Genomic DNA, 57,671 nt, shown 5'->3' on the forward strand with positions numbered 1-57,671 from the left:
AGAATGCTGCGCTAACAGCTGTAGTAGAGCCAGCATTGGCAGCAACTACGGATTCCCAGTATTGCAAGCCAGCTGGATCAGCAGGACGGCTGAAGTATGCTACGTACAGTTTCTGTACCGCGTTTGTGTAAATACCCATTTAAAGCTCCTAATAAATTTTCAGAGTTAAGTTAATTTGCAGAACTACAGTGCGTATTCTGCATCACAGCGTAGCGGATGATGGCAGAAGACCTTACAACTTTATGTGACATGCATCACAAAAACAATAATATCGACGAAGATTTTGTAAGAATGCATTACGACCATCTCCCTCTTTGTCATCCAATCCACTGTTAACTTTAGTATACCAAAAGAAGCTATCGGAATCGGATACGCTTTAGGAGATTGCTAACTCTATTTTTGCATTTGGGTAAGTAAATTCCCTATAAGGCCAAAACAGTTGTTAGCGAATAGTCTACATTAGGAGATTTGAGGGGATATATCAAATAATTAGCGGGGCCTCTGACGAATAAGTGTTCAGAGCTAGCGTAAAAGGAGCCGACCAATGAGTTGCAAGAATCTTCAAGGATCCTATCAGACAGCGGATGGCCTAATACCGCTTAGTTAAGTTGTGACCTTTGCTTTGTCATTCCGGCGAAGGATCCAGCGTCTTATGGCAATAACCTCACTAGATTCCGGCCTTCGCCGGAATAACAAAGCAAGGGGCACAGTCTCACTAAACAGCGTCAGGACGAATGGCTCGTCTATATGGGGCGCGCCTCATTTTCCCTTTTTCATTTTGAGTAGTGAGTCGGGGCGGTGATTACTTTTCTTTTTTTGTGTTTTTACGTCCGACAATGTCATCTCATCCAAAATTGCACGATCCGACGCCGCCCTTTTTTTTGCGCTGGCAGTGATATCTTGTTTTCCGTTAGTCCATTCAAGCAGCATACGTTTCCCAGTGTCTCGAAAATAGGGATAACGCTCTATCATCAGCGATATTAACGGGAAAGTTTGATCGATGGCATGATGAATATTCAGTTCGGCGTCATCCAGATCTCTTGTGAGCAATGATAGTCGCGTTGCTCCGAACGTTCGGAGTTGCTTTCCCATCCACCAGGCCTTCTTGCCTTGCAAGGTCATCGCTGGCCTGTCCTCGAGATGAGGGTATGCCGATGTTGTTACTATGTCGTAGACGGGGGCAAGGATTGCGTCGTTGTAATTGGAATAAATCAATGCAAAGTTTTTTAAATGCGCGTCGCCATTGTGCAGTGCGTAATTAAGCAATATTAATTTATAGAGATGCTTTGCACTTTCTTGCCTGTCATGAGAAGTCACATACTCATTGTGGAGGTCTGCTAATCGCTCTAATGTTCCCTTGTACTTATTGACGGGATCAAAAGCGGCAATAGAACAAAAATCTTCTACGGCAATTTGCTGCCCACTCCGCCGGTCAAATCGCGCAATGGTCAGTACTTGCCCATCTTGGGACAATGTTGTTTCGGGCACGTTCAGACCTGCTGCTCGTGCCACCTCAAGGCACAAATACTCGTTGATAGCTAATCCGGGGATGTCTTGTGTGCCAGTCTTTAAAATAACATCATCTGTCCAGATAGTTGCCTTAGCGTTACCATTGAATGCTTTTGGCATGACACCGGAAATCCCCTCCAGTACGCCCTCGTTCAAATAAAGTAGCAAGCTGGATTGTGAATCGGTACTAGCCAAAATACGGGCAGCTTCGATATTTGTGAGTTCAGTACGAACAGATAAACCGTGTGGCACAACACGTACGCGTCCGATCACGTTCTTACCTGTTAATTCTAACAAGCCCCAATCAGTCACATCGGCATGTGGACCAAGTCGTTGCCGGATCAAGTCTTTTTTAAATCCCTCAGGCAAATTCTGCTGAAAGATGGGGAACAAGGCTCGCTGCCAGACGTAGCTTTCCAGGCGCACAGGCATTGTGAGTGACACGACATGGTCCTGAGGGGTATTGGGTAGGTAGCTGAACACAAATTGGTTACCTTCATCGCTGAGCAAACCAACCAGACGATCAAGAACATACACATCTAATAAATTACTCATGGTGCTGATGCTTTTTTGGAATGTCGCACACGCTGTTTTGCCGTGTACTGCTTTTGTGTCCTACGGTTTGTTTCCAATCTTGTGGCAATTGAGTCGTTTGGACGAGCTACGGCAAACTGACTGGACGCTTGTTGAATGATGAGCGGAGAAATAACTTCCTGTTGCTGCTCTCTGCGTGCGTCGTCTAGTGTACGACGTTGTCCAGCAGGCTTCGTGTGCAGCTGTATACCAACTGCGGAAAAAAGCTGCAATAGCTTGACGACGCCAATCTCAGACAAAATACCTCGCTCCAGGCCAGAAATACTAGACAGGCTAATACCAGTTCGACCGGCCAATTCACTTTGCGTAAGCTGTTGGCGGATACGAGCTTCTTTGAGCGCTTGGCCGAGGTCGAAGAGATTCATAAATAGTTACTTATGATTATTTAAATTAATATTACTCAATAATACGCTAAATATAGCTATTTACAAGTATCAAATACTCAGGCATGCCAACAACTAATCAGGCGTGCGATTGAGTCTGAATAAGCATAGTGCCTGGCAGAAGTGACACACAGAGCGCCTCAGTGCGGGCACCATCAGCGCTTGCAATAAGCTCATGTGGATCGAGTTTTTTTAGTTACTGGCAAAAGAAATGATCAAGCAGTCCGTACTTAATTTGATGTCGGGGGCACAGAAGAAGTGCTGCAATGTACGGCTCTGGGTTTTAACTGAATGACATTACTACTTACTCCTGTTTTTCTCTGCGTCTCTGTGCCTCTGTGGTGAGAGGTCTTGGTTTTGCGTCAGTCTTAGAGCATTCCGGCGAAGGCCGGAATCGAATGACGTCATTACCCAAAGACGCTAAACCCCTGCCTGCGCGGGGATGACGACGCTAGGTTTGTGGCCTAACTGAACGACATGCTGCTTACTCCTGCTTTTCTCTGTGTCTCTGTGCCTCTGTGGTGAGAGGTCTTGGTTTTACGTCAGTCTTAGAGCATTCCGGCGAAGGCTGGAATCGAATGATGTCATTACCACAAGACGCTAGATCCCTGCCTGTGCAAGGACGACGACTTTAGGTTGGGGGCTTAACTGAATGGCACTACGCCATGTTGGGGCACTATGTTGATAGTGACATTGAGTACGATGTTCGTGACATCGTACTCGAAAGAGGGGAACAAATCTTACGCTGGAATCCAGGGAAATTACTTGCGTCACCCTTGGCTTAAAAAGTGGGGGCGGCAATTAGATAGAGTTCCTACTGCAAGCGCGCCGGGATGACGCGCTTTGTGGGTGACTATGAATGCTGGCTTATTTCTTTGCCCATAGCGTTGCACCAGTAGCAAGATGCGTATCGTCCAGTCTGGCGCGGAACAGGTAGGCGGCTGAGCCACCGTTTTCGGAGGTCAGTACGCCTTGTACTGAGGCATTCGACGTGAAAATATTGTCGTTGCTGAATTGCCCTTTGCTGTCAACGCTGCCGTTGCTATTGAGTTTGTAGGTGCCGATATTGGTCTGCAAATCAAAGTTAGTGACGAAAGTCGCCTTGGCAAAATTGACATTGAGGCTGGCGTTCTGGACTTGGGCGGCACTCATGACACCTTTTGCCTCGTCTCTGACATAGGCTTCGCTATCTTTGAGGGCAAAGCCCATGCTGCCGGTGTTGGGGATTTGCCATTCTGTACCTTTGACCTGAAACAGGGCGAAGTTGTCGACGATCGCGATGGTTTTGGCTTCTCCGCTCAATTTAACAAAATCAAGCTTGGCAGGCTGCCCGAGGACTTCGGCCCAACGTCCCCAGATGATTTGATTGGCAACGGGCTGTACGACTGGTGGCACTACCACTGGCGGAACGACAACCGGTGGCGTGACGTTGCTGTTGCCGTTTGCGATTGCCTGTTTGAGTCCATCACCTTTTTTAGGATCGAGGTTCAGCTCATTCGCACCAGGTATGGCGGGAGCGGGACTAGTGCTGCCGGAGGCCGCGCTGGCATTTTTTCCGTTAGGTTCGTCGGGGCGCGGTGGCGCGATGATGTCGGGGGCGGCCCCATTGCTCTGTAGCAGCTGGGGTTTGACCTGATCTTTGGTGATTTGCAGCAGTTGTCCTTGTTGACGCGCGAAGAGTTCGGCGCTGGCACTGCCTTCGCATGGACCATTGCCCTGAGGGGCGCAGCCAGAGACAAAACCACTGACGACAATACCGCCTGAGATCACGGCAACACGCGATGTGTCCTGAGTGGTGTAGACGGTGAAATCCGTACCGCGCACGCCTATCGCTGCTACAGGTGTATTGAAGCGGAAATTTTGACGCGCCTGTTTCACTGCATCGCCAGAGATACTACGCGCAACGCCATTGACGAGTTCTAGCTTGATGCGGGTATTGGCGGGGTCTTTGGCGTCGATGTGATAGGCGACAATGCGGGCGCGGCTGTTCGGGCGCAGGATGAAGAAGCCATTATCGACGGTCTTGAGATAGAGATAGCCATCGGCGCCGGTACTGAGTTCGGCGCCTTCACTGACAGTGCTGTTAAGCGCAACAGGCTGACCACCAAGCTCTGCCTTACCTGAGACAAATACAATACGTCCTGCATCATCGGCGTGGGCGGATGCCGCGACAGTTGCTGCGAGCAGGATTATCGAGTGAATCAGGGTAGTGATATGGCGTTTCATGGCGCTTCCTTTGTGTTGCATGACTTACTGGTATTACAGATTTACTGCCTGAATTGTTGCTTCGTTCTTGCTGCTTCATCACCATATTGCAGAGCATCGCATTAAGGCTTTGGCTTTGGCGCTCTTCTCCCGCTTACGGCAAGGGGTTTTATTCTGCTGCGTTGTTCCTTAATCGCTTCGACTGTCATGGGCAGCGGCACACTGTGTCGCGCACTGAGAACAGTCACTCGAGACGGAAATAACGATTGCTCTCGGGGTTCCCAGATTTTTTGTACAGGGGGAACGCTTATTTACCGAATTATCCTCTTTAATGCAAATGTTTATGTGATGCACGTCACATTTTTGGCGATTTTGTCGTAATATAGCACGAAATTCAAACAGAATTTTCAGGTGCTTATTGACTTTGGACATGCCTTGCTGTTGCCTGTAAAATATTTGTTTATTTATTAATTAATTTGTCCTGAGAGAAATTACCGGCAATCATTAGCTGGACATTGGCTGGATTTTTTGAAGAGGAATTGCACGTGTAAGGAACTTGTGGCGCATTAATTGTCCTACAAGCCGCATAAAGATAGACCTGGCAGATCGCCTCAAGCTTGCCAATATTCATTATTACTTCAGACCGGAACTCTGCATTTTGCATCTTATTGCTATTTTTTCACTCAACCAGTTGCGCATGTGCGTAGCCAGGCTTTCTGCGTTTTGACAATGATGCGCTCATTGCGATCCCGCCTGATGTCGATTTCTTCTGCTGCCGTATGGTGGCTGATCGGGATTTGTGCTGTGTGCATTACGGTTGCAGCAGAGTGGGCGACGTTGCCGGTCAGTGCTTATCCTGGCGATGAATGGTTGCGTGATCGCTATGTAGTGGCTCATGCCAGCGACACTCCTGAAACTCGCATTACGATGGTGGATATTGATGAGACCAGCCTGGCTGCAATTGGCCCTTGGCCGTGGCCAAGAGCTCGTATTGCGGATTTGATTGAGCATCTTGTCGGTACTTATGGCGTGCGGGGAGTTGCGCTGGATTTGTTTTTTTCTGAACCGGCAGATGCTGAGGGTGATATGCGGCTGGCGATGCTGGCGCAGCATGGCCCTGTCGTGATGGCGCAGGTATTTGATTACGACCATGCGCCTCTGCGGATTGGCAAGCTGATTGGCGGCGTGGCGGCTACACAATTCAGTCCGGCCGCCAAAGCCAGCGGGTATATCGGTAACCATGCAGGACTAAGCGGCGCAACATCGGTGGGCAATATCGGCTTTATACCGGATGCTGACGGTGTACTGCGGCACCTGCCGCCACAGACATTGTTTGAAGGACGTGTGTATCCAACACTGTCACGTGCCTTATTCGATTGCTGCGCAGTGGCGAAGGGAAGCAGCGCACTGTCGCAAGCGGGATTGTCCGGAGCCAAAATTAAAAAGGCTGGTTTTATCCGGGTTCCTTACCGGCATAGCCTTTCTGCTTTTACGATTATCAAAGCGTCAGACATATTGAATTTAACTGCTCCGTCAGAGTTCCTGAAAGGGAAGCTGGTCATACTGGGGTCGTCATCACTGAATCTATCTGATCGTGTCAGTACGCCGTTGTCACCGTCAACCAGCGGTTTTTTGGTGCATACATCGGCCTTGTCGGACCTGCTGGATATACAGGAGGGGACTGCGCCTCACGCCTGGCAAGGGAGGTGGCTGGCGCTGATGTTTTCAATCGCTGTGGCGATGGTGGCGATGTACACCTTTCCACGCCTGTCGGCGTTGAGCAATATCGCGATATTGGCCGGGGCGTCGGTTATCTGGGTGATGTGCGCTTATATTATTCATCCGCATGATGATTTTTTTGCGCCGACCGGCCCTTTGCTGTCGAATCTGTTTTTGCTGACGATTGCCGTTCCATATGGCTGGCAGGTTTCGCAAGGTAAATCACAACGTTTGCTGGGGACGCTACAGCAGTATGTTGCGAAAGCGGTGGTCGATGAATTGTTGCGCAGTGATTTAAAAGATCCTCTGGCACCTCGTCAATTGCATGTGACGACATTGATTGCGGATATGGAAGCCTACACCAGCCATGTAGCAAGTTTGCCGATTCAGGATGCGGCCAGACTGACGAGGGACTTTTTGGAGTGCCTGACCGGTCCGGTATTGGCCATGGGAGGCACGCTGGACAAATATACAGGCGACGGCCTGGTGGCATTCTGGGGTGCTCCGTTACCGGTCGACAATCACGCGGATCTTGCGCTGGATGCCGGTATCCAGATCATGTTGAATTTACGTTCATTTAATACTGCACGTAAACGCGCAGGTTTGTCACCAGTCAGGGCACGTATCGGCGTCGAGAGCGGTATTGCGATGGCAGGTGATTTTGGGACATCGTTCCGCAGTATTTATACCGCTGTCGGCGATAGCGTCAACGTGGCATCACGCCTGGAAGATGTGGCACGGGATTTTCCGTATGACATCATCATCGGGCAGGGTACGGTGACGTGTGCAACACGCCATCAGTTTAAGTTTTTAGGGGAACGGATATTAAAAGGCAGGGAACATCCGAGCAAGTTATTTACGCTGGAGCTGAACCAGTGACAAGCGCCTCCAGAATCCGTCCATGGGCAATGCTGGCGCTCGCTCTGGCGATCAGCGTGTGTGCGTACACAACGGCACATGCGGACCCCGGATCGAGCGAGGACTTGTATCTCGACGCGCTGCGCGCCATCCATGAGCATCGCAGCCAGGATGCGAAAGATATTTTAAGCAAGCTCATCACCATTGAGCCGCAGCATGCCGGTGCGTTATTGGATCTGGCGATTATCCAATGCGAATTGGGTAATGCAAAAGAAGCAGAAAATTTATTCGCGGATATCGTGACCCGGTTTGCGCCGGCGCCAGCGATTCTTGAGGTGATTGCGAAGCATCGTGCTCAGGGGTGCCAGAGTCCTCGTGCGAACAGCCGGTTATCGGTATTGCTGGAACGGGGAATTGATAGCAATGTGAATCAGGGTGCGAGCAATCCGAATTTTGGACTGGGTAGCGGCACTAACCATATCGACTTGCAATTGCTCCCGGAATATTTACCCAAGAAAGATAAATTCAGCACGATATCGGCCGATTATCTGCGCGAATTAACACCGGGTAGCACCATGGGTTTTGCGCAATTGCGTGTCAGAAAATACGACAATTTATCGCAATTTAATACGCTGGCCATCGGCGTTGGGATTGAGCATCCCTGGAAGTTAGGGAACTGGAACGTCAGTCAGATGGCGATGCTGGGAGGTTTAACGCTGGATTCGCATCTGTATCAGACACAACAGCTATTGCAAACCCGCGTTGTGCCGCCAATTAAATTACCGGATTCTATGCAGTGGAGTCTTATCGGTGGCGTGACACGGACTCAATATCCGACCTTGCTTGGTTATGACGCGAATACATGGGAATTACGCAGCCTGTTCAGCTATCAAAAAAATGCTTATCGGGCGCAAGCGAGTATTGCGTATTTATCTGACCGCGCTAACAGTAACCGGATTGGCGGACACCGCTCAGGAGAGATTGCAAGCTTGCAAGGCAGGGGCAGGATCAACGATCAGATATTTGGCGAACTTGGATGGACTTTTCAGCGCTGGCAAAGCGAGCAGGTATATTCACCCGGCCTGATTGATGTCGCAAGAAATCAACGCACGCAAACAGTCCGGGCGGCATTGAGTTTTCCGGTCAGGGAGAATCACAGCGTGCTGTTTGAGGTTCGCCAGGTCAGAAATCGTGAAAATATCTCCCTGTTTGAGTACAACAGTAAGGTGCTACAAGCCAGCTGGCTGTGGCAAGGTTTTTAGAGTGTGGCCTGGTTTTAAAAAATATTTAAGAGCTAATTAAGACGTCCGGTAGTCGCTATTACGTTGTAGTTTTTTTGTGAATTGATGATGTTTCCCGAAATTGCGTTATTTATTTTTGCATCTGCTGTGATCTGCGTGGGCTGTCTGGTGCCTGCAAGCTGGTTGCCGCCTATACGCAACGATAAGTGGATGCACTTTATCGCGTTTGCCGGATTAGCGGTTTTGGCGCGACTGGTTGTACATAGCAATGAGGAACTGGTTTATTGGTTTGCAGGCCTGCTGCTTGCCGGATTGCTGATTGAAATTCTCCAGCATTGGGTACCGGGGAGGCAATTCTGCTGGCGTGATATGGCGGCCAATACGGCAGGTGTGGGAACCATTGCGTCATTGCTGTTTTTTTATAGTTTTGTAGATCACATCGGGTAAATTTTTCGTTAATGACTGTCTCAAACAATATCACCGTTGTGACTGATAAAGCTGCTGCTGCAGAGACTGCGGCAGTAATCAACGCGCCTGAGCAGATTCAGGTCAAGATACAGATACAGACCAAGGTGCAGCTAAAGGTCAATCAGATCACCGTACATCTGAGGAAGATTCCTTTGTTTGCGAATCTGACTGAAGAGGAAATGCAAAGGGTCAAGACGGATTTGCGCGTCAAACAATTCAACCGCCGTGACGTCGTACTGCAAAAAGGCGGACTGGGCGACAGTCTGTTATTTTTACTCTCAGGTCAGTTACAGGTCGTCGACGTGACAGAAGACGGCAGAGCCATTGGTCTGCGAATGCTGAATGAGGGCGATTTTTTTGGTGAAATTGCGATTATTAACGGCTCTACCCGTTCCGCCTCAGTGGTTGCCCTGAGCAATGTACTGGTGGCTTTTTTACCGAGCGCAACGGCGTTACATTTGTTCGCACACTCGCCGAATGTAGCGAATATGATCTTGCGGCATCTCGCGGGTAAGATCCAGCGGGACTCTGAATTCCGTGCCCTGCTGAGTATTAATAACACCTCGCGACGGATTTACGCATTTATTGAGCTGTCGAAGAAGCTGGTGCCAGGTAACCTGGAGATTGTAGAAAATCTGCCGACCCATCAGGATATTGCGATGATGATCAATACCAGCCGTGAGACAGTGACACGTGCCCTGCTGCATTTGGCGCAACAAGGAATCGTTGAGAAAGATCTGCACCGGCTGATTATTCGCAAACCCGAAGAATTGCAAAAATTAGCTTTGGGGAACTGATCTCTGTCATTGATTAACCCCCTGTCGCTCCTAATAAGCCGAGAAAACAGAAAATTTATTTCTATTTGTAAGTAATCTTGCCGCACAGCATTCAAATTGATAGTATTTTTACAAAACTATTGCGACTAAGCCGGATGTGCCTGAGAATTACGGTCTGCACCTCCTGCCAAGAGCCTCACAGTATAAGAGTGCTTGTCAGAGCGAACGGCGAGAACGCACTGCAAGAACTGACGGCGAACTGGATCTTGGTAACGCGTACGGCATGAGGTAGCAACCATTTTTTATACCGATTTTGAAAGAATTTGATGGTACTCCAACCAGTGATTTTATCGGGTGGCTCTGGCACTCGTTTGTGGCCCTTATCCCGTGAAAAACACCCGAAGCAGCTCCTTGCCCTGATCGGTGAAGAAACCATGCTGCAAGCTACCGCGACGCGCATACGGGATTTCGACGGTGTACTACCGGTGACACAAACCATGATCGTGGTGTGCAACGAGGAATATCGGTTTATCACCGCAGAACAGTTACGCGCTATCGGCTTTGCAAAACCGACCCTGCTGCTGGAGCCAGCTGGTCGCAATACCGCTCCGGCATTGACGCTGGCAGCAATTGAAGCAGCGAAGAATGATGCCGATGCGGTCTTATTGATTATGCCGGCAGATCACGTGATTGCCGATGTGCCCGGGTTTCATGCGGCAATACAAAGCGGTTTGCCGCAAGCGATCGCAGGTGCGATGGTCACCTTCGGCATTGTGCCAAACCGTCCGGAGACGGGCTACGGCTATATTCAGGTCGGCGATGCGTTGCCAGATTCGGTGACCAGGAGCTTGCGCGCTTTTGTTGAAAAACCTGCATTAGAAACAGCACAGCAATATCTGCAAGAGGGTAATTATCTCTGGAACAGCGGCATCTTTATGCTGCGCGCAAGCGTATGGCTGAAAGCGATTGCTCACCTCAATCCGGCAATGTATGACGCGTGCAAACGCTCTATGCAGGAAGCAAAAGTGGATTGTGATTTTGTGCGTGTCGATAAAGATTTATTTCTGTCATGCCCATCAGATTCGATCGATTATGCCGTCATGGAAAAATTACCGGCATCACCGGATTTAGGTATCCCGGGATGTGTGGTGCCATTCGATGCGGGCTGGTCTGATGTCGGTGCCTGGGACGCGGTCTGGCAAGTGTCTGATAAGGACGCTCAGGGCAATTCGGTCCATGGTGAGGTGATGATGGAGGATTCCCGCAATTGTCTGGTGATATCCGATAGTCGTCTGGTTACATGCCTTGGACTCGATGATGCAATTGTGATTGAAACTCCCGATGCGGTCCTTGTAACGAATAAGCACAATACGCAGAATATCAAACGCATCGTCAATCGCATGAAAGAGGGCAACTATCCGCAAACCGATAATCATCGCAAGGTTTATCGTCCATGGGGTCATTATGACTCTATCGACAGCGGCGAACATTTTCAGGTAAAGCGTATCGTCGTAACCCCTGGTGGCCGCTTATCGATGCAAATGCATCACCATCGCGCGGAACACTGGATTGTCGTGAGTGGCACCGCTCTGGTGACTCGTGGCGATGAGACGATGACGCTGGTGGCAAATCAATCGACCTATATTCCGCTAGGCGTAAAGCATAGACTGGAGAATCAGGGCACGGTTGACCTGGAATTGATCGAAGTACAATCCGGTGCGTATCTGGGCGAAGATGATATTGTCCGCTTCGATGATATTTATGGCCGTGTAGCCGGATAAATTATGTATCTCATGGCGCACTGCGCTTGAGCCTTACTTGTCCGCGGACAATGTCGCGTCAGCCTTTTTGGCTGGCATGACTGACATATAATGGTCACTTCCATTTCACGATGGAAGTTGCTGAAACCTATTGCATTTTCTCCCAGCTCTGACATGACACTCCACTTCTGTTTTCAACCGCGATATAAGGGCTTAAGGGAATGATTCCGGTCGCTATGTTACGCGGCTTGTGGGCATATCGCGGCTTTATTCTGGGTAGCGTTAAACGCGAATTCCAGGCTAAATATGGCAACGCAATTTTAGGTGCCGCCTGGACTGTTCTGAACCCGCTGGCGATGATTCTGGTGTACACCGTGATCTTCGCTCAAGTCATGCATAGCAGGCTGCCCGGGGTAGATACAGCGTTTGCCTATAGCATCTACCTGTGTGCAGGCATACTGACGTGGGGCTTGTTTGCTGAGATCGTCGCGCGTGGACAAACCATGTTTCTGGATAATGCGAATGTAATTAAAAAAATTAATTTCCCGCGGATCTGCTTGCCCCTCATTGTTGTGTTGAATGCCTGCCTGAATTTCTCGATTATTTTTGGGCTGTTCACTGGGTTTTTAATCTTATCGGGGAATTTTCCCGGGTGGGTGTTCTTAGCGATATTGCCTGTGTTGTTGTTGCAGGTGATATTTGCCATTGGTCTGGCAATGATTATCGGTGTACTGAACGTCTTCTTCCGGGACGTCGGTCAATTTTTTAGTATTTTTATTCAATTCTGGTTCTGGCTTACCCCCATTGTGTATCCGTCCAGCATATTGCCAGCGCCGATCAGGGCATTGCTGGTCTATAACCCGATGGCACAAATGACGGCGGCATATCAGACGATACTGGTTAGTGCACAGCTCCCCTCCTGGCAAAGTCTGCTACCAACGCTGGTGCTGAGTCTCCTGCTCTGTGTGCTCGGCATGCAGCTATTCCGTAAGCGTGTCGGTGAAATGGTGGATGAACTCTGATGGGCAGTATCAACGTTAATAATCTAGGCAAAGCCTACAAACAATATGCGACCCGCTGGTCGCGTCTGGCTGAGTGGGTACTACCCTTTCTCGGTGTGCAACATCGCTTGAAATGGGTATTAAAGGACATCAATTTCTCTATCACGACCGGTGAAGCGGTCGGCATCATCGGTATCAATGGCGCAGGTAAAAGTACACTGCTCAAACTGATTACAGGTACAACACAGGCAACCACCGGAACAGTGCAGAGCAATGGCAGAATCGCGGCCTTGCTGGAGCTGGGTATGGGCTTTCATCCTGATGTCAACGGACGCGACAATGTTTTGATGGCAGGCCAGCTAATGGGCCTGTCGATGGAAGACATCAGTCAGTTGATGCCGCAGATTGAGGCATTTGCAGAAATTGGTGACTATATTGACTCACCAGTAAGAGTGTATTCCAGCGGTATGCAGATGCGTCTTGCCTTTAGTGTAGCGACCTGTGTACGGCCTGATATTTTGATTGTCGATGAAGCACTGGCAGTCGGTGACGTCTTCTTTCAGCAAAAATGCTTTGAACGCATCACTCAATTCACTAAGGCGGGAACCACTCTGCTATTTGTATCGCATAGTACCGGCACGGTATTGAATACCTGTACCCGCTGTATTTTTATACGGGAAGGCGGACTGGCATTTGATGGTGCGCCAAAAGAAGCGATTGATTTATATCAGGCTGAATTGCTGAGTCGCCTGGATCAGGCAAAAACACCTTTGCAGGTCAATACCAGCCACGAACAGGAGCGACGTATCGGGCACGAAACGCGCCTCACCGATGCGCCTGCACTGGAGGGGAAAACCGGCAGTATTACAACCGGACGTGCAGACTGCGTTGGAGTGAACTTCGTGCAACAGGATGGCAGTATCCAATACAGCATGCTCGCGGACGAACGTGTCACCTTGCGCATTGACTTCAGGATCCGACAGCCGCTTGAGGATCCTCATGCGGGATTTAAGATACGTAACCGTTATGGCGTAGTTCTGTTCGAAACCAATACGTACTGTATGCATGAAACGCTGGGGCAGGCTGAGGCGAATACGATTTTATCAGTGGAATTTTCATTTGCGCTCAGCCTGTTCCCCGATGAGTACACCATTACTATCGGCCTGGCGAACGGCGGCTATGGCGAAGGTGCATTTAAAGAAGTGATTACGTATCTGCATGAGGTCAGTGCATTTGTTGTATTGCCTAATCCTTCGGCGATCACCTGGGCAGGTTTGACTAATTTACAGCCGCAACTCAGCTTTGAAAAATATTGAAATAAGATTTGAACCGATGAAACCATTAGCCATGCAAGACGCCCCTGATTTGACTTTACTGTTCCGGAATGAAACCCTAGTACGGAGCATTTATCGTGGCTTGCTGGGACGCGATCCAGAACCGGCTGCATTAGATTACTGGACACAGGCCATCACAGAACACGGCAATCCCGGCAGTATCCTGAATGCCATTGCAGAGAGTGATGAATTTAAAAAAAATCTGCAATTACAATCGCAACAAAAAACAGTAAGTACAACGCTGGCGTCTCTGGCATTACCATTGCTTGAGCAGGATCCTCTGACTATCGTCGATGTCGGCGCGCAAGAGCTGGAGGGGGAACAACATGTATATGCGGCGATTGCCAGTCATGGTTTACCTTACCAGACGATCGGCTTCGAGCCGCTAGAAGATAAGATCGCGGAGAGTCAACAACGTCATCCAGACAGCAGAGTCACGCTGTTTCCCACGTTTATTGGTGATGGCGGCAATCATACGTTTCATATCAATAACTATGATGCGACCTCTTCTCTTCTACCGCTGAATACAGCCCTGATAAAAGATCTGGTCGATCTGAGTCATCTCGCCACAGTCCAGACTGAGCAAGTAGCAACCAGCACACTGGATCAGGTTCTGACAGAGGTAACCCGTATCGATTTTTTAAAACTGGATATCCAGGGGTTTGAACTTGAGGCATTGAAACATGCGACCGCAACTCTGAGCCGAACGAATGTCGTACATTGTGAAGTGTCTTTTGCTGAAATTTATCAAGGACAAGCACTGTTCACTGATGTCGAAACATTACTCCGCGAACAGGGATTTTATTTTGTCGATTTTAGTTCTACATGCCACTACCCCTACCATAGCGCGTCACATCAAACGTCCCGCGACCGACTCGGCTGGGGAGACGCGATTTTCTTTAAACGCAGTGAATTGCTGCCTGCACCACGCGATCTGCTGGCACAAGCGGTCATCGCACAGCTCGTCTATGGTAAATCCTCATTTGCAGAATTCCTCACTGCACATTTTGACGCGCAATCCGGTACGGCATTGACATCCGCGTTCAGCGGCAATCTTCGTTAGGTCTTGCAAAATTATGCCTTTTATTTCTTACTCTCAAAATTTTGAAGATGTGTTGCTATGGCGCGCACTTGGCCACATCAAGAACGGGTTTTATATCGATGTTGGGGCGAACGATCCCGTAGAACACTCTGTGACCAAAGCGTTCTACGATGCAGGATGGAGCGGCATCAATATAGAACCGCTCCCCAAGTTTCAGCTCGCATTTCAGGAGCAAAGACCACGCGATATTAATCTCGCAATCGCTGCTGGCGCAACGGAAGCGGAGATTACACTGTTTGATGTTCCGGCAGTCAACGGCTGGGCGTCTAACGACGAAGCCGTCGCAAGTGCCCATAAGGCTGACGGATTTGATGTTATCGAGCTCAAGGTTCCACAACGTACATTGAGCCAGATTTGCGCAGAGAATGCTGCCACCCAAGAAATTCATTTTCTCAAAATCGATGTTGAAGGTTTTGAAGGGGAAGTATTACGCGGCGCAGATCTCAGAAAATGGCGCCCATGGATCTTAATCGTAGAAGCAACGATGCCAAACAGCCGGGTAACTAATCACGAAACCTGGGAGCATTTAATTGTTGCGCACGACTACCACTTTGCTTATTTCGATGGCTTGAATCGTTATTATGTCGCTATTGAACACATAGAGCTGCGTGACATCCTCTCCGTGCAGGCGAATGTGTTTGACGATTTCATTTCGACGCATCTGGATCGGGCCTGGGCAAATACGAACGCTGCGAACCAGAGAGTGATTGAAGCCGACCGCATGATGCGTGAAGCGCTGGACAACGCGAACAAAATTAAACTGCAGTCGTTCGAAGCTCTTGCTTACTTTGTGGAAGAACGCAAGATAGCGAAAGAAAAAGCATTAGAACTAACGACTCACTGCGAAGCTCGCATAATAGAATCAGAATTAAGCTTACAGCAGAGTATTGCGCAGGTTAAAGACTTAGAACATCAACTTGCAGTCTTATATGCCAGCCGCTCCTGGAAACTCACCCGTCCGTTGCGCTGGTGTATAAAAAAAATCTCGTCGCTGCGATCAAAAAAAAATGTCGTTATTTCAACAAATCTCAGTCATTTAGAACATTCTGCAGATACATCTGCAATACCAGATGCCATTACTCCTGAGCCCAGTAATCTCACGATATCTGCGCGCAAAACACTGGATGATTTACATCGTATCAGTTCGATTAATAAATAATTATGCGTATCGTTATTGATTTACAGGCAGCTCAAAGTGGGCTCTCAGCAGTTACAGAACAAACTCTGTTAGTTGCCCTCTCAGTCGCTCGGCTAGCTAGCGAACATGAAGTTTGGGTAGTCTTGAATATGCACTTCGCTGCGACCATTACCCCTATCCGTACTGCATTTAACGGTGTCGTTAATGCCGAACGTATCATTAGTTTCAATACACCACGCTTAGAAAATACGGATGGCATATCGCTTGCGGTTCTTAATCAGAATCAACAAATCCATGCACAAGTACGGGCAGGTTTTTTAGCTAGCCTGAATCCTGATATCGTGTTTGCACCGCATATCATCGAGGCAATTGATCCTCATGTGATACGTACTGTCGTGCCAGATTTCGATACATATCAGACTGTTTTTCTAGTGGGAAATGCCATTATTCCTATACTGGCAGCGGACGATGCCACAAACGCTAGCCGACAGTCGAATTTACAGCGTGCAGCAGGAATACTGACGACATCTGAATTAGCACGTAAAAGTATCGCCGTACTCCCGGATACCGCGCCTCTGATCGTTGATGAAAGTAATCCTGCCACAATACTGTCTGCGCTGCTGGATATAGCGAACCGTAAGTCACAGCGCTCTACACAGCATCGGCGCTCAAGGCTTGCTTTCGTCTCACCGCTGCCACCTGAGCGATCAGGGATAGCCGACTACAGTGCTGAATTAATACCCGAATTAGCCCGCTACTATGATGTAGAACTGATTCTCGACCAGCCTGTGGTCAGCGACGTATGGTCAGCAGGTGCATTCCCTGTGCGTAGTGTCGAGTGGTTTGAATCACATGCGGAAGAATTTGATCATGTGCTTTACCAGATTGGTAATTCACCAGCGCACAAGCATATGTTTCGTTTGCTTGAGCGTCATCCCGGTATTGTCGTGCTGCATGATTTTTTCCTGGCAAATGTGCTCGATTATCTCGACCATAGCGCTTATTTGGACAATGCGTTTGGTAAAGCACTGCAATATTCGCACGGCTTAAATGCTGTCTTGGATCAAAAAAAGATCGGCGTTACCGAATCCATTTGGAAATATCCGTGCAATAAGGGGGTACTCGATCACGCAGCAGGGACGATTGTTCACTCGCACTATCCTAGGCAATTAGCTGAACAATGGTATGGCCGCGAGAGTGCGGCGAACTGGCGTACGATCCCGCTTTTACGAGGTCATTCCCATCATGACCTTGACCGTATTAGCGCACGTGGTCTTTTGCAATTAAAAGAGACTGACTTTATCGTCTGCTCGTTTGGCCTGATGGGCATGACTAAATGCAATGAGCAACTGCTGGATGCCTGGCTAAACTCGCCGCTGGCACTTGATCCGCATTGCAAATTAATCTTTGTCGGTGAAAACGATGGCGGTATTTATGGTCAGCAGATTACCGGTAAAATCGCTGTGCATCCTGCGGGCCATAGTGTCAGAATCACGGGTTTTGTATCTCATGAAGAGTATTGCCAATATCTGATCGCTGCCAATACTGCCGTGCAATTGCGAACGCAAACCCGGGGAGAAACCTCGGCTTCGGTACTCGATTGCTTATTGCATGGCTTACCGACTATCGTCAACGCGCATGGATCAACCGCAGAGTTACCGGATGACGTGTTGTTAAAAATTGATGATCAGTTTTCCCTCGAGCAGCTAAGCACAACTTTACTTAATATCTGGCACAAGCCGGTACTCCGGCAACAGCTTTCGGTCGCTGCCCGCAAGTACATTGCGACACAGCACTCGCCACAAAAAGCAGGTGAACTCTACCGTGATGCGATTGAGGACCTGTCACAGCACAGCGTCAGGCTTCATTATCGCCATCTTCTCAAGAACATCGGCCAGACAGGTATCGCAACCGAAGACCAGCTGACGCAAGTAGCCATCGCAATTGCCGCCAATCAGCCATCAACTGGCCGACGTCAATTGCTGATTGATATTTCGGCTCTGGTGCAATCTGATCTGAAAACCGGAATTCAGCGGGTAGTGCGGAGTATCATCACTGCGTTGTTCAACACCCCTCCTGCGGAATACAAAATTGAGCCTGTATACAGCCCGGGTGGCGGTGAGCCTTATCGTTATGCCAGACACTATCTGCAAGACTGGCTTGAATGTGAAATACCGGACAACGAAGATGCACCGGTTGAAATACAGAATGGCGATATATTTCTGGGTCTGGACTTGCTGATTAGCGGCGTCAGACAAAACCGCAGCCTGCTACAGGACTATAAAAATAAAGGCGTGCACCTATATTTTGTGGTCTACGACATCTTGCCTGTGCTACGTCCTGACGTGTTCCCTGAAGGTACTGAGGCAGAGTTTGAAAGATGGCTTCATACCATCAGCCATATTGCAGACGGACTGGTGTGTATATCGCGTGCGGTTGCAGATGAATTAGCCAACTGGCTGATCCGGAATTCGCCGGCAAGAGCAGATACATTGCGTCTCGGCTACTTTCATCTGGGTGCTGATATTGATGCCAGCAAACCTAGTTATGGATTAAACGATGACGCGGACTTATTGCTCGATTTGCTTAAGATACGCCCCAGCTTGCTCATGGTGGGAACCCTGGAACCACGTAAAGGTCACACTCATGCGCTGGACGCATTTGAGCAGTTATGGGCGCAAGGGATTGATGTCAATCTGGTCATCGTAGGAAAACACGGCTGGAAGGTCGATGCTCTCGCAGAACGGTTGCAGACTCATCCGGAAAACGGCAAGCGACTCATCTGGTTACACAATGCGTCGGATGAAATGCTGCTGGAGCTATACAAATGGTCTTCAGGCTTACTCGCTGCATCTGAGGGCGAAGGCTTTGGCTTGCCTTTGATTGAAGCAGCCCAACATGGCCTGCCTATTATCGCGCGAGGTATACCGGTATTCAGAGAAGTAATGGGAGAACATGCCTATTATTTTGACGGTTTGACAACTACTGTGCTGGCAGATACCATTCAGACATGGTTGCAACTATTGAAAGAAAATCGCGTTCCGCAATCAACTGAAATGCGTTGGCTTACCTGGGAAGAAAGTGCGGTTCAACTATTGAATACGCTATTGCACAAAGGATGGCATCACGAAATATCACCACAACCTGGCGTACGGGAGTAAGACCAGAGAAGTAAAAAATCTCATCGCGCCCCCTGGCTCAATTAAATCTGGTAATACGGCATTCACTTTACGGCGATGCCCGCAACAAGTATGGCCCTGAGAGACGTTTATTTTTGCATCAACTGAGTTGTCAATATGATTATTGGAAACGGATTGCTGGCACGGGCATTTGCACCACTTTTTGCCTCTGATGCGCGGCATCTGATATTTGCCTCCGGTGTGTCTAATTCTTTGGAAACAAATGCAGAGGCATTTGCACGCGAAAAAGTTTTACTGACATCTGCGCTGACACAAAACAAAACAACGGTCTATTTCAGCACTTGCTCTGTATATGATCCTAAATTAACCGAATCTCCGTATGTCCGGCATAAAATTGAGATGGAAGAGTTAGTGTTGAATGCCGGAGCAATGACGGTATTCCGTCTGCCACAAGTGGTAGGAAAAACAAACAATCCGCATACATTAACCAATTATTTGCACCAGCAAATCAGCTCACGTTTGCCATTTAAAATTTGGCGTCATGCCCGAAGGAATTTAATTGACGTGCAGGATGTCAGTAGTATCGCCACTTATTTGCTGCGACATCAGCATACTGCCAATCAGATCATCAATATTGCCAATCCACTCTCCACATCGATCCAGGATCTGGTCAAGATTTTCGAAAATACTCTGGATATCCAGGCATTGTGCGAAGTGCTGGAGAGTGGTGCAAGTTATGACATTGAGGCGACCATAGCGATTCGTGCGGCGAGTTGCATGGGCATCCATTTTGATCACACTTATGTGAACAACCTCATCCGGAAATATTATGCATGAACCTGTAAGCTTCGCACTATCTCTCGTTATCCCGGTTTATGGCAGCGAAAAAGTGCTGCCGGAACTAGTCGCCCGGCTACATACAACGCTCAATGAAATCGAGTCCTTGCGCGACAACTATGAAGTAATTTTTGTCTGTGACTGTTCACCTGATCATAGCTGGCATGCGATCGAAAAATTAGCATCAGATTACCCTTGGGTACGTGGCATCTCACTACGGATGAATGCAGGACAACACAATGCCTTGATGGCTGGCTTTGCACAAACACGCGGCAAGATTATCGTGACAATGGATGATGATTTACAGCATTCTCCTTCCGACATTCCTGCACTTCTGGACGAACTGGAAAAAGGCCGTGACGTCGTATATGCACGCTTCAAAAAACGTCAGCATGCAAGTTGGAAAATTGTCGGCAGCCGTATCAACGATCTCGTTGCCGGTTACCTGATGCAAAAACCCAAAGGGCTATATCTATCGCCATTTCGTGCGATGAAAGCGGCCATCCGCAACGATATACTGCGTTACCAGGGACCATATGTTTATGTCGATGGCCTGATTTTGTCAGTTACACGTAACATCGGTACGGTAGATGTGAATCACCATGACAGGTTTGCGGGAGATTCTGGTTATAGCTTCAGAAAATCTCTTTCACTCTGGCTCAAGATGGCGACCAGTTTTTCTATTGTGCCCTTACGTATTACCTCGCTGGCAGGTATCTGCTTTTCCGGTTTAGGATTCCTGCTGGCACTTCTTTTAATCATACAAAAATTTACCCTGGACCGTATGCCAATAGGATGGTCATCTCTGATCGTTACCATCCTTATTGTCGGTGGCGTTCAATTGCTGGCGCTGGGGATGCTGGGCGAATATCTTGGCCGGGTTTTATTAACGCTCAATTCCCGTCCTCAATATGTGATTGGTGAAACGGTAGGGATTGCTAGCAACCCAGACCGCGATCATGCAAAGTCTCAAGTGAAAGCGTCCTGATGCAATTTTTACTGTATTGCCTTTGCGGTGGCATCGGCGTCTCTACTGATTATGCTGTATTTTACATCGCCGTCACCAGCGGAACCTGGTATCAGGCAGCCAACGGCATGGGATATCTGGCCGGAACCTTGATGAGCTTCTTTCTGAACCGGATTTTTACCTTCGGTATGCGGGATAAGATATTACAAAGGCTGGTGCTGTTCTTGCTCATCGCCCTGATCGGTTTTTCCGCTTCTGCCGCACTACTTTGGGCCTTAGTGCAAGTGATGAACCTGGATGCGCGCATTGCCAAGCTCATTAGCTTACCGATGGTGGTCGTACTGCAATTCAGCCTGAACAGAAAAATCACATTTAATCCGGCTGGCAATAATGCAAATGTCACTACCGGTCTTCATGAAAAAAACAAACTATGAATAAGCAATTTGATACTGCCATTGTCGGCGCTGGCTTCACTGGCCTTACGGCTGCACTCGAATTAGCGCGTAAGGGCCAGCGAGTACTGCTACTGGAGTCCGACACGACCGCGGGTGGACTTGCCGGCACGTTCGAATTCAAAGATGGCGTCAAAATCGAGAAGTTCTATCATCACTGGTTTGATAATGACGTGTATGTGCCTCAATTGGTCAAGGAACTGGGTCTGGAGGGAGAAATAGTGACGATGCCCTCCAAAACCGGCATGTACTTCAACGGGCGCCACTGGCGCTTATCTACGCCGCTGGATTTATTACGCTTTAAGCCCCTCTCATTCTTTGACCGTATACGCCTCGGCTTATTGGTATTACAGGTTCGTCGCGTCAAGGATTGGAAAGCCATTGAGCACTTGTCGATACGAGAATGGCTAGAACCGTTATGCGGCAAGAACGTCTACAGAATCGTCTGGCAACCTCTGATAGAAAACAAATTCTCTGTTTTTTCAGAGGCAGTCAATGCAGTCTGGATGTGGAAAAAACTCGTGTTACGCGGCAGTACCAGAGATGCCAAGGGTGGTGAACAACTGGCCTATTTCAAAGGTGGTTTCGGCAGACTAGCGCAAGCCATGGTAGATGAAATCGTACGTCTCGGCGGCGAAATTCGCTTCGCAGAACCAGTCAGGAATGTGATTGCACAGGATGGCCACATCAGCGGATTGCAGACTGATGAGGGCATCGTCAACGCAAAACAATTTCTGTTTACTCCGGCATTTCCTGTGATTGCCAGCATCTTTGATGGAACAGGGCATCAGGAGTGGTTAACTCAGATGCGCCGGGTCAAATATCTGGCTAATGCATGTCTGGTGCTGGAACTGGACCGCAGCCTGTCAGATACTTACTGGCTTAATGTGAACGATCCCGGGTTTCCCTTTGTCGGCGTGATAGAGCATACCAATTTTGATAGCCCTGCTAATTATGACGGAAAACACATCGTCTTCTTGTCGCGCTATTTGGCAAAAGAAGATCCGCTCTGGAGTTATGGTGATCAGGATTATCTGAATTTCGCTCTGGAGCATCTACAGCGCATGTTTCCAGCACTTGATCGCTCATGGATCAGCGATTTCCGGATCTGGCGAGCAGAGTACGCACAACCGGTAACAGAGCGCGGCTATTCAAGCTACGTACCTGGTCGTGAAACACCCTTCAGCAATGCGTGGATCAGCACAATGGCGCAGATTTACCCTGAAGATCGCGGTACCAACTATGCGATTCGTGAAGGTAAGGCTGTAGCGCATCTGATGCTGGCACAGCAAAGTAAATAAACGCTAAACGACTTTCTCAATCCATCCGCAAAAACAGACATGACCCGACACCTGCTACGCAGTCACAAAGTATCAATCACTGTTCAATTCCTGTTGATAGTGACGACTGCGGCGGGCCTCTTGCTGTGGTCGTATGACTCACTATCCAGTCTTTCAATCGATCTGGCACATCACTATGCACTCACGGCACGCCTCTCTGATTCCTTGATCATCCCGTATGCCGGAGATGCCAGTCTGGCAGAGATGAATTTTTATCCTCGCAGCAGTCATCTGATCGCCGCACTGATCGGTAAAATCACTCACTCTCCATTTTGGGGAATGCATATAACAGCACTACTTGCCGTCTTCGCGGTCTGGTCGAGTATCGCGTATATCTTATCGAGCTTACCGGAGAAACCAAGTATCCTCGTCTATATCACTTCGGGTTTACTTTTATTGATCAATCACTATTTTCTGCAATTTGATCTGCATGCCAGTGAAATTGATGTTAACTATTTCTTCGCGCAACTTGTCGGCCAAGCCTTCATCCTGATAATACTTGTGTTGACTCTGCGTTTCGATCATCCAGAAACGAAAAAGGGCTGGCGTAATTGTCTCCTTATTCTGGCGATCCATATCGCAGTTGGTATTCATCTGTTACCAGCGCTGGAACTGTTGTGTTTTTATATTGCGCTGCTGGGATCTGAGCTTTATCAGCAATGGCATTCCAATAAAAATAAATGGCTCTCCGCAGGCCATACTGCCGGATACACTCTTGCTGCCAGTGCGGCGTTATTTTTACATCCTGCGTTTGCCAGAATGCGTCAGATCAGCCTGCATAACGGTGAGCTTCATGTCCAGCACATTAATGCAACAAGTACCTATCTGATCTATAGCAGTCTCATTTTCATCAGCTCCTGTCTCCTATGCAGAATCTGGTTTTCAATACGTGAAACCGGATCTGTTGACCGGTTTAAAGCCGTCAACTATATCGGTCTGTATGGGATGGCGGTATCCGGACTCTGCATGGCTCAAGTATTAGCACTGTGCCTTGGACTAGGTTCAGAGTACGCAGTCAAAAAGTATGTTTTTGGCCTGAATACAGTCTGCCTGATCGAAGCTGCTGTCTTTGTATTTTTAGTTGTACATAAATTACATCCACGGATGATGCGTGATGCCGATAAAAAAATACCCGACTACGTCAATCCTTTGCTAGCTTCTTTATTCACTGCTATTGCATTTGTGTGTGCGTTCCCCTCGCACCATTTATTCAGTGCCTCGGCTGTGGCAAGAACAGAGCGCCAGTTATTGGATCGAAAACAATCGTTCTCTTCACGGACGTCCGGGAAATTCGATTTTGTATATGCGATAGAGAAATCAGATGCCCATTTAGCATATATGTTTTCTACCGGTCTATTTCAAGCGCCGAGAGTATTGGCTTTGAGTGCTGAGGTCGCTGACTGGAATTATGTCGCCAGCATTTTTACTTCGGCGGGCTCCGCTTATGATATTGACGTCAACTGCCGGCGTGCAGCACCAGAGAATTCACTGGTTGTACTAGACGGTGCCTGCCTGTCAAAAAAATTAGGTATCACTGATACCATCAATTTTACGAGCCTGAACAAAAACAACCCCTGTACGGCTCAGGGATTAAGCGTTGCGGAAGATTTTGGCACATGGACTGAGGCGAATTCCGTACATATTCGTTGTCCTGTACCTGCCAATAGACAGCATATTAAACGAATAGAAATTGATGCCAGTGGCTTCCTTGTACAGAAAATTACACAAAGAGTAATGATAACGGTCAATGGGGAAGCAACTGAGAACTACCTGTTCGACGATAGTCATTCAAGACACGTGATGGTCGTGGATTTACCAGAAAAACCAGGTAAGGACGCGGTGATTGATCTGACCCTACCTGATGCAGTATCCGGCAAAAAATTAGGTGTTAGTAACGATGTACGTCAACTCGGCATCGCAATCAAATCCATTACATTCAAATAAATCCGATCCTGATAACAAGCCAGCACAAGTGCTAAAGCTTGTTAAGCACCCGTTGATAAAGGTCGAGATAATTCAGCGACATTTGCTCTGCGGTGAATAGCTCTTGATAACGTTGCTGGGCTTTGCCCCCCATCTGAGCAGCTTCTGCCGGATGATCCACTAAGTAGCGCATCGCTTGCCTGAATGCCAGAGGATCGTTCGGCGGCACAACTAATCCGGTCTGACCCGCAATATTAATATAGGTCGTTCCTGTCCCGATCTCGCTGGAGATCATAGGCTTACCAAACATCGCTCCCTCTAACAGGGAGATACCAAATGCCTCTGAACGCAGGTGTGAGGGAAATGCAAGCGCGTAACATAAAGTCAGCAGAGCGACCTTATCCGGCTCTGGTAAAGCGCCAAGAAAATGAACATTCTTCAGGCCCAATGCTTGCGCCTGACGCTTGAGATCTGCCTCCACCGGACCATCACCGACAATGACTACCGGAATATCGCTACCAGCAGCCGCTTCTAGCAAGATGTGCAAACCCTTGTAGTACCGCAACATGCCGACAAACAAAAAGAATTTTTCACCTACCCGCTGACGCCAGTAATCAAGCAACTGCGCTGAGGGTGCAGGATAAATACTTTTATCAAGGCCGTAAGTGATGATCTCTGTCTTGTCTTTGTAACGCTCCAGTATCGGACTGGTAGCAAGATAATTCGGCGACGTAGCAACAATTCTGTCTACGTCGTTTAAAAAACAATGCTTCAATGGCTGGTAGAGTTTAAGCAAATATTTTTGACGAACAATATCTGAATGGTAGGTCACTACAGACGGTTTTTTAATATTGCCGAAAAAATGAGCCACATCCATGAATGGCCATGGAAAATGATAATGAACGACATCTGCGACCTTAGCTAACTCTTTAAACCTGGATAAGGCAGTCCATGAGAATCCTGTAGAGGCAATTTCAAAATTCAGCGGAGCACGATGGACCCGATGCCCCTCGAACTCGAGCTCAAAGTTGCTTTTATCGCGGGTTAAAGTCAATACCTCGGCGCTAACACCTAGGCGCGCCGTGCCAACGACCATCTGGCGTATCACCTGCTCTACCCCACCAAAGCTGTCAGGGTAATAGGTGCGGTAAAAATGTAGCACTTTCATGGGCGCACGCTCATCATGACTTTTGTACCACCTTGTAAGCGATCACGGTATTTTTCACACAGGCATCCCACGTCAATTCTGCAGCCCGTTGCAAACCTCTGGAAATTGCCATAGCGCGCCACTGATCGTCTTCCAGTGCTTTTTTCAACCCGAAATGAATAGAGGTGACATCACCTGGTTCAACCAGCATCGCCGCACCGGCGGCCACTTCAGGCATGGAAGAACAGTTTGATGTGAGGACTGGCACACCACTTGCCATTGCCTCTGCAATAGGCAAGCCAAATCCTTCGTACCACGACGGATAAGCGAATAAACGGCAACCAGCATACAAGAGCGGAAGAAATTGTTCATCTACGAATCCAAGATATTTCAACCACCCCTCAGTCACCGCACGTTCAATCTGGAGATGAATTTCTTCGCTTTGCCATCCTTCGCCGCCAACCAACACTAGAGGCCACTTGTTTCGAGTAGCAAGAGGTAGCATGCGATAAGCCGCTAACAGGTTGATCAAATTTTTGCGCGGCTCTATCGTCGATACAAATAAACTGTAACCATCACATTGCAATCCAAATCTTGCCAGTGCGGGGGTCAATTCTGTTGTGGAGCGCGGGCAAAATTCCTCATCAACGCCAAGTGGAATTGCGCGCACCTGATCAGGCTGCAAGCTGAATTCCTGTATCACTTCCAGACGTGTCGCGAGAGAATCAGTTAACACTAGACTGGCTCGCTTGATCGCTTGTGGTATCGCTACATGCATGCGATCAATCCGGGCTTTCGGGTGCCATTGAGGATAACGATAAACAGAAAGATCATGTATTGTGACCACGCTTGGCAAACGAGTGTTCGGAACGAAGTAATTAGGTCCATGAAAAATACCCTTGGAGACCTTATTTAGCTGGCGACTAGCCATCAGAGGGATCAGTGCACCGTATGCTCTGGCGACAAACGGCAAGCGTCCAAGGCGCTGGCGCATCCGGCCTTTATAATTGAGCTGTGGTGCAGGAGGTGGCTCCATCGGCTTTTGATCGGCGTTACCGACAAGACCCGTCGCAGAGTTAATGCGAGGTAAATCGGCCCAGAGACCATCAGACAAATATCTTACTGATTCAATGTCTGTCTGCAGCGGCAAGCGTGTTGCCAACTCCCATGCATATCTTCCGATACCGGCCAATGGTGGGCGAATCGCCTCGGTAGATAAGATAATGTTCATACTGACACACTCTCTGCATTCAACATCCACGCCAGCGTATCTTGCAGAGGGATCGACGGTAACTTACCTATGTACTGCTGTAATTTAGATGGATCTCCCATCAGTTTATGCACTTCATTCGCCCGGACAAACGCAGGATTAACGCGAACATCGATCTCATAACCGGCTAAGGTCTCTGCCATATGAATAATCTGGCGCAGCGTGTAGCAAGTACCGGAGCAGATATTAAAAGTCTGACCAGCAGGTGCCAACTCTAGCAAACGCGCATACGCTTTTGCCACCATGCGAACATCGGAAAAGTCTCTGGCAACGTCAAGATTACCTAATTCAATGTGCCGGGCTTTACGGCGAAAATGACTGACGATCTTTGGTAAAAGAAAATTCTCTGGTTGGCCTACCCCAGTGTAATTAAACGGGCGCGTAATGATGATCGGCAGTTGATCCATCCATAACCGTGCAACATGCTCCATCGCAAGCTTGCTGACGCCATAGTCGTTCGCTGGCATTGCTGGTTCAAGCTCACTGATAATCTCAGTTCTGGTGTTGCCGTAAATATTAGCGCTACTCGCCAATAAAACGGCGCGTGGTCGCTTCTCAAGACTGGCAAGAGACTCGAGTAAGTGTCGGGTACCAAGCACATTCACCCGATAGATCGCCTCGGCGTCACCATGTGCCACAAACGAGATCGCAGCCAGATGAGCGACGACATCTGGCTGAACTTCGGAAATCACTTCGTTAAGACGCAGGCGGTCACAAAGATCAACCGCATACGTGTCAGGACCGCGCGCATCTGTTCCATGAACCGTACCAAAAACCTGATATCCGGCAGCCTGTAATTCAAGAGAAAGAATGTGTCCGGTAAACCCTCTCAGTCCCGTGATGAGGGCGCGTGGTTTACCAGCAGGATCAGAATGAGTTGCCATTGGCATTACGGCGCAAGTCGGCTTCAACCATCATTTGACATAATTGCTCTAAGCTTGTTTTAGGTTCCCAGCCCAATACATCTTTCGCTTTTTGTGGATTGCCGATTAGCAATTCCACTTCCGCCGGACGATAAAACTTAGGATTGACTCTGACCAGCACCTGATGGGACTTGGTACAAACAGCGGTTTCGTTTTCTGCTTCACCTTGCCATCTCAACTGAATATCTGCCGCCTTAAATGCCATGGTGACAAAGTCGCGCACGGTTTCTGTACGGTTAGTTGCCAGGACAAACGTATCCGGCTTGTCAGCCTGTAGCATGCGCCACATGCCTTCTACGTATTCCTTGGCAAATCCCCAGTCACGCTTGGCATCCATGTTGCCCAGCTCAAGACAGTCGAGCTTACCTAGTTTTATCTTGGCTACAGAGTCCGTGATTTTACGGGTCACAAATTCGCGACCGCGTAGCGGCGATTCATGATTGAACAAAATACCGCTGCAACCAAAAATACCATACGACTCACGATAATTAATCGTCATCCAGTGTGCATATAATTTGGCAACACCGTAAGGGCTGCGTGGATAAAAAGGGGTAGACTCGATTTGTGGAACCGCCTGTACTTTGCCAAACATCTCTGAAGTGGATGCCTGATAAAAACGGATCTCGGAATTCACAATACGTATTGCTTCGAGCAAATTAAGCGCACCGATCCCGGTAATCTCCGTTGTTGTCAAAGGCTGATCAAAAGAAACTCCGACAAAACTTTGTGCTGCAAGGTTATAGACTTCTGTCACACCGGTGGTCTGCAATAGACGGATACTGGCTGAAAGATCCGTCAAGTCGTATTCGACCAGATGCAAGTCAGGATGGTTTTCAATTCCTAATTCTGCGATACGCCAAAAGTTAACCGAGCTGGTGCGACGATAAGTGCCATACACCGTATAGCCTTTTTCCAACAACAACTCAGCGAGGTAGGCGCCATCTTGTCCAGTAATGCCTGTGATTAATGCTTTTTTACTCATTCATAAACCTCTTCGCCGAGGCGAATATTCAAATTCTTCTTATTTTTCAACCGACCATATCAATTGGGGGCACTCATGACGAGATATACCTGTGACGTTGATCACACTTGCTCAGTATACAATAGTCACTTGATTTACTTACAAACTCTTGCATCAGAATGGCAACAGAATGTAAAAGTGCGACCTTAACCGGAGATCAGGAGTTAGATCGCGCCATAGCGCTGACGATACGCGGCTACGGCATCCTTGTGCCGGGCTATCTGAGTATCTGCACCTGCGGCAGACAAACAATCAAACAAATCATTCAGGTTGGCAATGGAGATGACCGGCATACCATAGGTCTGACTGACTTCTTGAACAGCCGAATGCGCAGACAACGCGTCATCCTTGCCTGAACGCTCCATACGATCAAGAGCAATTAATACTGCCGATGGGGTAGCGCCCGCATGACGAATCATGTCTACCGATTCGCGCACCGATGTGCCGGCAGAAATAACATCATCGATAATCACGACTTTGCCTTGTAATCCGGCACCGACGATGGTTCCCCCCTCGCCGTGGTCTTTAGCCTCTTTACGGTTATAAGCAAACGGTACATTGCGGCCTTTTGCCGCAAGCGCAACTGCGGTGGCAGATGCCAGAGTAATACCCTTGTATGCCGGACCAAACAGCATATCGAATTCAATGCCAGAATCAAGCAAAGTCTGTGCATAAAAATCCGCAATACGTCCTAAATTTGCCCCATCGTTGAACAGTCCCGCATTAAAAAAATAGGGAGAATTACGCCCTGCTTTGGTAACAAATTCTCCAAAGCGGATAACCCCGGCATCAACCGAAAAGCGAATAAATTCTTGTTTTAAATTTTTCAAAATGATCTCTTTTTTCTGTCAGAAAGCACCAGGCGGCCTCTCAGACAAGCATAATAGATTGCGGTTAATCGTCAAACTCGGAAGTATAAACTATGATCTGAGGCGGGCTTCTTTTTAGGTGATAGACCCAGCCTGTTGTTATGCTGATTTTCAAAGCGAAAATGAGATTTGAAAATCAACACAATCCCCGGACGCAGAATCATCTGGTATTCTTTTTACCTTACATTTCAACCGATATCATATTGTTATGACAAAAATCATCTCAGCCAATCTCAATGGCATACGTTCTGCAGCAAAAAAAGGCTTTTTTGAATGGATGAATCAACAGCAGGCTGATTTTGTTTGTGTACAGGAGCTGAAGGCGCAAGAGCCGGATATGACGGGTGATTTTTTGATGCCGCATGGCTATCACGGACATTTTCATTATGCGGAGAAAAAAGGTTACTCGGGTACCGGCGTATACAGCAAACAAAAACCTGATGCGGTAAAAATCGGTTTTGGCAGTCCTGAATTCGATGCAGAGGGCCGTTATGTGCGCTGTGATTTCGGTAACTTATCGGTGATTTCTGTATATTGCCCGTCCGGCTCCTCCTCGCCTGAGCGTCAGGAAGCAAAATTCCGTTTTATGGACTTGTTCATGCCACATCTAGCCTCCCTGATCGCAGAGGGACGGGAGCTGGTTATTTGCGGCGACTGGAATATTGCACACAAAGAGATTGACCTGAAAAACTGGAAAAGCAATCAAAAAAATTCCGGCTTTTTACCTGAAGAGCGCGCCTGGATGACGACCTTGTTTGAGGAGCTAGGATGGGTAGACGTGTATCGCCGCTTACACCCGGAAACAACCGGTGACGCATATACCTGGTGGAGCAATCGTGGGCAGGCGTGGGCAAATAACGTCGGCTGGCGTATTGACTATCATGTGGCAACTGCCGGCATCGCGGCAAAGGCGAAGCATGCCTTTATCTATAAAGAAGAACGGTTTTCCGATCACGCACCACTGATCATTGAGTACGCCTAAGTCTAGGTCTGCCTACCTGACATCGTCACCATCCTGAGACGGACATGCGGCAAACAAGATAACGAACGAATTTTACATACTCCTAAGTAGTATGCAATTGTATTACATGATTCCGCTTATCCTTACTGCGGAATCATGTGAATAAATGGCATACTCCCCTTATTTCCTATCATTATCGGACAGAAACTTGTCAGCGTCGGCACTCATTATTTGACGACATCACTGCGCATTACCCGGTCTTTTTTCACCCCAGACAATTTGCTTCCCTGCTCTTGCACATAGACCTCGAGCGCCTCAAGATCGTGACCGATAATCTGGCGCTGCTGGCCTTGTTTGAATATAGTGAAACCATCGCCACCGTCGGCCAGGAATTTATTCACAATCACTTTGTATGAACGCGCTGGCTGGATAGGCTGACCGTGTACACGCAAATCCTGAATACGCTGAGAGATATCCGACGCGGAGTTCCATCGATAGCTAAAACCATTGGAGACAAAAAGCTTCTTAGGATCGTCAGCATCGCGTCCTGCCCATTGCTGCTGAAGTAACGCGATGATCTGCTCGCCGGTCAAACTCATGCTGACCAACTCATTACCAAACGGCTGTACGGCATAGATATCGCCGAAGGTAACGTCAACTTCTTTGCTATCCGTCACGGAAGGTAAATCGCTGCGAATACCGCCTGCATTCATAAAAGACACATCAGCCGACCCAAAGCGTAAGCCGAACTGTAATTGCGCGTCTGAAATGACATTACCCAGAGCGCTGTCAAATCCACGAGAGCCACTTGAGCGAGTCAACGGTGTAGCCAGTTTCGTCACAACACGTTGACGTATTTCTGAGGTCAGGGTACTGACTTTATCAACCAATTGTTGTGCGACAGGATCCGCAACCAATGCCCCCTGATCAACCAGATAATTGGTCGCATTGGCGGACACGACCTGATTGGTACTGCGATTAATCGTAAGCTTAGTTTCAGTCAGATAAGCGCCATAGCTGCGCGCCTGCACCAGCAAACGACCGTCAATCTTGCAGGTATAGCCTTGATGCGAATGCCCGGACACCACCATCGTGACAGCCTTATCCAATCGGCGGGTAATATCGACAATCGGTCCTTTTAAACCTTCGCACTGATAGCTAGGATCATTGGCGGCACCCACATAATTGGCGCCCTCGTGTATCAACACTACAATCACAGAAATACCCTGCGCCTTGATCTCCGGAACATAGCGATTAATCGCAGCAGCTTCCTCATCGAACTGCAAAGTCTTGATGCCCTCAGCAGAAACCAGATTAGGCGTATCCGATGTCACTGCACCGATAAACGCGACTTTAATGTCGCCGACCTGACGGATGACATAGGGTTTCAACCACGGCTGCGCACTGGCCTTATCAATGACATTGGCCGCAATATAGTCGAATTTAGCCCCCTTAAATCCCGGAAATTCACATCCTTTGGCAGGGCAATCACCGTTGATCTTGCGCTGCAGATCCTGGCGTCCACCATCAAATTCGTGATTGCCAACCGACGTGACATCCAGCCCAATTTGATTCATGCCCTCAATCACAGGCTCGTCTTTGAGTATCGACGAACCTATCGGTGACGCACCGATCAGATCACCGGCGCCAACGAGTATGCTGGCCGGTGCTAATTTACGACGTTCTTTTAAAATACTCGCAAGATAGGCATAACCCCCCGCTGGTTTAGTTGCGGTCTTACCGTTCGACGTTGCCCCCTCCGCCGGAGCCAGGTAAGGAATAGGCTTGTCCGATTGCAGATTTCCATGAAAATCGTTGATACTGAAAATCGTGATTTCAGTGGTAAGGCCTGAACTAACCGCTGACTGCTTTGGTGTAGCACAGGCAGTTACTAACAAGGCGATGAATATGGATGCGACAGATTTCGTGCTGAACATATCGGTTCCCAAAAAAATAAAGCCTGCAATAACGCGTGGCGATATTGCAGGCTAGTACAAATCAGATTGTTATGACATTGAATTAAGTCAGTAATTCAATGTCGTCACGATCATTTTTCTCTATCAGATTAGAAATCTGTTGAGAACGTTACAGAAGCGTAACGAGGAGCGCCTAAGTAATAGAATACTGACTTACCTGCCGCTGTACCGTACGCCAGAGCATTCGTTACGTTGAAGCTAGATGGATTGCGATATTCTTCGTTCAACAGATTACTGACGCTTAAACGAATTGTTGGCTTCTTCAGATACGTTGTGTTTGGAAATTGATAGCCAGCGTCAAAACCAACGACTGTATATGCAGGAACCAATTCGTCATTGGTCATTGTCGCCCATTGCTTACCAGTATATTTCGCTTTCAAACGTGTGTACCAAGCGCCTGTTTCATATTGTGCACTCAGACCTGCTTTCCAAGTTGGCGTCAATGTCATTTCTTTACCAGCGGTTGGTAAAGTCGCTGTTTTACTAACGATCAGGTTATCCTGAATTTCGCTCTTAGCATAACCAAGTGAGCTGTAAAAAGACCAGCCGTTGACTGGTGTATTGCCCAATTCAACTTCAAAACCGCGAGTTTTAACTTTACCCACGCTAGTCAAGCTGCTCAGATTCGTTACAGGATCATAAGCAGTTGCCTGACGGTCGCGGAAATCAACCGAATATACAGTGAACTGGCCCGTGAGTTTTTCGCTTTGTAAGCGATATCCCAAATCCAGGTTATACGAAGTTTCTGCTTTCACATCGACGGGCATTGTCGCCACACCGTTTGTTACGACAACGTTACCTGTTGTGGCATATACAAAGTTTGGCGGTACTTTCATGTTCTTAGCCAAGCTCGCGAACACGGAGTTGTTGTAATCGATCTGGTAACGAGCACCTAACTGAGGCAATATTTCAGAGTAGGTTTTCTTAATGTTGTAGCTGACGGCGGAGCCTTCATTTGCATTGTTAGTAAAATCACGCTTCATTGTAGGTGCACGCAAACCGATGTTAATACTCAGTTTATCGTCCATCATGCTGATCGTGTCTTGGGCAAAGAACTGATACGCCGTGCTAATTGTTTTCCAGTCGCGACTTTGGAACGGCGAACCATCAGGGCGTAAAATACGGCCCTCACGCAACCAGACATCGTTTGAATTGCCGTTTGCATCCACAGCTACCATTGGTCCAAACTGCTCATGCACAGCACGCTCCGCCCAGAAACCAGCCAAAATCTGGTGGTTGCCAAAAGTATGTGTCAATGATGCAGTGATACCAGGACGATTCGTACGCGTGACGCTACTGTTAGCAACAATTACTTTATCCAAAGTATCGCCGTCGCCGTTCAAATCGACTGCGCCAGTTAATTTACCAGTTGATTGGTTCAGGAAAGCAGCTTCCGTTTGCAGGCGTTGCTGCACACCACCGGTACCAAATCCGTACCAGAAGTATGGTGTAACTTTCAAATCAGTGTCTTCACCCAAACGGAATTTGCCAACAGCAGATGCAATCACGTTCTGAAACGGATTTTTGGTCAACTGATAGTAAGTATCAGCATTGGCTTGTACCGGATCATTACCTGCTTTACCTGGTGTTGGCGCTACGTGACCGATAAACTGAGTTGAGTAATCGTAGTAGTAACCGTTTTTAGCCAGATCAGCCAGGTTGAAAGTACTGATATTTTGGTTAATCGCTTTGTTATACAAGATCGTACCGTTGATCGAATTAAAACGATCGAAATCAATGCGGAATCCCATATCGACGTGGTCACGGTTAGCACCGCCCGCACCTTTCCATTTATCAGCTTGCGCATGAGAAACGGAAATAAAGAAACGTGAGCGCTCATCCAGCATGCCTGTGTCATAACGGACATAGGTTTTGGACAAATTCAAGCCACCGACTGTTTGCATCAGGCGGATATTTTTTGTCTTAGATGGATCACAGGTAGTGATACCGAAATTACCGCCAGTCGCACCGATCTGCGGAGAGTCAACGTCTGTTGAACCTTGTGTTACGAACTGCGTGCAAGTATTTTCCTGATCCACAAATTCTTGCGGAAACACAGAGAAACTGCCGGAGTCATTAACCGGTACGCCGTTAATCGTTGCACCGATCTGATCGCTGTTGAAACCGCGCAATGTCAAACCGCCACCGAACAAACCTGTTGCATCGTAGTTGTAGCTATTCACCGCTGGCATCAGTTCCAGAGCTTCGTACGCATTGCCGGTCGGACGCTGTTTTGCCAGCTCTTCGGCTGTGATCGTGCTGCGTGCTTTTGGCGCGATTTCTTGCACCATCAAACCCATACCGACTTTCTTACCGGTGATGGTCACACGGTTAGGATCAGTTGGCTCGTTAGTTTCTGCTGGTGGCGTTGTTTGTGCGTAGGCACTCAGACACACCAGTTGGCAAGCGACAGCAACCATCGACAAGCGCGATGGAAATGCTGATGTATTTCTTGATTGTTTCATTTACTACTCCTGGATCAAGGGTTTTTAGAATTCATTACAAAACGATAAATCAGGGACCAATTTCTTCACTGCTTGAAATATTGCTGATCGACTTCAGTCAAAACAAAAACATGTTGCAAATAAATTTGAAAATTACTTCCAATCCTTAGGCTGAGCGTTGTAGTACCACAACATCTCCCTTTTTTAGGGCATTTAACATGCCAAAAAAATAAGCTTATTATCAGGATTGCGCAAACGATTGCTTGTATTCAAAAAGAAGAAAATTGAAGACCGCGCAAACGATTGCTATATTTTTTAAAAAAAACGGGAAAATCTATTTTCACAGTTACCGCACCATTTTTTAGAGTGCAATATGTCTCGTGAAGACTGAAATACCTTCTTTAAAGCAAAAAAGCAGGAAGCATGCCATTCGCAAATACCGTTCTTTTCTCACTACATGCTTTAGAAAAAACAGCGGTTTTTTTGCAATTTTCAGCCGATATATCTATGTCAAAGTAAAGTCTAACAACAAATTTTTACAAAAGCAAAGTCTGCCAGCCAATTATGAAGGCTTCGTGACATGAAGAAAAAGTCTGCAGAAAAAGGTCACAAATGAGACAAATATGCACAATTTGCACTATTTCAGTGCAAATTCAAGTCAAACTGAGTTGAGATAGGGGCGGCAAGCGCGGTTCAATCGATCGCAGCAATCTGTTTGACATTACTCCGGTAGGGAGCGATAACGCCAGAGCTCAAGCCTTTAGCGTGAGCATACAGAGGCATGACCTCGGGTAAGTGACGACGAATTTCCTCTATCCGGTCTTTGCCGGCAGGATGTGTAGAGAGCCATTGCGGTGGTGCACTTTTATTCACGATGGCCATCTTTTGCCATAATGCAATGCCAGCACGCGGATCGTAGCCAGCACGTGCCGCAATGTCGAGACCAACAACGTCCGCCTCTGTTTCGTCATCACGTGAAAATTTCAGCATACCTAAATTGGCGGCACCACCCACGACTGAACCGGCGAGATTCGGGTCATAGCCTTTGGCACCGGCGATAATTTCTGCGAGCTTGACACCAAAATTAGCCACCCTCGCCTTACCTGCACGCTCAGCACCGTGCTCACGCAAGGCATGTGCAATCTCATGCCCCATCACGATCGCTACCTCGTCATCCGTTAATTTGAGCGTGTCAAGAATGCCCGTATAAAAAGCAATCTTGCCGCCTGGCATGCAATAGGCATTGATTTGTTTTGATGCGATCAGGTTAACTTCCCATTTCCATTCCGGCGCACTGGGATTCCAACGCATGGCAAATGGCTTTAACTTTTCTGCAATCGCACGTAGCCGTATCACTTGCGGGTGATTGTCTGGCCCCAAAGCATGCTGCCCCTGAGCCTGCTGCAAGGTCTGTTGATACTGTATCGCCGCCTGTGACTCCAGACCACCGCCTAACTTACGAAAAATCGACATCTCGCCGACTTTCACGCCATCTTGTGGCTCAGGTGATTGAGCATAAGCAGATAAACCCGCCATCTGAACAAGCATCAGCACTGAAAAAAAGATCCGTTTCATTATTCCTACCTTTGATACATTTGACGACGACATAATAACGAACTAAAGAATATCAAGATGTCACAAATCGAAAAATCAGATACGGTCACCCACCAACGCAGGCAACGCTTTTTTTTCGTTCCAAGGCGCGACTTTAAACAGTAACAGTAAACCAGGAATCGCCAGCAAAAAGCACAAGAGAAAGAATTGGAACCATCCTGTCTGCGCGACGATATAACCAATCAGTGACGTGGTGAACGTACGCGGTACCGCTGCCAGACTCGTGAACAGAGCAAACTGCGTAGCGGTGTACCGTGGGTCTGTCGTACGTGCAATGAAGGCGACAAAGGCTGAAGTACCAAGCCCAACGCCAAAGGCTTCAAACGCCAGGGTCAATCCGAGCAAAAGCATATTCGGACCCGTATGTGCCAGCAACGCAAAACCCAGAATACTAAGCGCCTGCACCACGCCAAATATCCACAAAGCACGGTTAATCCCTAGCCGTATCATCCAGATCCCACCGACAATCCCACCGGCAATGCTGCCCCAAAATAATGTGACCTTGGCAATCGCCCCGATCTGCGTCAATTGAAAACCGAGATCAATAAAAAATTTGGTCGCCAGCGTCGCCGCCATACTATCGCCGAGGCGATACAGAAAAATAAAGCTCAATATCCAGACTGCATTGGCCCAACCGTCACGTGTGACGAATTCGCGAAACGGCAAGATAACCGCATCCTCAATTGTCTTCGGAGGATCGCCATAGACTTGCGGCTCCTTAACCAGCAAGGTGCACATCAATCCGGGCAACATAAAAGCTGCGGTAATCCAGAACACCCACTGCCAGCTGATTAAGTCCGCCAGAATCAATGACAAAGCACCTGGCACCAGTCCGGCAACTTTATACGCATTCACCTTGACCGCAGCTCCCAGACCTTGCTCATTGTCGTCCAGAATCTCGCGGCCAAATGCGTCGATCACAATATCCTGACTCGCGGAGAGAAACGCCACCAGAGTCGCCAAGGCGGCAATGACGGGTAACTGCGTCACCGGGTCAAGCCAGCCCAGACTGCCTATCGCGAAGAACAAGGCGACTTGCGTCAGCATCATCCATCCGCGTCGACGGCCCAAACTGCCAAAGCTGAAGCGATCCATCAAGGGTGACCAGATAAATTTCCAAGGATAAGGAAACATCACCAGAGTGAACAATCCAATCGCCTTCACATCCAGACCCGACTTGGATAACCAGGCCTGTACCAGATTGATCAAAATAAATAAGGGTAATCCTGAGCTGAATCCTAAAAAAACCAGGATCAGCATGCGCCGGTTCAGGTATTGCTGCCAGCCACCGGATTCCGTTTTATCTGACGCGACTTTGCTCGGGTCGTTGTGCTTATTATTCATGCAGATTTTTCTAAGTTAAGAATGCCAGCCGGTCACCCTGTCGGGCTACACAAGGTATCAGTTGTAATTAGTAGTAATTAGTCATGCTGAATCGGATGGTACAAATCCAGCGTAACTTACTACTGGCAGTGCTATTTTTTCCGCAAACGAAATACAGCAAGACTACCGCGCAAATTCGGTAAAAATGTCACTGGTTTGCCCTCATGCAGCGCTACACACTCCAACACCTCCAGACCTACTTCGTTCGCCAGATCAGCGAAATCGTAAATCGTCGCGCAGCGTAAGTTCGGCGTGTCATACCACTCATACGGCAAGGATTTGGATACTGGCATTTTGCCGCGCAACAAGGCTGTGCGATGCGGCCAATAACCAAAATTCGGAAATGATACTATCGCCTCCTGCCCTACCCTGGCAATATCGCGCAGCAAGGGTTCGACATGTTTCATCATCTGTAGCGAAGACAAACAAAGCACCGTGTCAAAACCATTGTCCTGGAACATGCTGAGACCATTTTCCATATCCTGCTGAATCACGTTGACACGACGCTGAGTACAGGCGAGGACTTTATCATCTGCGATTTCTATGCCGTAGGCCGCGCATTGTTTATCACTTTGCAGATAATCGAGCATCACACCATCGCCACAACCTACGTCGAGAATGCGGGCATTTGGCTTGATCCAGTGCGCGATAAAGGCCAGATCAGGGCGCAGTTCACTGAGTTCAGAAAAATTCATGACAACTCCTGCGCGATATTGTTGAAATAGGCGGCGACCAGATTCAGGTAGCGCGCATCATCAAGCAGGAATGCATCATGGCCATGCGGTGCATCGATTTCTGCATAGCTGACCGTACTCTGGTTACTGACCAGCGCCTGCACGATATCGCGGCTGCATTGCGGAGAAAAGCGCCAGTCTGTTGTGAACGATGCGAGTAAAAATTTTGCTTTCGTTCCCGCCAGGGCCTTGCTTAAGTCACCGCCGAATTGTCTGGCAGGATCAAAATAATCGAGTGCCTTGGTGATCAACAAGTACGTATTCGCATCAAAATAATCTGAAAATTTATCGCCTTGATAGCGCAGATACGATTCGATTTCAAAATCGACACCAAAACCAAATTGATATTCACCTGACTTCAGATCACGTCCGAATTTTTCTGCCATATCGTCATTAGACAAGTAGGTGATATGACCAATCATACGTGCCACCCGCAAGCCACGTCGTGGCACCACGCCATGCGCATAAAAATCGCCGCCATGAAAATCCGGATCTGTGAGAATTGCCTGCCGTGCGACATCGTTGAACGCAATATTTTGTGCTGACAATTTGGAGGTCGACGCAATCACGACACAGTGGCGCAACCGGTCCGGGAACAACATACTCCATGCCAGTGCCTGCATGCCACCGAGCGAACCGCCCATGACCGCCGCAAATTGCTGAATGCCAAGCCGGTCTGCTACCAGTGCCTGTGCCTTCACCCAGTCCTCCACCGTCACAACGGGGAAATCTGCACCATAAGGTTTTCCGGTGCCGGGATTCGAGTGCATCGGTCCGGTCGAACCAAAACAAGAGCCTAAATTATTGATACCGATGACAAAAAACCGGTTGGTGTCTACCGGTTTTCCCGGACCAATCATGTTGTCCCACCAGCCCACATTCTTAGGCTGATCGGCATATATACCGGCCACATGATGCGAGGCATTCAGTGCATGACAAATCAATACGGCATTCGATTTATCAGCATTTAAGGTGCCATAGGTTTCCACCATCAAGGTGTAATCGGTCATCGTCGCACCGCTTTGCAAAGTCAGTGCATCGGCAAAATGAAGCACTTGCGGCTCCACAATACCGACACTGCTCGCAGCGCGATGATCGGTTATTGACGAACTAGTAGTCATGCGTCTTCCTAGAGATCTGATCTCGTTTACTGATTTACGGTAATACAGGAAGGCTAAAAGGGGGGCTGAATGAGAGAGGTACTGCGTGCATTCAAGCTCGCTTTAGCCGTATTTATTGTTCTGAAATAATGTCAGAACTGCGCCCGCAAGCTGATTTCAAATCGGCGCAACAAAAGAAGGATAGCGAAGTCTGGGCCGGGCGTCAAACCTGATCCGCCAAGGCCAGATAAGCACCGAGCCTCATCAGATTGAATGAAGTTCCATCGAATTCATTGAAATTCCATGAAATCAAGTGCACCTGGTCAGAATCAGATCGATGCCAGCTGTGTCAGGTAGTCTTGAATTACATCCGGATCATAGCAATGCAGGATTTTTTTAATCAGTGCCTGAAGATTGCCGATATTCGTGTTCAGGATTTCTTGCTTAATCTCGGGCAACAAAGCAGCAGGCATCGAGAGTTCGCGAAAACCCATTCCTATCAGCAAGCGGGTGAGTCGCCGATCGCCCGCCATACCTCCACAAATCGCTACCGGAATTTCGGCACGCTGTCCGGCGGTCACCGTCATTGCCAGCAACTGCAAAATCGCCGGATGAATATCGCTGTATAAATGCGCGACCTCATGATCTGCGCGGTCAATAGCGAGCGTATATTGAATCAAATCATTGGTGCCGATGGAGAGGAAATCCAGTTTCTTCACAAACATTGGCAAGCTCAGCGCCGCAGCAGGCACCTCGATCATGGCACCGACAGGCACGGTATCGTCGAATTTTTGCGATTCGTGACGCAAAGACTCCTTGGCCTGGTCGATCAGGGCCAGAGACTGATCAATCTCAAAGGCATGCGCCATCATCGGGATCAGGATATGCACGGGGCCAAACGCTGAGGCGCGCAAAATCGCACGTAGTTGCGTCAAAAATAATTGCGGCTCGGCGAGACAATAACGAATCGCCCGCAAACCCAGTGCCGGATTTAAAATATTATGCTCGCTGGTATCCAGCGGCTTATCCGCACCGACATCCAGCGTACGTATCGTGACGGGTTTGCCTTTCATCGCCAGTACGGCATCACGATAGGCGACGAATTGCTCTTCCTCGGTCGGCAATTGCTGCTCCTGACCGGTACGCCCCATGAACAGGAACTCGGAGCGGAACAGCCCGACACCGCTGGCACCCGCCTCCATTGCGCTGATTGCATCTTGCGGCAATTCGATATTCGCCAGCAAGGTGATTTCTATCCCGTCCTGGGTAATCGCTGGCGTTTTTTTGAGTTTGGCTAATTTTTTACGCGCTTTTAACAAAGCTGCCAGGCGATGACGGTACTCCTCAATCACCAATGGCGTCGGTGCGACAATCACGACACCGGCGTCACTGTCGATAATCAGCCAGTCATCCTGCTGAATCAGGCGTGACGCATTGCCTAAACCGACCACTGCCGGAATACCAAGGCTACGCGAAACAATCGCGGTGTGCGAGTTCTGACCACCTTCATCAGTGACAAAACCGGCGAATGCCACATCACGGAATTGCATCATATCGGCAGGCGAAATATCCCGTGCCACTACGATCATATTGGCATTGCGCTCGTCGATCCCGGCCTCACGAGGCAAATCATGTGCGCTGCCGGTCAAGACTTTGAGTACCCGTTCTGCTACTTGCTGAATATCAGCTTTGCGTTCGCGCAGGTAGTCGTCTTCAATCTCATCGAACTGCGCTGACAAAGCGTCGATCTGGGTGACCAGCGCCCATTCGGCGTTGTAGTGGCGGGAACGAATGATATCCAGCGGTGCTTCAGAAATCATCGGATCGGACAGGATCAAAGCATGCACATCCAGGAAAGCGCCCAGCTCGGTCGGCGCATCCTGCGGCAAATCGGCCCAGATTGTTTGCAGTTCTTTATGGACCTGCACCAGCGCGTCCTTGAGGCGCTGGACTTCCGCCTCGATTTGCTCCTGAGCGACCAGATAATGCTGAACATCAAGCGCTGCCGGACGTAATAGATGTGCTCGCCCGATGGCGATGCCACGTGATACGGGGATACCTTGCAATGTAAATGACGCCACGCTTTGTCCCCTCGTTCTTTTATGTCGATCGTGATTTTTGCTTTGACTTAGCTGCCGCCGGTTTTATGAAGCAGCTAGGCCGCTGACCTCGCTACTCGCCTTCGCCAAACTTGTCATTTATCAGCGCGACGATGGCATCGAAACAGATTTGTTCGTCCTCGCCCTCGGTCTCCAGCATGACTTTGCTGCCTTTGCCTGCTGCCAGCATCATGACGCCCATAATGGATTTGCCGTTGACACGCCGGTTGTTGCGGGTGAGCCAGACTTCGCTTTTGTATTTGCTCGCTAATTGAGTGAATTTGGCAGAGGCACGCGCGTGCAGGCCAAGTTTGTTCACGATTTCGATTTCTTGTTGGATCATTGTGCTTTCACTTTTTGAACAGAACGAACAACATTAAGGAGAACTAATGGGGCGAAAGACGGACCCGGCTATCGACACGCAGCGCACCGTTTTGCCCACCGGCCAGCGCCATTTCGACCACCACATCTAGGGTATCGTGGCGATAAGTAATCGCACGTAACAGCATCGGCATGCTAATGCCGGCAATCGTGGCAACCCGATCCGGTTCGCCGAGCTGACGGCAGCAATTCGAAGGCGTACCGCCCAAAATATCGGTCATGACCAGCACGCCGGAGCCATCGTCGAGACGTTTGACGGCCTCACGGGCGAGGTGATTGACCTGATCAATATTTTGATCAGCAATCACATCAATCGCCTCCAGGCGCTCCGGCCTGCCCCGGAACACATGCGATGCTGCCTCGATAAAGGCCGAACCTAAAGGCGCATGGGTTAATAAAAGAATCCCGACCATTTTCACATTTCTGGGGAGTATGCACAAAAACCATGCTTACTCCGCACTATTTATCTAGACATTAAAAAATACTCTAGAGGAGTATATAAATTCCTTCATCTCATAGTACTGCTACAGGGATGTTGTTACCACTCTCACCCGGATGCTCGTAATGCAGAAAAGGAATTCATTTATCGCTCACTGCCGCCTCCAATGCGTCGATAAACATACCCGCCACATTGAAGCCTTTTTGCTGGGTAATCTCCTGGAAGCATGTCGGACTGGTGACATTAACTTCCGTCAAATAATTCCCAATGACATCTAATCCTACCAGCAACAGGCCACGCTGGTACAGTATTGGCGCCAAAGTCTGTGCAATTTCCAGATCCCGCACAGTCAATTCCTGCGCCACACCCACACCACCGGCAGCCAGATTACCCCGCACTTCTCCGTTTTGCGGAATACGTGCCAGCGCAAACGGCACGACCTTACCGCCGATCAATAAAATCCGTTTATCGCCGTGCACGATCTCAGGAATGTAGCGCTGTACCATGATGGTACGACGACCATTCTCCGTCAGTGTCTCGATCACCGATCCCAGGTTCATCCCATCTGCACGGATACGGAAGATGCCAGCGCCGCCCATGCCATCCAGCGGTTTGAGAATAATCTCCTGGTGAGTCTGATGGAAAGCACGAATCCTTTGCTCATCCCGCGTCACCAGCGTCGGCGTAGTGAACTGGCTGAATTGCGCAATACTCAGCTTTTCATTGTGATTACGGATGGCTGCAGGCTTATTAAATACGCGTGCTCCCTGCTGTTCCGCCAGCTCCAGCAAATACGTCGCGTAAATGTATTCCATGTCAAACGGCGGATCCTTGCGCTGCAAAACGGCGTCAAATTCACTCAGCCGCATCGCCTTGGGCGCCTCTGCACGATACCAGTCGTCAGCGTCGCCAGTGAGCGTGATCAGGCGAATATTTGCCACGACCACTCCACTTTCCAGCGCCATGTCTTCGGGGCCGAACGCATATAAGGCATAGCCACGCTGCGCCGCCTCGCGCATCATCGCAAAGGTCGAATCTTTGTAGGTTTTGAATTGATCGAGAGGGTCGGTCAGGAAGGCAATTTTCATAATCATTAATTGAACACCACTGTTTTTTACGATAGCAACACAAGTTTTTTGAGCTTGCCGGATAACTTGACCTGCTCACCCATGTCACGATTACCATCAACGCCGATATTTAAGTAAATACAAAACGAATACACTTTTCAGTTTCATCCGGCTCCATATTGCTCTGCTGCTCCTACACGCTCTGATGAATGCACTTCAGCGCACGTCAATAAACTTCAGGATTCGGGTCCGTTCTTTCCAGCTCCAGCGAGGCCGCCAGCAACGCCAGTCGCGCCACGACGCCATACATATAAAACCGGTTCGGTGCGGCAGTTCCCGGCTTGGCCTTCATGTCAGGCACCGCATGCTGCTGGGCAAATGCCAGCGGCACAAAATGCATGCCCGGTGCGTTGAGATTTTCATCAACGCCGCGATCTTCGTGGACACGATAAAAACCGCCAACCACATAACGGTCAATCATGTAGACAACGGGCTCAGCAACCGATTCGTTAATTTGCTCGAAGGTGTGTACGCCCTCTTGCACGATGACGTCCGAGACTTCTAGACCATCTTTGACGACCGACATTTTGTTGCGCTGCTTGCGGTTCAAATCACGAACTTCGCTTGAATCATGTACCGTCATAACACCCATGCCATAAGTACCAGCATCAGCTTTCACAATCACAAAGGGCTTTTCTTTGATGCCGTATTCTTTGTATTTTTTACGTATCTTTGCCAGAACGGTATCAACCGTCGCCGCCAGCGCATCAATCCCTGTACCTTCGTGGAAGTTAATGCCATGACATTTCGCGAAGTAAGGATTCAGCATCCAGGGATCGATATCAACCAGCTTCGCAAATTTTTTGACGACCTCGTCATACGCTGAAAAATGGTTCGTCTTGCGACGCACTGCCCAGCCCGCGTGCAGTGGCGGCAATAAAGTTTGTTCATTCAGGTTTTCCAGAATCGCCGGAATCCCTGCGGACAAATCATTGTTTAATACGATGGTACAAGGATCGAAATTCTTCAGGCCGAGGCGGCGACCATTGGCCGAGCGCTCCAGCGGCTCCAAGATGAGTTGCGTGCCATCGGGCAAGTCAACTGGCGTTGGTTCTTTAATATCTTCAGATAAGGAGCCGAGACGCACGTTCAGACCGGTCTGACGATAGATTTGCATCTGGCGTGCCACGTTTTGCAAATAAAAGGCATTGCGGGTGTGCCGCTCAGGGATCAGCAGCAAATTCTTCGCATCGGGACAATATTTTTCGATCGCGGCCATGGCGGCCTGCACGGCGAGTGGCAGCATTTCTTGCGAGAGATTATTAAATCCGCCAGGGAAAAGATTGGTGTCTACCGGCGCCAGCTTAAAGCCCGAATTACGCAGATCAACCGAGCAATAGAATGGCGGCGTATGCTCCTGCCATTCGAGCCTGAACCAGCGCTCAATCGCCGGTGTGGCTTCAAGAATTTTCTTTTCTAGATCATGCAAGGGCCCGTTGAGGGCGGTGACGAGATGCGGAACCATATTGACCTTTTGATAGCGGATACTAGCTGAGCGTTGAGACTGAATAGCCGATTTTAACGGGAATCAGCAACCGACGTGCCTGGTCTCGCTAACTTGGGATGAAATGCCAATTATCAAGATGTGTCGTCGTTTTGCCTCACTAAATTTGCATGAAAAAACAGAATGCAAATCTCAGGCGACGCCAGGCTGATGCACTGGCATTAAACGACAATTATGATTTGGCTAATAAATTGAAGTGCTCTACCGTCGGCGGCACAGCGAAAAAAGAACCCACAATCCCGCGCCACTGCAAGAACGCAGGCGATTCGCGAAAATCAACCGTATGATTTTCCAATGTATCCCAAAAAATCATGAGCACATAACGCTCAGGGGATTCAATGCCCTTGTTCACTTTATATCCGCGAAAACCCTTGGCGTGCGAGATCACCTCTGTCAAACCACGTTGAATGGCAAGATCAAATTCTGCCTGCTTGCCCGGCTGAATCCGGATATCGGCGAGTTCTAAAATCATGGTGCGTCCTTTTTAGTCAGTATTTTAGTCGTTAATAAGTTCTGCGAATTCTATGTCGGCCCTCTTCACACCAGCCTCTGATCGGTCAGCTCTTTTTTGATATACGCATAAAACACGGGTGCGGCAACCACACCGGGCAGACCAAATACGGTCTCCATCACCAGGATCGCTGTCAGCAATTCCCATGAACGGGCATTGACCTGCGCGCCGATGATACGGGCGTTTAAGAAGTATTCTAGTTTATGGATCACGATCATGAATATCAGTGATGCACCGGCGGTGTTGAGAGAATGTGACAGACCAACGATTACAATCACTGCGTTAGATACGATATTTCCGACGACCGGAATCAGGCCGGCGATAAAGGTAATCGCAATCATGCTCTTGGTCAGAGGCAAATGGATCCCCGCAAGCGGCAATACAATCATCAAATAAATAGCGGTGAAGGCAGTGTTAATCAACGAAATCCGCACCTGAGCAAACACGATTTTCTGAAACATCAATCCCAGATTAGCGACGCGCTGATGCAAGGCCGCAGCAAACGGACGATAGTTCGCCTGCTCTATGCTGTCCTGTAAAGCAACCATGCTACCGATCACCATCCCCAGCAACAGATGCACAATCACATGAAAAGCTTCCTGCCCAAGAATCTTGGCCTCTCCCGCATGTTCACGCAAAGAGTTGCTCAGCATCTCCCTCAAATCGTCCACATCGCCTGGCAAATTGGCGCTGACCCATTCCGGCATCTGATTACGTGAGGTCTCGATAATATCGGCGAGTTTTTGCAGTAACACATGCACATTGCCGCCATCACTGCGAAGATAGGCATACAGCGCCCAGATCATCACGGTGATCGCGGTGACAATCAGTACCGATAAAAAAATGACGGCAATCATACGCGCACGCTGACCGCTGAATTTTTTCTCTATCGTCGGAGCGAGCAAATGAATCAGCGAATACACCAGCAAGCCGGAGAACAAAGCCGCCAGCAAACCGGCCTTCAGCACCAGCAACAAAGCCAGTGCGGCCAGCACATAAGACGCCCATAGCGGCGCATTGAATTTAGTGGTTTGGGTCATAGAGAGTCATTCCGTAAAATTAGTCGGTGGCATCGATCAATATGGCGTCAAGATACTGTCGAGATTCGTTCAAGACCAGTATCAACGCAACAAGCCAATCACCGCGAGCAGCAACAGGCTCAGCGACGCCGTGATCGTCAGCACAAAACCTTTAGCACGTTTGCCGGGATCCTGATAATAGGCCAGCGCATACCAGATCCGGCCCACGACCCACACCGCACCACCGATAGCCGCAGCATGATCACCAAACCACAGCGTGCATAGCCAGAGAGAAGGTAAAAACAGGATGATTTGCTCTACGGTATTGACCTGCACCCGCATGGCACGTAAAAACTCGGGCGGTCCGTCAACAGCCGGAGCCTTGACGCTATAACGGCTGCGTGCACGGCTGACATTGACGGCAGTCCAGACATACACGGCCAGTGCCGCTATCGTTGCCCAGCTAGTCCATTGCATTTGCATCTTCGATCCGATCACAAACAGATTGAGGAAAATTCCAGAGAGCTTGCTATACCTTGTTGCATCAATAGAAACGGGTTTTAATAATGCGACAAGTATCATATGGCACATCGGGAAATAATTGATACAGACTTTTACATTTTGCGTGTCTTCCTGTGTCTTCTTTTTTGGGGTATTCGTCGTTATATGAGGACTGTGATTAATAAAACGAGGTACAAAATGCGCATCAATCTGAAAAAAACAGCCATTCTCTCCGCCACGACAGCATTATTGGGCCTGGCAGGCATGTCCGCAGCAAGCGCGGCAGATTTTGAAGATTTTGCCCGGGTCATCAGCGTCACCCCACAAGTGGAGCAAGTTAATATGCCACGTCAGGAGTGCCGCACTGAATACGAAAACGTACAACGTCAGCAACCGCAACGCGAACGTAGTGCCGGCGGCTCTATCATCGGCGGTATCGCCGGTGGCCTGCTGGGTAGCCAGGTCGGTGGCGGCAATGGCCGTATTGCTGCCGCAGCAGCCGGCGCATTGACTGGTGCGATCGTCGGCGATCGCGTCGACAATGGCAACAACGATAGTAATCGCGGACAAAGCACCTACGAGAGCCAGCCAGTACGTCGCTGCGCGAATGTTGACCGTTGGGAAACCCGCAATAACGGCTACGCTGTGACCTATGAATATCACAACCGTACTTACACCAGCATCATGCCGTATGACCCAGGCTCACGTTTGAAATTGCATGTCTCATTAACGCCGCGTCCATAATGCAGACTGCCATGTGAAAAAAATGCCGCAAATTGCGGCATTTTTTTCATGCAAAATATTTCCACATAGAATTACTTTTCACGCAATTTAGCGGGGAATCCACCATCTTTATAGTATGATCTTGCCGCAGCACTGCAAACAGTGATCCGTGTCCTACGACCACACGGCATCAAAAATTGACCGCGTTTTGATCACCATCACATGCGAAAAATATTAAAGCAATACGGTTTGTTGATCTGGCTATCGCTGATTCTGGTCGCTGGTTTCGTTTTCACTAATCTGGCTGGATTCATGGTGTCGCGCGATGCGATCCATCAGAGCTTGTCCGAGCAGACGCTGCCGATCACAAGTGACAATGTGTACTCCGAAATCCAGAGAGATATATTGCGTCCGGTCTTTGTCTCGTCGCAAATGGCGCACGACACCTTCTTGCGCGACTGGATCATTAACGGCGAACAAGAGCCGGAACAAATCGTTCGCTATCTGAAAGAAATCAAAACCAAGAATAATGCGATTTCCAGCTTCATGGTATCGAATCTCACGCACCAGTATTATCACGCCAGCGGTGTCCTGAAATCCGTCAGCCCGACCGAACCGCGCGATCAATGGTTTTACCGGGTCGCCGCCATGAAACCTGCTTACGAAACGAATGTCGATGTGGACATGGCGAATCGTGACAGCATGACGATTTTTATCAACTATAAAATTCTCGATTACAGCGGCAAATTTATCGGCGCAACCGGCATCGGCATGACCCTCGATACCATGAAACGCCTGATCGACAGTTATCAGACTCGCTTCCACCGGAATATCTATTTCGTCGATCAAAAAGGGACGATTGTTCTGGCTGGCAGTACTATCAAAAAATCCCGTAGTTCGCTACAAAGTACACCGGGAATCAGCGACATCGCCACGCAGATTCTGGCGAATAAAAAAAGTGATTCACTGCATCTGGAGTACAAGCTCGATAACGAGCATATCCTCGTCAATTCGCGCTTTATCCCTGAACTGGGCTGGCATCTGCTGGTGGAGCAAGAACTCAACAGCGATCTGAAACCTTTACAAGATATCGCCCTCATCAATATCGCGATCAGTGCGGCCATCACGCTGATTGTCCTGATCCTGCTGGTGTTGTCGGTAAAACGCTATCAAGCCCGCATAGAAAAATCTGCCGCAACCGATCAGTTGACCTCGCTGCTCAACCGCCAGGCATTTGACTTCGTATTTCAACAGGCGCTGCTCGATAGCGAACGCTCACGCCAGCCCTTGTGCGTAGCGCTGGTCGATATCGATTTTTTCAAAAAAGTGAATGACAAACATGGTCATCTGGTCGGCGATCACGTGTTGAAAGAAATTGCCCTGATCGCAAAACGTTCGCTACGCGAGAGCGATATCATCTGTCGCTGGGGCGGTGAAGAGTTTTTGATTTTATTAAAAAACTGTACTCTCGAAAAAGCCACATCCATTTCCGAAAACCTGCGCAGCACCATTGCGGCGAATGATTTTTCGCGCACCACCGATTTAGCAAAAGGCAGGCTCAGTATTACCGTGAGTATGGGTGTCGCGCAATGCAAGGACAACGAAAGCGAAGACAGCGTATTTGAGCGTGCGGATGTCGCGTTATATCAGGCAAAAGAAAACGGTCGTAACAGCGTGTATTTCTCTGAGTAAGGTCTCAGTTAAACTGGCGCAAAAAAATTTACTGCTTTTTTGCTGCCAGATCGACGGTAGGCGCGATAAACGCCTGATACACAGCTCCCGCCTGCTCATTCCATTGCGCCACCTGTAGTTGCTGCTTCACGACTGTTGCCATATCACCGCGCGCAATCGGCCCTGTCAGGGCTTGTGCCGGTCCCATCTGAAACACATTGCTTAAACTCTGCTGTGCCAGCGGCTGTGCCATCGCCATTGCCATCTCCGCCGGGATACCCGCGGCCTGGTACGTCTGCAACGCCAGTTCCATCAGGCTGACCAGATAATTACTCGCGAATACCGAACCGGCGTGATACAGCAACTTATTACCGGCGCTGATCCCGACGGTACGGGCACCGATGCTCTGCATCGCAGACAATAAGACAGCGAGGGCAGCATCGTCACCTTCCAGACTACAGATCGTGCCGGAAAAATGCTCAACAAGATGCGCAACATTGGCAAAGCTACACACCGGATGCACGCTCGCGACTTTTGCGCCAGCAGCAATTGCCGCCCGCAACTCTGTCGATGCTTTCGCCCCGCTGCAATGAAACACGACGCTGGCAGCATGGATCATTCCGGCGTCGACCAGAGCCTGACAAGTCGTCGCAATCTGGTCGTCCGGCACCGTCAGCATCAACACATCAGGAATGCGCAACTGCGCCCCGGCTATACCGTTAGCAATACCGTTGCCAAGATCGTTACCAACACTGACAGCACGTCCCGCTCCTATCATCGCTACCGCACGCTCTGCGCTATCGAACGACCGGTTACAGACATCAAGGAGAGAAAAAACCTGATGCTGCACAAATTGATGACCGAGCACTTGACCGACTTTACCCGCACCGATGATGCTCAGGGTTTTCTTATGCATGGCACTCATTTTCCCGGTTCACCCATAAAACCGCGCAGGCCATCCAGATCAAGGATCGTGATACCGCCGTAATCGACACTGAGTAATTTTTTCTTTTCCAGAACCTGCAAGGCCTGATTCGCTCTTTGCCGCGATACGCTGGAAATATAACCGATCTCTTCCTGAGAAATTTGTAGTTGCATACTGCTACCGGGATTCAGATACGGATGAAACATCGCTGCCAGGCAACGCGCTACCCGCGTGTCGGTGTCCAGCATGCGATCGTACTCGACCAAAGAAATAAATAGTCCCAATCGCTCATTCAATTGTTGAAGCAAAAAGCGGTTAAACGGAATACTGTTATCCAGCAACCAGTTGAAGGTACTGCGCGGCATGTAGGCAACCCGCGTATCGCGTAAGGCAACGACATCGTATTTACGCGGCTCCGTCTTCAGCAAAGAACCTTCACCAAACCAGCCACCGGCCAGCATGCAACTAAAGGTCACTGTCTTGCCTTCTGGCGAAATACTGCTCATTTTTAAAAATCCCTGAATCACACCCATCCAGAAATCAACGGTATCGCCTTTACGGCAGACATAGCCACCCGCAGGAACAAAGCGCTCGATGACTTCTGCTTCCACTTTTTGCATATGTTCGGGTGCCAGCATGCTTGCCCAGATCGTCCGTGCAAATTTGCTCTCCGCTTGAGATTGATGCGTGCTTGCCGCCAAGGGATTGTCTGACATGGCTAGTGATCTGCATCCTGATTGAAAAGGTGTGCAGATAGACACACAATAAGGTTCATAAATGTGAAGGCGCTCAATGGAATTGGGTGATGTCAGATCATATCGGCTATCGATGAATGCTGCGATGCACCAACGATAGTCTGTGGTTTAAATGAGATTGTCGGGCAGATGACAGCCTGTTGCGTTTGACCTGTCTACTATCTTCTTAACAAATATAAATGAGAAAATCTGGAGACATTGTATAAGCGAACGAAGCCACAAGGAACATCTTGTGCACTCGCGCAACATCCACGCTGCTACAACAGTCTGCTCCTGCATCGGGATCAATGACACAAGTCCTGCCGGTCTATGAAGCTTTGAAAAAAACACGCATAGACCAGTAAGTATGCCGTAAGGGAGAGTGAGGAAACTCACCCACATCATCAGGACTAACACGATTTATGATGAGCTATGGCGATCCATTTTGTGCAAGTCGAATTAAGTAGCTGGCGGAGACAATGACCTACACGAATACTGCAATCACGACTGATACGACCTTTCCCAGGCTCTTGCTGCGCAATGCGCACATGCGTGCGGACCGGCCTGCGTTCCGCGAAAAAAATTTAGGTATCTGGCAAACCTGGAGCTGGGCTGAGGTCAGTGCAGAAGTCCGCGCGCTCGCCTGCGGGCTGGCGGCACAAGGCTTTCAGCGCGGGATGAATCTGGCGATTATCGGTGATAACCGTCCGCGCCTTTACTGGGCAATGGCAGCGGCGCAATGTCTGGGGGGTATCGCGGTACCGCTGTATCAGGACGCTCCCGCAGCGGATATGGCCTACGTTCTGGAAAACGCCGAAATTCAATTCGCCATCGTCGAAGACCAAGAGCAAGTCGATAAGCTGCTGGAAATCAAACAGCAGTATGCGGGGATCCGGCATATAGCGTTCGATGATGATCGCGGCATGCGTCATTATCACCAGCAGGAACTCACATCGTATGCCAGGCTACAAGAGATCGGACGCGCTTTTGATCAGGCTCATCCGGAATTTTTCATGCAACAGCTTGAGTCAGGACAGGCGGATGACACCGCCGTCATGTTGTACACCTCCGGCACCACGGGCAAGCCGAAGGGTGTCTGCCAGACGCATCGCTCGTTTATGAACGCTGCGCATGGCGGTGCGAGTTTCGATCATCTGACTGAACGTGAAGACATCTTGTCTTATCTGCCGATGGCATGGGTCGGCGATCATTTATTTTCCTATGCACAGGCGATGGCTGCGGGCTTTACGGTGAATTGTCCGGAGTCGGGTAAGACCGTACTCACCGATCTGCGCGAAGTCGGCCCGACTTATTATTTTGCGCCACCGCGAGTATTTGAAAATATGCTCACCACCGTGATGATACGGATGGAAGATGCTGGCGTCATCAAGCGTCAATTGTTCCATCACTACATGGAACTCGCGCGTCAAGTTGGATCAGATATTCTCGACCGCAAACCCGTCTCCCTGTGGAACAAACTGCACTACGCTCTGGGCAATTTCTTTATCTATGACCCGCTAAAAAATATCCTCGGCCTGTCTCGCGTACGCGTCGCCTACACAGCGGGTGCAGCGATTGGCCCCGATCTGTTCCGCTTTTACCGCTCTATCGGTGTGAACCTGAAACAACTATACGGCTCAACCGAGACCTGTGCTTATGTATGTCTGCAACCTGACGGACATATTAAATTTGACAGCGTCGGGCTTGCTGCACCGGGAGTCGAAGTCAAACTCGCCAACAACGGAGAAGTGCTGGTCAAATCGGTCTCGATGTTGAAGGGCTATTACAAACGCCCCGATGCGACTGCCGAAGTCATGGATGCAGATGGCTACTTTCATACCGGCGATGCGGGCATCTTTGACAGCGAAGGCCATCTGAAAATTATTGACCGCGCAGCCGACGTTGGCAAGCTGAGCAATGGCGATATTTTTGCGCCCAACTATATCGAGAACAAACTCAAGTTTTTTCCGTTCATCAAAGAAGCCGTCGCATTCGGCCACGACCGCGACACCGTCTGTGCTTTCATCAATATTGACATGGAAGCCGTTGGCAACTGGTCAGAGCGGCGCGGCATCGCGTATGCCGGCTACACCGATCTGGCAGGCAAGGCGGAGACCTATCAGCTGATCATGTCCTGCGTCGAAAAAGTCAACGCCGATCTCGCCAGCGAAGCCTTGATGGCGAATACGCAAATCCATCGTTTCCTGATACTGCATAAAGAGCTTGATCCCGATGACGATGAGCTGACCCGCACACGCAAGGTTCGCCGTGGCTTTGTCGCGCAAAAATATGCGGTGCTGATCGACGCGCTGTACTCAGGAAAACGCTCTCAGCATATCGAAACACAGGTGAAGTTTGAAGATGGTCGCCAAGGTAAAGTCAGTGCTGATCTGCACATCAGCGATGTCAAAGTAATCGCTGCCAATCAGCCCACTACGGCAAAAACAATAAAAATAACAAAAAGCAGCGTGAGGACAGCATGACGGACATAACAAGTACAACAGACACAGGTAGAAAAATCGGTGAAGTGATCCTGGATTTGCAAGGTATCTCACTGTCTTTTGGCGGCGTGAAGGCATTGACGAATATTTCATTTAACGTCAAAGAACACGAGATTCGCGCCATCATCGGTCCCAACGGTGCCGGTAAAAGCTCCATGCTGAATGTCATCAATGGCGTGTACCACCCGCAAGAAGGCAATATCACCTACCGGGGTCAGCAGCGGCGCGGAATGAATACCTATGCCGCAGCAAAAAGCGGCATCGCCCGCACCTTTCAGAACATCGCCTTGTTTAAGGGCATGAGCGTCCTGGACAACATCATGACGGGGCGCAACCTGAAGATGACAAGCAATTTTTTGATGCAGGCTTTGTATTGGGGCCCGGCACAAAAAGAAGAAATCGCCCATCGCCAGAAGGTCGAAGAGATCATCGACTTTCTTGAAATCCAGCACATCCGCAAAACACCGGTAGGCCGCTTGTCGTATGGTTTGCAAAAGCGCGTCGAACTCGGCCGGGCACTGGCAGCAGAACCGGAGATACTCTTGCTCGATGAGCCGATGGCAGGTATGAACGTCGAAGAAAAACAAGACATGAGCCGCTTCATTCTCGACGTCAACGATCAGCTCGGCACCACCATTGTGCTGATCGAACATGATATGGGCGTCGTGATGGATATCTCCGACAGAGTGGTGGTCCTCGACTATGGCAAAAAAATTGGCGACGGTACACCGGCAGAAGTGCTGGCGAATCAGGAAGTGATTAACGCTTATCTTGGCGTAGCACATTGATGATAAAAATTTTGAACCCACTAAGCACAGAGGCACAGAGAAAATCAGGTGCTGCATATGAGCAGTCTTTCTCATGTTTTTCCTATGTCGCCCTGTCTCTGTGTTGAGTGGTCCTCTGTCAACAATGCATGTTTGCTGAATATTTGCGTCATGTAAGCTGAAAGCTAGAAATGAATATCAATTTTTTCTTTGAAGTCCTGATTGGCGGCCTGCTCTCAGGCGTCATGTATGCACTGGTTGCCCTGGGCTTTGTACTGATCTACAAAGCCTCCGGTGTGTTCAACTTCGCTCAGGGGGCAATGGTATTTTTTGCTGCGCTGACTTGTGTCGGGCTGACCGAGCAATTCAATCTATCGCTCTGGCTGGCGATCCCGCTGACTATGATTGTGATGGTCGCGCTGGGTCTGGCAATTGAACGCATCGTTCTGCGTCCTTTGGTCAATCAGCCGGAAATCACCTTGTTCATGGCGACCATTGGCTTGACGTTTTTTATCGAAGGCCTGGCCCAGTTATTGTGGGGTTCACAACCACACCGCCTGAACCTGCCGATTGACGACGTGCCGATCGACATACTGATGGAAAAATTCAACATCATCGTGTCGCAATTCGACGTCATTGCTGCGCTGATTTGCGCCCTACTGGTCACCGGTCTGGCGTTGTTATTCTCAAAGACAAAAATCGGCCGTGCGCTGCGAGCGGTCGCTGACGATCATCAGGCCGCGCTGGCTGTCGGCATTCCCTTGCAACAGATCTGGGGCGTGGTGTGGGCGGTCGCAGGTTTCGTCGCACTGGTTGCGGGTCTCTTGTGGGGCGCCCGTAACGGCGTGCAGTTTGCGCTGACCTTTGTCGCGTTAAAAGCTTTGCCGGTGCTGATCCTGGGCGGCTTTACTTCGGTGCCGGGAGCGATTGTCGGCGGTCTGATTATCGGCGCGTCGGAAAAACTCGCCGAGGTCTACATCGGGCCTATGGTCGGCGGTGGTATTGAAGGCTGGTTTCCGTATGTTCTGGCGCTACTGTTCCTGCTGGTGCGGCCTGAAGGTTTGTTTGGCGAGAAAATTATCCGGCGTATCTGATGTGCTTGGTAAAGAACTGATGCAACAACCCAGACCTCTCACTTATCACCTAAAGACACAGAAACACGGAGAAAAGAGAGAAGTAAGAGGTTTTATGACATACCGATTAAAGGCTTTTTAGAAGTTCCAGAAACTGAATGCGCACTATCCATGCGCCTTCCCAAGCATAAACACGTGAAAACACGCATGAACATTACGCATTTGAAATTGAAAATAAGGAAATTCCATGTTCTACCGTGAAGCAGGTCAGTTCAAGCCGAGTTACGCTGCGGACAATCAGATTTTTCCTATCCGTCAGGACAGGATAGGGTTCGCGATTATTCTGGCGCTGGCCTTTGTGGTCGTACCGCTGATCGCGACGCCTTACACATTTTCAGCGATTCTGATTCCATTTTTGATTTTTTCTCTGGCGGCACTGGGATTGAATATTCTGACCGGTTATGCGGGTCAGTTGTCTCTGGGGTCAGCCGCGTTTATGGCAGTAGGGGCGTTTGCGTCGTATAACTTTGTGTTGCGGATTCCTGGCATTCCGGTGTTGCTAGCCTTTATCCTGGGCGGCCTGTGTGCGGCACTGGTGGGAATCGCCTTTGGCCTGCCGTCGCTGCGTATCCGCGGCTTCTATCTGGCGGCGGCAACGCTGGCGACGCAGTTCTTTGTGGTCTGGTGCCTGACTAAAGTCCAGTGGTTCACGAATTACAGTTCTTCCGGTGTCATCACAGCGCAGGAGATGGTGATCCTTGGCGTGAGCTTTACTACGCCCGTCAAAAAATATCTGCTGACCCTGTGTATCGTCTGTGTGCTGGCGCTGCTGGCAAAAAACATGGTACGGTCGAATATGGGCCGCTCATGGATGGCGGTGCGGGACATGGACGTCGCCGCCGAAGTGATCGGCTTTCGGCTGATGCGTACCAAGTTGCTGGCTTTCGCCGTGTCCTCATTCTACTGCGGTGTGGCAGGTGCTTTATATGCGTATGCCTATCTCGGTACGGTGGAGCCAGAAGCCTACAACCTCGATTTATCGTTCCGGATTTTATTCATGATCATCATCGGTGGTGTCGGCTCTATCCTCGGTTCTTTCCTCGGGTCCGCCTTCATCATTTTGTTACCGATTGTCTTGAATCTGATTGCGCATGGCCTTTCTTTGCCAACCAATGTGGCATCGAATCTGGAGCTGATGGTGTTCGGCGCGCTAATCATTTTTTTCCTGATTGTAGAGCCGCATGGTCTGGCAAGACTATGGCAGATCGCGAAAGAAAAATTACGCTTGTGGCCATTTCCATATTAGGGTCTGTGAACAACGAAAAATACTAGAGCTGCCAGAAAGATATTCCGGCAGTGCTGATAAAAGATGCGATGGTACTCAATATGTGCACATCAAGCATCGGGCTTTACCTTATTCAACCACGAAGGAGACATCATGAAATTACTTAAGTCAATATTGCTAGGCACTGCCTTTGCAAGCGCCATCGGCGCTGCCAGCGTCGCG

At 49.1% G+C, this 57,671-nt stretch carries 47 protein-coding genes (1 of these 47 running past the window's edge); 23 read left to right on the forward strand and 24 right to left on the reverse strand.

Going from position 1 to position 57,671, the window contains the following annotated elements; translation table 11 throughout:
* Positions 1-759: 759 nt before the first annotated feature.
* The 3 genes from ACO0K4_RS16810 to ACO0K4_RS16820 form a co-directional block, all read right to left on the reverse strand.
* Positions 760-2,064, reverse strand: a complete 1,305-nt coding sequence (locus tag ACO0K4_RS16810) for a type II toxin-antitoxin system HipA family toxin (protein WP_422957819.1) — start codon at positions 2,062-2,064, stop codon at positions 760-762.
* The gene (locus ACO0K4_RS16815) at positions 2,061-2,468 is read right to left on the reverse strand and encodes a helix-turn-helix domain-containing protein (protein WP_422957820.1); all 408 of its coding nucleotides are present in this window, start codon (positions 2,466-2,468) and stop codon (positions 2,061-2,063) included. The genes ACO0K4_RS16810 and ACO0K4_RS16815 overlap by 4 nt, the downstream gene beginning before the upstream one ends.
* Before the next feature lie 885 nt (positions 2,469-3,353).
* On the reverse strand, positions 3,354-4,712 hold the full coding sequence (locus tag ACO0K4_RS16820; RefSeq protein ID WP_422957821.1) for a FecR family protein: 1,359 nt from the start codon (positions 4,710-4,712) through the stop codon (positions 3,354-3,356).
* Between the two features lie 708 nt (positions 4,713-5,420).
* On the opposite strand from ACO0K4_RS16820, the gene ACO0K4_RS16825 reads away from it, so the two are divergent.
* The 15 genes from ACO0K4_RS16825 to ACO0K4_RS16895 all read left to right on the forward strand — a co-directional run bounded on the left by ACO0K4_RS16825 (position 5,421) and on the right by ACO0K4_RS16895 (position 24,768).
* Positions 5,421-7,289, forward strand: coding sequence for a CHASE2 domain-containing protein (locus ACO0K4_RS16825; protein WP_422957823.1), 1,869 nt, complete (start codon positions 5,421-5,423; stop codon positions 7,287-7,289).
* Positions 7,286-8,530, forward strand: a complete 1,245-nt coding sequence (locus ACO0K4_RS16830) for a tetratricopeptide repeat protein (protein WP_422957824.1) — start codon at positions 7,286-7,288, stop codon at positions 8,528-8,530. The genes ACO0K4_RS16825 and ACO0K4_RS16830 overlap by 4 nt, the downstream gene beginning before the upstream one ends.
* A gap of 84 nt (positions 8,531-8,614) precedes the next feature.
* The gene (locus ACO0K4_RS16835; protein WP_422957825.1) at positions 8,615-8,956 is read left to right on the forward strand and encodes a VanZ family protein; all 342 of its coding nucleotides are present in this window, start codon (positions 8,615-8,617) and stop codon (positions 8,954-8,956) included.
* Positions 8,957-8,967: 11 nt separating this feature from the next.
* Positions 8,968-9,774: a Crp/Fnr family transcriptional regulator gene (locus tag ACO0K4_RS16840; protein ID WP_422957826.1), complete on the forward strand. Its 807-nt coding sequence runs from the start codon at positions 8,968-8,970 to the stop codon at positions 9,772-9,774.
* A gap of 305 nt (positions 9,775-10,079) precedes the next feature.
* Positions 10,080-11,534, forward strand: coding sequence for a mannose-1-phosphate guanylyltransferase/mannose-6-phosphate isomerase (locus tag ACO0K4_RS16845; protein WP_422957827.1), 1,455 nt, complete (start codon positions 10,080-10,082; stop codon positions 11,532-11,534).
* A gap of 200 nt (positions 11,535-11,734) precedes the next feature.
* Positions 11,735-12,535 carry an ABC transporter permease gene (locus ACO0K4_RS16850; protein WP_422957829.1) on the forward strand — a complete coding sequence of 267 codons (801 nt, stop codon included), beginning with the start codon at positions 11,735-11,737 and terminating at the stop codon, positions 12,533-12,535.
* Positions 12,535-13,830, forward strand: a complete 1,296-nt coding sequence (locus ACO0K4_RS16855) for an ABC transporter ATP-binding protein (protein ID WP_422957830.1) — start codon at positions 12,535-12,537, stop codon at positions 13,828-13,830. The genes ACO0K4_RS16850 and ACO0K4_RS16855 overlap by 1 nt, the downstream gene beginning before the upstream one ends.
* 16 nt (positions 13,831-13,846) lie before the next feature.
* Entirely contained in the window at positions 13,847-14,911 is a 1,065-nt protein-coding gene (locus ACO0K4_RS16860; RefSeq protein ID WP_422957831.1) for an FkbM family methyltransferase, read from the forward strand.
* A 13-nt stretch (positions 14,912-14,924) separates the two neighbouring features.
* Positions 14,925-16,109 carry an FkbM family methyltransferase gene (locus tag ACO0K4_RS16865; protein ID WP_422957832.1) on the forward strand — a complete coding sequence of 395 codons (1,185 nt, stop codon included), beginning with the start codon at positions 14,925-14,927 and terminating at the stop codon, positions 16,107-16,109.
* Positions 16,110-16,111: 2 nt separating this feature from the next.
* A complete protein-coding gene (locus ACO0K4_RS16870; RefSeq protein ID WP_422957833.1) occupies positions 16,112-19,249 on the forward strand; it encodes a glycosyltransferase in 3,138 nt (1,045 codons plus the stop codon).
* 135 nt (positions 19,250-19,384) lie between these two features.
* Positions 19,385-20,065: an NAD-dependent epimerase/dehydratase family protein gene (locus ACO0K4_RS16875; RefSeq protein WP_422957834.1), complete on the forward strand. Its 681-nt coding sequence runs from the start codon at positions 19,385-19,387 to the stop codon at positions 20,063-20,065.
* Positions 20,058-21,053: a glycosyltransferase family 2 protein gene (locus tag ACO0K4_RS16880; RefSeq protein WP_422957835.1), complete on the forward strand. Its 996-nt coding sequence runs from the start codon at positions 20,058-20,060 to the stop codon at positions 21,051-21,053. The genes ACO0K4_RS16875 and ACO0K4_RS16880 overlap by 8 nt, the downstream gene beginning before the upstream one ends.
* Positions 21,053-21,466, forward strand: a complete 414-nt coding sequence (locus tag ACO0K4_RS16885; RefSeq protein WP_422957836.1) for a GtrA family protein — start codon at positions 21,053-21,055, stop codon at positions 21,464-21,466. Before ACO0K4_RS16880 ends, ACO0K4_RS16885 begins: the two co-directional genes overlap by 1 nt.
* On the forward strand, positions 21,463-22,785 hold the full coding sequence (locus ACO0K4_RS16890) for an NAD(P)/FAD-dependent oxidoreductase (RefSeq protein ID WP_422957837.1): 1,323 nt from the start codon (positions 21,463-21,465) through the stop codon (positions 22,783-22,785). Before ACO0K4_RS16885 ends, ACO0K4_RS16890 begins: the two co-directional genes overlap by 4 nt.
* Positions 22,786-22,824: 39 nt before the next feature.
* Positions 22,825-24,768: a DUF7024 domain-containing protein gene (locus ACO0K4_RS16895; protein ID WP_422957838.1), complete on the forward strand. Its 1,944-nt coding sequence runs from the start codon at positions 22,825-22,827 to the stop codon at positions 24,766-24,768.
* 31 nt (positions 24,769-24,799) lie between these two features.
* On the opposite strand, the gene ACO0K4_RS16900 is transcribed toward ACO0K4_RS16895, so the two are convergent.
* The 5 genes from ACO0K4_RS16900 to pyrE all read right to left on the reverse strand — a co-directional run bounded on the left by ACO0K4_RS16900 (position 24,800) and on the right by pyrE (position 29,938).
* Positions 24,800-25,915 (reverse strand): glycosyltransferase family 4 protein, encoded by a 1,116-nt coding sequence (locus ACO0K4_RS16900; protein WP_422957839.1) that lies wholly within the window; start codon positions 25,913-25,915, stop codon positions 24,800-24,802.
* 13 nt (positions 25,916-25,928) lie between these two features.
* On the reverse strand, positions 25,929-27,125 hold the full coding sequence (locus ACO0K4_RS16905; protein WP_422957840.1) for a glycosyltransferase family 4 protein: 1,197 nt from the start codon (positions 27,123-27,125) through the stop codon (positions 25,929-25,931).
* On the reverse strand, positions 27,122-28,054 hold the full coding sequence (locus ACO0K4_RS16910; RefSeq protein ID WP_422957841.1) for a GDP-mannose 4,6-dehydratase: 933 nt from the start codon (positions 28,052-28,054) through the stop codon (positions 27,122-27,124). The genes ACO0K4_RS16905 and ACO0K4_RS16910 overlap by 4 nt, the downstream gene beginning before the upstream one ends.
* On the reverse strand, positions 28,032-29,069 hold the full coding sequence (gmd, locus tag ACO0K4_RS16915; protein ID WP_422957842.1) for a GDP-mannose 4,6-dehydratase: 1,038 nt from the start codon (positions 29,067-29,069) through the stop codon (positions 28,032-28,034). Before gmd ends, ACO0K4_RS16910 begins: the two co-directional genes overlap by 23 nt.
* A gap of 203 nt (positions 29,070-29,272) precedes the next feature.
* Positions 29,273-29,938, reverse strand: coding sequence for an orotate phosphoribosyltransferase (pyrE, locus tag ACO0K4_RS16920; RefSeq protein WP_422957843.1), 666 nt, complete (start codon positions 29,936-29,938; stop codon positions 29,273-29,275).
* A gap of 247 nt (positions 29,939-30,185) precedes the next feature.
* On the opposite strand from pyrE, the gene ACO0K4_RS16925 reads away from it, so the two are divergent.
* Positions 30,186-30,959 (forward strand): exodeoxyribonuclease III, encoded by a 774-nt coding sequence (locus tag ACO0K4_RS16925; RefSeq protein WP_422957844.1) that lies wholly within the window; start codon positions 30,186-30,188, stop codon positions 30,957-30,959.
* Between the two features lie 206 nt (positions 30,960-31,165).
* On the opposite strand, the gene ACO0K4_RS16930 is transcribed toward ACO0K4_RS16925, so the two are convergent.
* The 14 genes from ACO0K4_RS16930 to ACO0K4_RS16995 form a co-directional block, all read right to left on the reverse strand.
* Positions 31,166-32,875 (reverse strand): bifunctional metallophosphatase/5'-nucleotidase, encoded by a 1,710-nt coding sequence (locus ACO0K4_RS16930; RefSeq protein WP_422957845.1) that lies wholly within the window; start codon positions 32,873-32,875, stop codon positions 31,166-31,168.
* Between the two features lie 128 nt (positions 32,876-33,003).
* A complete protein-coding gene (locus ACO0K4_RS16935) occupies positions 33,004-35,379 on the reverse strand; it encodes a TonB-dependent receptor (protein WP_422957846.1) in 2,376 nt (791 codons plus the stop codon).
* Positions 35,380-36,051: 672 nt separating this feature from the next.
* Positions 36,052-36,933, reverse strand: coding sequence for a M48 family metallopeptidase (locus ACO0K4_RS16940; protein WP_422957847.1), 882 nt, complete (start codon positions 36,931-36,933; stop codon positions 36,052-36,054).
* A 75-nt stretch (positions 36,934-37,008) separates the two neighbouring features.
* Positions 37,009-38,316, reverse strand: coding sequence for an AmpG family muropeptide MFS transporter (locus tag ACO0K4_RS16945; RefSeq protein WP_422957848.1), 1,308 nt, complete (start codon positions 38,314-38,316; stop codon positions 37,009-37,011).
* A gap of 131 nt (positions 38,317-38,447) precedes the next feature.
* Positions 38,448-39,050, reverse strand: a complete 603-nt coding sequence (gene metW, locus ACO0K4_RS16950; RefSeq protein WP_422957849.1) for a methionine biosynthesis protein MetW — start codon at positions 39,048-39,050, stop codon at positions 38,448-38,450.
* Positions 39,047-40,210 carry a homoserine O-succinyltransferase MetX gene (gene metX, locus ACO0K4_RS16955; RefSeq protein ID WP_422957850.1) on the reverse strand — a complete coding sequence of 388 codons (1,164 nt, stop codon included), beginning with the start codon at positions 40,208-40,210 and terminating at the stop codon, positions 39,047-39,049. The genes metW and metX overlap by 4 nt, the downstream gene beginning before the upstream one ends.
* Positions 40,211-40,518: 308 nt before the next feature.
* On the reverse strand, positions 40,519-42,270 hold the full coding sequence (gene ptsP / locus ACO0K4_RS16960) for a phosphoenolpyruvate--protein phosphotransferase (protein ID WP_422957851.1): 1,752 nt from the start codon (positions 42,268-42,270) through the stop codon (positions 40,519-40,521).
* A gap of 91 nt (positions 42,271-42,361) precedes the next feature.
* The gene (locus ACO0K4_RS16965) at positions 42,362-42,631 is read right to left on the reverse strand and encodes an HPr family phosphocarrier protein (protein WP_422957853.1); all 270 of its coding nucleotides are present in this window, start codon (positions 42,629-42,631) and stop codon (positions 42,362-42,364) included.
* 43 nt (positions 42,632-42,674) lie between these two features.
* Positions 42,675-43,082 (reverse strand): PTS sugar transporter subunit IIA, encoded by a 408-nt coding sequence (locus tag ACO0K4_RS16970; RefSeq protein WP_422957854.1) that lies wholly within the window; start codon positions 43,080-43,082, stop codon positions 42,675-42,677.
* A gap of 166 nt (positions 43,083-43,248) precedes the next feature.
* A complete protein-coding gene (gshB, locus tag ACO0K4_RS16975; protein WP_422957944.1) occupies positions 43,249-44,196 on the reverse strand; it encodes a glutathione synthase in 948 nt (315 codons plus the stop codon).
* A gap of 205 nt (positions 44,197-44,401) precedes the next feature.
* Entirely contained in the window at positions 44,402-45,700 is a 1,299-nt protein-coding gene (gene gshA, locus ACO0K4_RS16980) for a glutamate--cysteine ligase (protein ID WP_422957855.1), read from the reverse strand.
* A gap of 211 nt (positions 45,701-45,911) precedes the next feature.
* Positions 45,912-46,211, reverse strand: a complete 300-nt coding sequence (locus ACO0K4_RS16985; protein ID WP_422957856.1) for an antibiotic biosynthesis monooxygenase family protein — start codon at positions 46,209-46,211, stop codon at positions 45,912-45,914.
* A 65-nt stretch (positions 46,212-46,276) separates the two neighbouring features.
* Positions 46,277-47,290, reverse strand: a complete 1,014-nt coding sequence (locus ACO0K4_RS16990) for an AI-2E family transporter (RefSeq protein WP_422957857.1) — start codon at positions 47,288-47,290, stop codon at positions 46,277-46,279.
* An 81-nt stretch (positions 47,291-47,371) separates the two neighbouring features.
* Positions 47,372-47,752, reverse strand: coding sequence for an MAPEG family protein (locus tag ACO0K4_RS16995; protein ID WP_422957858.1), 381 nt, complete (start codon positions 47,750-47,752; stop codon positions 47,372-47,374).
* A 216-nt stretch (positions 47,753-47,968) separates the two neighbouring features.
* Between ACO0K4_RS16995 and ACO0K4_RS17000 the strand changes: the two genes are divergently transcribed.
* Positions 47,969-48,514, forward strand: a complete 546-nt coding sequence (locus ACO0K4_RS17000) for a glycine zipper 2TM domain-containing protein (RefSeq protein ID WP_422957859.1) — start codon at positions 47,969-47,971, stop codon at positions 48,512-48,514.
* A gap of 201 nt (positions 48,515-48,715) precedes the next feature.
* Positions 48,716-50,185, forward strand: a complete 1,470-nt coding sequence (locus ACO0K4_RS17005; RefSeq protein ID WP_422957860.1) for a sensor domain-containing diguanylate cyclase — start codon at positions 48,716-48,718, stop codon at positions 50,183-50,185.
* Between the two features lie 28 nt (positions 50,186-50,213).
* On the opposite strand, the gene ACO0K4_RS17010 is transcribed toward ACO0K4_RS17005, so the two are convergent.
* A complete protein-coding gene (locus ACO0K4_RS17010; RefSeq protein ID WP_422957861.1) occupies positions 50,214-51,080 on the reverse strand; it encodes a Rossmann-like and DUF2520 domain-containing protein in 867 nt (288 codons plus the stop codon).
* 5 nt (positions 51,081-51,085) lie between these two features.
* Entirely contained in the window at positions 51,086-51,805 is a 720-nt protein-coding gene (locus ACO0K4_RS17015; protein ID WP_422957863.1) for a Crp/Fnr family transcriptional regulator, read from the reverse strand.
* 497 nt (positions 51,806-52,302) lie between these two features.
* Between ACO0K4_RS17015 and ACO0K4_RS17020 the strand changes: the two genes are divergently transcribed.
* The 5 genes from ACO0K4_RS17020 to ACO0K4_RS17040 form a co-directional block, all read left to right on the forward strand.
* Positions 52,303-54,306: an AMP-dependent synthetase/ligase gene (locus tag ACO0K4_RS17020; RefSeq protein WP_422957865.1), complete on the forward strand. Its 2,004-nt coding sequence runs from the start codon at positions 52,303-52,305 to the stop codon at positions 54,304-54,306.
* The gene (locus ACO0K4_RS17025; RefSeq protein WP_422957866.1) at positions 54,303-55,112 is read left to right on the forward strand and encodes an ABC transporter ATP-binding protein; all 810 of its coding nucleotides are present in this window, start codon (positions 54,303-54,305) and stop codon (positions 55,110-55,112) included. Before ACO0K4_RS17020 ends, ACO0K4_RS17025 begins: the two co-directional genes overlap by 4 nt.
* Positions 55,113-55,288: 176 nt before the next feature.
* The gene (locus tag ACO0K4_RS17030; protein ID WP_422957945.1) at positions 55,289-56,185 is read left to right on the forward strand and encodes a branched-chain amino acid ABC transporter permease; all 897 of its coding nucleotides are present in this window, start codon (positions 55,289-55,291) and stop codon (positions 56,183-56,185) included.
* Positions 56,186-56,411: 226 nt separating this feature from the next.
* Complete coding sequence (locus ACO0K4_RS17035) at positions 56,412-57,470, forward strand: branched-chain amino acid ABC transporter permease (protein ID WP_422957867.1); 1,059 nt, start codon at positions 56,412-56,414, stop codon at positions 57,468-57,470.
* Positions 57,471-57,602: 132 nt separating this feature from the next.
* Positions 57,603-57,671, forward strand: the start of a protein-coding gene (locus ACO0K4_RS17040) for an ABC transporter substrate-binding protein (protein ID WP_422957868.1). It continues 1,242 nt past the right edge of the window; the window shows 69 of its 1,311 coding nt (coding positions 1-69); the start codon lies at positions 57,603-57,605; the stop codon falls past the right edge of the window.

The organism is Undibacterium sp. RuTC16W (assembly GCF_049339445.1).
In the GTDB taxonomy this organism is placed as follows: Bacteria; Pseudomonadota; Gammaproteobacteria; order Burkholderiales; family Burkholderiaceae_D; genus Undibacterium.

Excerpts from the sequence above, each read along its gene's own strand:
- gmd (WP_422957842.1), bottom strand. The coding sequence starts at position 29,069 with ATGAGTAAAAAAGCATTAATCACAGGCATTACTGGACAAGATGGCGCC.
- ACO0K4_RS16815 (WP_422957820.1), bottom strand. The coding sequence starts at position 2,468 with ATGAATCTCTTCGACCTCGGCCAAGCGCTCAAAGAAGCTCGTATCCGC.
- metW (WP_422957849.1), bottom strand. The coding sequence starts at position 39,050 with ATGAATTTTTCTGAACTCAGTGAACTGCGCCCTGATCTGGCCTTTATC.
- ACO0K4_RS16910 (WP_422957841.1), bottom strand. The coding sequence starts at position 28,054 with ATGCCAATGGCAACTCATTCTGATCCTGCTGGTAAACCACGCGCCCTC.
- ACO0K4_RS17035 (WP_422957867.1), top strand. The coding sequence starts at position 56,412 with ATGTTCTACCGTGAAGCAGGTCAGTTCAAGCCGAGTTACGCTGCGGAC.
- ACO0K4_RS16885 (WP_422957836.1), top strand. The coding sequence starts at position 21,053 with ATGCAATTTTTACTGTATTGCCTTTGCGGTGGCATCGGCGTCTCTACT.
- ACO0K4_RS16825 (WP_422957823.1), top strand. The coding sequence starts at position 5,421 with ATGATGCGCTCATTGCGATCCCGCCTGATGTCGATTTCTTCTGCTGCC.
- metX (WP_422957850.1), bottom strand. The coding sequence starts at position 40,210 with ATGACTACTAGTTCGTCAATAACCGATCATCGCGCTGCGAGCAGTGTC.
- ACO0K4_RS16930 (WP_422957845.1), bottom strand. The coding sequence starts at position 32,875 with ATGTTCAGCACGAAATCTGTCGCATCCATATTCATCGCCTTGTTAGTA.
- ACO0K4_RS16985 (WP_422957856.1), bottom strand. The coding sequence starts at position 46,211 with ATGATTTTAGAACTCGCCGATATCCGGATTCAGCCGGGCAAGCAGGCA.
- ACO0K4_RS16860 (WP_422957831.1), top strand. The coding sequence starts at position 13,847 with ATGAAACCATTAGCCATGCAAGACGCCCCTGATTTGACTTTACTGTTC.
- ACO0K4_RS17020 (WP_422957865.1), top strand. The coding sequence starts at position 52,303 with ATGACCTACACGAATACTGCAATCACGACTGATACGACCTTTCCCAGG.
- ACO0K4_RS16890 (WP_422957837.1), top strand. The coding sequence starts at position 21,463 with ATGAATAAGCAATTTGATACTGCCATTGTCGGCGCTGGCTTCACTGGC.
- ACO0K4_RS16965 (WP_422957853.1), bottom strand. The coding sequence starts at position 42,631 with ATGATCCAACAAGAAATCGAAATCGTGAACAAACTTGGCCTGCACGCG.
- ACO0K4_RS16940 (WP_422957847.1), bottom strand. The coding sequence starts at position 36,933 with ATGAAACGGATCTTTTTTTCAGTGCTGATGCTTGTTCAGATGGCGGGT.
- gshA (WP_422957855.1), bottom strand. The coding sequence starts at position 45,700 with ATGGTTCCGCATCTCGTCACCGCCCTCAACGGGCCCTTGCATGATCTA.
- ACO0K4_RS16835 (WP_422957825.1), top strand. The coding sequence starts at position 8,615 with ATGATGTTTCCCGAAATTGCGTTATTTATTTTTGCATCTGCTGTGATC.
- ACO0K4_RS17000 (WP_422957859.1), top strand. The coding sequence starts at position 47,969 with ATGCGCATCAATCTGAAAAAAACAGCCATTCTCTCCGCCACGACAGCA.
- ACO0K4_RS16845 (WP_422957827.1), top strand. The coding sequence starts at position 10,080 with ATGGTACTCCAACCAGTGATTTTATCGGGTGGCTCTGGCACTCGTTTG.
- gshB (WP_422957944.1), bottom strand. The coding sequence starts at position 44,196 with ATGAAAATTGCCTTCCTGACCGACCCTCTCGATCAATTCAAAACCTAC.
- ACO0K4_RS17015 (WP_422957863.1), bottom strand. The coding sequence starts at position 51,805 with ATGTCAGACAATCCCTTGGCGGCAAGCACGCATCAATCTCAAGCGGAG.
- ACO0K4_RS16865 (WP_422957832.1), top strand. The coding sequence starts at position 14,925 with ATGCCTTTTATTTCTTACTCTCAAAATTTTGAAGATGTGTTGCTATGG.
- ACO0K4_RS16820 (WP_422957821.1), bottom strand. The coding sequence starts at position 4,712 with ATGAAACGCCATATCACTACCCTGATTCACTCGATAATCCTGCTCGCA.
- ACO0K4_RS16840 (WP_422957826.1), top strand. The coding sequence starts at position 8,968 with ATGACTGTCTCAAACAATATCACCGTTGTGACTGATAAAGCTGCTGCT.
- ACO0K4_RS16905 (WP_422957840.1), bottom strand. The coding sequence starts at position 27,125 with ATGAACATTATCTTATCTACCGAGGCGATTCGCCCACCATTGGCCGGT.
- ACO0K4_RS17005 (WP_422957860.1), top strand. The coding sequence starts at position 48,716 with ATGCGAAAAATATTAAAGCAATACGGTTTGTTGATCTGGCTATCGCTG.
- ACO0K4_RS17010 (WP_422957861.1), bottom strand. The coding sequence starts at position 51,080 with ATGCATAAGAAAACCCTGAGCATCATCGGTGCGGGTAAAGTCGGTCAA.
- ACO0K4_RS16970 (WP_422957854.1), bottom strand. The coding sequence starts at position 43,082 with ATGGTCGGGATTCTTTTATTAACCCATGCGCCTTTAGGTTCGGCCTTT.
- ACO0K4_RS16925 (WP_422957844.1), top strand. The coding sequence starts at position 30,186 with ATGACAAAAATCATCTCAGCCAATCTCAATGGCATACGTTCTGCAGCA.
- ACO0K4_RS16995 (WP_422957858.1), bottom strand. The coding sequence starts at position 47,752 with ATGCAAATGCAATGGACTAGCTGGGCAACGATAGCGGCACTGGCCGTG.
- ACO0K4_RS16900 (WP_422957839.1), bottom strand. The coding sequence starts at position 25,915 with ATGAAAGTGCTACATTTTTACCGCACCTATTACCCTGACAGCTTTGGT.
- ACO0K4_RS16850 (WP_422957829.1), top strand. The coding sequence starts at position 11,735 with ATGATTCCGGTCGCTATGTTACGCGGCTTGTGGGCATATCGCGGCTTT.
- ACO0K4_RS16875 (WP_422957834.1), top strand. The coding sequence starts at position 19,385 with ATGATTATTGGAAACGGATTGCTGGCACGGGCATTTGCACCACTTTTT.
- ACO0K4_RS16870 (WP_422957833.1), top strand. The coding sequence starts at position 16,112 with ATGCGTATCGTTATTGATTTACAGGCAGCTCAAAGTGGGCTCTCAGCA.
- ACO0K4_RS17025 (WP_422957866.1), top strand. The coding sequence starts at position 54,303 with ATGACGGACATAACAAGTACAACAGACACAGGTAGAAAAATCGGTGAA.
- ACO0K4_RS16990 (WP_422957857.1), bottom strand. The coding sequence starts at position 47,290 with ATGACCCAAACCACTAAATTCAATGCGCCGCTATGGGCGTCTTATGTG.
- ACO0K4_RS16880 (WP_422957835.1), top strand. The coding sequence starts at position 20,058 with ATGCATGAACCTGTAAGCTTCGCACTATCTCTCGTTATCCCGGTTTAT.
- ACO0K4_RS16895 (WP_422957838.1), top strand. The coding sequence starts at position 22,825 with ATGACCCGACACCTGCTACGCAGTCACAAAGTATCAATCACTGTTCAA.
- ACO0K4_RS16855 (WP_422957830.1), top strand. The coding sequence starts at position 12,535 with ATGGGCAGTATCAACGTTAATAATCTAGGCAAAGCCTACAAACAATAT.
- ACO0K4_RS16810 (WP_422957819.1), bottom strand. The coding sequence starts at position 2,064 with ATGAGTAATTTATTAGATGTGTATGTTCTTGATCGTCTGGTTGGTTTG.
- ACO0K4_RS16945 (WP_422957848.1), bottom strand. The coding sequence starts at position 38,316 with ATGAATAATAAGCACAACGACCCGAGCAAAGTCGCGTCAGATAAAACG.
- ACO0K4_RS16935 (WP_422957846.1), bottom strand. The coding sequence starts at position 35,379 with ATGAAACAATCAAGAAATACATCAGCATTTCCATCGCGCTTGTCGATG.